The organism is Dermabacter sp. HMSC08H10 (genome assembly GCF_001807585.1).
GTDB lineage: Bacteria > Actinomycetota > Actinomycetes > Actinomycetales > Dermabacteraceae > Dermabacter > Dermabacter hominis.
Genome location: NZ_KV789416.1, coordinates 57,672 through 110,178, shown reverse-complemented (window position 1 = coordinate 110,178; position 52,507 = coordinate 57,672). Strand labels below are relative to the sequence as shown.

The 52,507-nt window shown below is 62.4% G+C and carries 33 protein-coding genes and 2 tRNA genes (1 of these 35 running past the window's edge); 13 read left to right on the top strand and 22 right to left on the bottom strand.

Annotated elements, in window-relative coordinates:
- From HMPREF3176_RS01655 to HMPREF3176_RS10180, 3 genes are all read right to left on the bottom strand, one after another.
- Nucleotides 1-2,594 (bottom strand): Cna B-type domain-containing protein (locus HMPREF3176_RS01655; RefSeq protein ID WP_210386443.1); only part of this gene is annotated, 2,594 nt, incomplete at its 3' end.
- Between the two features lie 625 nt (nt 2,595-3,219).
- Nucleotides 3,220-6,168: a YPDG domain-containing protein gene (locus HMPREF3176_RS10300; RefSeq protein WP_168161929.1), complete on the bottom strand. Its 2,949-nt coding sequence runs from the start codon at nt 6,166-6,168 to the stop codon at nt 3,220-3,222.
- Nucleotides 6,169-6,250: 82 nt separating this feature from the next.
- Nucleotides 6,251-6,760 carry a hypothetical protein gene (locus tag HMPREF3176_RS10180; protein ID WP_141742327.1) on the bottom strand — a complete coding sequence of 170 codons (510 nt, stop codon included), beginning with the start codon at nt 6,758-6,760 and terminating at the stop codon, nt 6,251-6,253.
- A 550-nt stretch (nt 6,761-7,310) separates the two neighbouring features.
- Between HMPREF3176_RS10180 and HMPREF3176_RS01640 the strand changes: the two genes are divergently transcribed.
- A complete protein-coding gene (locus HMPREF3176_RS01640) occupies nt 7,311-7,688 on the top strand; it encodes an iron chaperone (RefSeq protein WP_070457676.1) in 378 nt (125 codons plus the stop codon).
- 132 nt (nt 7,689-7,820) lie between these two features.
- Here the strand turns inward: HMPREF3176_RS01640 and HMPREF3176_RS01635 are convergent, their stop codons facing one another.
- Nucleotides 7,821-9,473 (bottom strand): ABC-F family ATP-binding cassette domain-containing protein, encoded by a 1,653-nt coding sequence (locus tag HMPREF3176_RS01635; RefSeq protein ID WP_070457675.1) that lies wholly within the window; start codon nt 9,471-9,473, stop codon nt 7,821-7,823.
- A 58-nt stretch (nt 9,474-9,531) separates the two neighbouring features.
- Between HMPREF3176_RS01635 and HMPREF3176_RS01630 the strand changes: the two genes are divergently transcribed.
- The gene (locus HMPREF3176_RS01630) at nt 9,532-10,794 is read left to right on the top strand and encodes a GNAT family N-acetyltransferase (protein WP_168161928.1); all 1,263 of its coding nucleotides are present in this window, start codon (nt 9,532-9,534) and stop codon (nt 10,792-10,794) included.
- A 47-nt stretch (nt 10,795-10,841) separates the two neighbouring features.
- On the opposite strand, the gene HMPREF3176_RS10295 is transcribed toward HMPREF3176_RS01630, so the two are convergent.
- From HMPREF3176_RS10295 to HMPREF3176_RS01595, 9 genes are all read right to left on the bottom strand, one after another.
- On the bottom strand, nt 10,842-11,012 hold the full coding sequence (locus HMPREF3176_RS10295; RefSeq protein ID WP_168161927.1) for a hypothetical protein: 171 nt from the start codon (nt 11,010-11,012) through the stop codon (nt 10,842-10,844).
- Nucleotides 11,013-11,108: 96 nt separating this feature from the next.
- The gene (locus tag HMPREF3176_RS01625) at nt 11,109-12,389 is read right to left on the bottom strand and encodes an ATP-binding protein (protein WP_070457672.1); all 1,281 of its coding nucleotides are present in this window, start codon (nt 12,387-12,389) and stop codon (nt 11,109-11,111) included.
- Between the two features lie 194 nt (nt 12,390-12,583).
- Nucleotides 12,584-12,656, bottom strand: a tRNA-Ala gene (locus HMPREF3176_RS01620).
- A 7-nt stretch (nt 12,657-12,663) separates the two neighbouring features.
- Nucleotides 12,664-12,792: a DLW-39 family protein gene (locus HMPREF3176_RS10410; protein ID WP_210386442.1), complete on the bottom strand. Its 129-nt coding sequence runs from the start codon at nt 12,790-12,792 to the stop codon at nt 12,664-12,666.
- 19 nt (nt 12,793-12,811) lie between these two features.
- Nucleotides 12,812-12,885 (bottom strand) — tRNA-Ile (locus HMPREF3176_RS01615).
- A 115-nt stretch (nt 12,886-13,000) separates the two neighbouring features.
- On the bottom strand, nt 13,001-13,783 hold the full coding sequence (locus HMPREF3176_RS10480; RefSeq protein ID WP_246826617.1) for a DUF3566 domain-containing protein: 783 nt from the start codon (nt 13,781-13,783) through the stop codon (nt 13,001-13,003).
- A 22-nt stretch (nt 13,784-13,805) separates the two neighbouring features.
- Nucleotides 13,806-16,436 carry a DNA gyrase subunit A gene (gyrA, locus tag HMPREF3176_RS01605; protein WP_141742326.1) on the bottom strand — a complete coding sequence of 877 codons (2,631 nt, stop codon included), beginning with the start codon at nt 16,434-16,436 and terminating at the stop codon, nt 13,806-13,808.
- 71 nt (nt 16,437-16,507) lie between these two features.
- Nucleotides 16,508-18,583: a DNA topoisomerase (ATP-hydrolyzing) subunit B gene (gene gyrB, locus HMPREF3176_RS01600; protein WP_016663533.1), complete on the bottom strand. Its 2,076-nt coding sequence runs from the start codon at nt 18,581-18,583 to the stop codon at nt 16,508-16,510.
- 599 nt (nt 18,584-19,182) lie between these two features.
- On the bottom strand, nt 19,183-24,453 hold the full coding sequence (locus HMPREF3176_RS01595; protein ID WP_141742324.1) for a S8 family serine peptidase: 5,271 nt from the start codon (nt 24,451-24,453) through the stop codon (nt 19,183-19,185).
- A 320-nt stretch (nt 24,454-24,773) separates the two neighbouring features.
- On the opposite strand from HMPREF3176_RS01595, the gene HMPREF3176_RS01590 reads away from it, so the two are divergent.
- Complete coding sequence (locus tag HMPREF3176_RS01590; RefSeq protein ID WP_070457669.1) at nt 24,774-26,885, top strand: bifunctional metallophosphatase/5'-nucleotidase; 2,112 nt, start codon at nt 24,774-24,776, stop codon at nt 26,883-26,885.
- A gap of 225 nt (nt 26,886-27,110) precedes the next feature.
- Here HMPREF3176_RS01590 and HMPREF3176_RS01585 read toward each other — a convergent pair whose 3' ends face one another.
- The 4 genes from HMPREF3176_RS01585 to dnaA all read right to left on the bottom strand — a co-directional run bounded on the left by HMPREF3176_RS01585 (nt 27,111) and on the right by dnaA (nt 32,393).
- Nucleotides 27,111-27,899, bottom strand: coding sequence for a DciA family protein (locus HMPREF3176_RS01585; protein WP_246826616.1), 789 nt, complete (start codon nt 27,897-27,899; stop codon nt 27,111-27,113).
- Nucleotides 27,896-29,218 carry a DNA replication/repair protein RecF gene (gene recF / locus HMPREF3176_RS01580; protein WP_016663528.1) on the bottom strand — a complete coding sequence of 441 codons (1,323 nt, stop codon included), beginning with the start codon at nt 29,216-29,218 and terminating at the stop codon, nt 27,896-27,898. The genes HMPREF3176_RS01585 and recF overlap by 4 nt, the downstream gene beginning before the upstream one ends.
- A 14-nt stretch (nt 29,219-29,232) precedes the next feature.
- Nucleotides 29,233-30,351: a DNA polymerase III subunit beta gene (gene dnaN / locus HMPREF3176_RS01575; protein ID WP_016663527.1), complete on the bottom strand. Its 1,119-nt coding sequence runs from the start codon at nt 30,349-30,351 to the stop codon at nt 29,233-29,235.
- A 452-nt stretch (nt 30,352-30,803) separates the two neighbouring features.
- A complete protein-coding gene (dnaA, locus tag HMPREF3176_RS01570) occupies nt 30,804-32,393 on the bottom strand; it encodes a chromosomal replication initiator protein DnaA (protein ID WP_070457667.1) in 1,590 nt (529 codons plus the stop codon).
- A 343-nt stretch (nt 32,394-32,736) separates the two neighbouring features.
- Between dnaA and rpmH the strand changes: the two genes are divergently transcribed.
- From rpmH to HMPREF3176_RS01530, 8 genes are all read left to right on the top strand, one after another.
- Complete coding sequence (rpmH, locus tag HMPREF3176_RS01565) at nt 32,737-32,874, top strand: 50S ribosomal protein L34 (RefSeq protein ID WP_016663525.1); 138 nt, start codon at nt 32,737-32,739, stop codon at nt 32,872-32,874.
- Nucleotides 32,834-33,280, top strand: coding sequence for a ribonuclease P protein component (gene rnpA, locus HMPREF3176_RS01560; RefSeq protein WP_226998092.1), 447 nt, complete (start codon nt 32,834-32,836; stop codon nt 33,278-33,280). Before rpmH ends, rnpA begins: the two co-directional genes overlap by 41 nt.
- Complete coding sequence (gene yidD / locus HMPREF3176_RS01555) at nt 33,277-33,558, top strand: membrane protein insertion efficiency factor YidD (RefSeq protein ID WP_070457664.1); 282 nt, start codon at nt 33,277-33,279, stop codon at nt 33,556-33,558. Before rnpA ends, yidD begins: the two co-directional genes overlap by 4 nt.
- Nucleotides 33,559-33,639: 81 nt before the next feature.
- Nucleotides 33,640-34,737 (top strand): membrane protein insertase YidC, encoded by a 1,098-nt coding sequence (yidC, locus tag HMPREF3176_RS01550; protein WP_070457662.1) that lies wholly within the window; start codon nt 33,640-33,642, stop codon nt 34,735-34,737.
- Nucleotides 34,738-34,746: 9 nt separating this feature from the next.
- Nucleotides 34,747-35,271, top strand: coding sequence for a Jag family protein (locus tag HMPREF3176_RS01545; RefSeq protein WP_070457660.1), 525 nt, complete (start codon nt 34,747-34,749; stop codon nt 35,269-35,271).
- Entirely contained in the window at nt 35,271-35,945 is a 675-nt protein-coding gene (gene rsmG / locus HMPREF3176_RS01540) for a 16S rRNA (guanine(527)-N(7))-methyltransferase RsmG (protein ID WP_070457658.1), read from the top strand. The genes HMPREF3176_RS01545 and rsmG overlap by 1 nt, the downstream gene beginning before the upstream one ends.
- 31 nt (nt 35,946-35,976) lie before the next feature.
- Nucleotides 35,977-36,846, top strand: a complete 870-nt coding sequence (locus HMPREF3176_RS01535; protein ID WP_070457771.1) for a ParA family protein — start codon at nt 35,977-35,979, stop codon at nt 36,844-36,846.
- A 12-nt stretch (nt 36,847-36,858) separates the two neighbouring features.
- Nucleotides 36,859-38,253: a ParB/RepB/Spo0J family partition protein gene (locus HMPREF3176_RS01530; protein WP_070457657.1), complete on the top strand. Its 1,395-nt coding sequence runs from the start codon at nt 36,859-36,861 to the stop codon at nt 38,251-38,253.
- Between the two features lie 1,787 nt (nt 38,254-40,040).
- On the opposite strand, the gene HMPREF3176_RS01525 is transcribed toward HMPREF3176_RS01530, so the two are convergent.
- From HMPREF3176_RS01525 to HMPREF3176_RS01505, 5 genes are all read right to left on the bottom strand, one after another.
- Nucleotides 40,041-40,385 (bottom strand): hypothetical protein, encoded by a 345-nt coding sequence (locus HMPREF3176_RS01525; protein WP_070457655.1) that lies wholly within the window; start codon nt 40,383-40,385, stop codon nt 40,041-40,043.
- Complete coding sequence (trxB, locus tag HMPREF3176_RS01520) at nt 40,382-41,431, bottom strand: thioredoxin-disulfide reductase (protein ID WP_083286171.1); 1,050 nt, start codon at nt 41,429-41,431, stop codon at nt 40,382-40,384. The genes HMPREF3176_RS01525 and trxB overlap by 4 nt, the downstream gene beginning before the upstream one ends.
- 72 nt (nt 41,432-41,503) lie before the next feature.
- Complete coding sequence (locus HMPREF3176_RS01515; RefSeq protein ID WP_052126757.1) at nt 41,504-42,052, bottom strand: hypothetical protein; 549 nt, start codon at nt 42,050-42,052, stop codon at nt 41,504-41,506.
- Nucleotides 42,049-46,140: a murein biosynthesis integral membrane protein MurJ gene (locus HMPREF3176_RS01510; RefSeq protein WP_070457652.1), complete on the bottom strand. Its 4,092-nt coding sequence runs from the start codon at nt 46,138-46,140 to the stop codon at nt 42,049-42,051. The genes HMPREF3176_RS01515 and HMPREF3176_RS01510 overlap by 4 nt, the downstream gene beginning before the upstream one ends.
- Before the next feature lie 28 nt (nt 46,141-46,168).
- Nucleotides 46,169-48,586 carry a DUF6049 family protein gene (locus HMPREF3176_RS01505; protein WP_070457650.1) on the bottom strand — a complete coding sequence of 806 codons (2,418 nt, stop codon included), beginning with the start codon at nt 48,584-48,586 and terminating at the stop codon, nt 46,169-46,171.
- A 91-nt stretch (nt 48,587-48,677) separates the two neighbouring features.
- Between HMPREF3176_RS01505 and HMPREF3176_RS01500 the strand changes: the two genes are divergently transcribed.
- Nucleotides 48,678-50,201, top strand: a complete 1,524-nt coding sequence (locus HMPREF3176_RS01500) for a CCA tRNA nucleotidyltransferase (protein ID WP_083286170.1) — start codon at nt 48,678-48,680, stop codon at nt 50,199-50,201.
- Nucleotides 50,198-52,507: the 5' portion of a transglycosylase domain-containing protein gene (locus HMPREF3176_RS01495; protein ID WP_070457648.1), read on the top strand. Its footprint extends 105 nt past the window's final position; 2,310 of the gene's 2,415 nt are visible here — the first part of the coding sequence; it begins with the start codon at nt 50,198-50,200; the stop codon falls past the right edge of the window. Before HMPREF3176_RS01500 ends, HMPREF3176_RS01495 begins: the two co-directional genes overlap by 4 nt.

Below are 52,507 nucleotides of genomic sequence, written 5' to 3'. Positions count from 1 at the left end.
TCCACAAGCTGCCACTCAGGCAAATCCGTGAACGTATACGTCCAGCCGTTCTCGGAGTTCAACTCAACCGGGTCACCAACCGGAGACTTCTCCCCGCCAGTCGACTCCATCAGCTGAACCTTCACCGGCATCGTCAACGCCGGATCAAGGTCCTTACCGTCAAACGACTTCCAGACCTTGTTCACCGCAACTTCGGTCGTCGGAGGCGTCTGCGGCGGGGTCTGCGTGTTCGTGATCGTGAAACCACTCGCCGCATCGCCCGTCACCTCAGAGGTGAAGCCGTCGACCTCAAGCTCCTCAACCGAGTACGAGATCGAAGCCTTCTTACCGTCCACAAGCTGCCACTCAGGCAAATCCGTGAACGCGTGCGACCAGTCGTTCTCAGCGTTCAACTCGACCGGGTCACCAACGGGGGTGGTCTTCCCGTCGACGGTCTTCGTCAACTGAACCTTCACCGGTATCGCCAACGCCGGATCAAGATCCTCACCGTCAAACGACTTCCAGACCTTGTTCACCGAGACCTCGGTCGTGGGCGGTGTCGGCGGAGTCTGCGTATTCGTGATCGTGAAACCACTCGCCGCATCACCCGTCACAGCAGAGGTGAAGCCCTCAACAGTCAGCTCCTCAACGGCGTAGTTGATCTTGGCCTGCTTGCCGTCAACGGTTACGGTAGTCGGAAGATCCGTGAACGTGTGTGTCCATGCGTTCTGGGCGTTTAACTCAACCGGGTTGCCGACATCGAATTTCTTGCCGTCGACCGAACCGACAAGCTGCACCTTGACCGGAACCGTCGACTTCGCGTCAAGGTCCTTACCGTCGGCAGTCTTCCAGGTCTTGGTGACCTTCACCTCGGTCTTTTCTGGCGTGCCGAACACGAGCGTTCCGTTCGAGCCCACACCGGCGCCGCGCGGAGCGTGGTTCTTCTGAATCGTGAGCCTTGCCCACGACTTTGCGCGCTCTTTCGCTGACGTTTCGGCGACGGTCTTGAGGCCTTCGTTCCTCAGCTTCGTCTTGTAGTCATGGGTTGCGTCGGAATCCCTCTCGGTACCGTCGAACACCTGCTCTTTGCCGGGATTGTTGGCATCGAATCGAGCTGGCGCCGCGCTCGCGCCGTCCCGGTAGTATGTGGTTTCGCCACCGCCGAGCATGCGCGAGTCCATCTGAATGCGAGCCCCGGATGAACTTCCGTAAGAATCGTGGGCGATGTCGTCGCCCCAGTGGGAGCTACGCGATCCCTTGGGTGCTTCGTTGTCGAAGATCGCTACGCCGTTGGTGACGTACGTTTCCAAGTCACCGGTCGGGCACAGCCAGATCCCGCCGCCATAGGACAGGTCGTCACTGAAGGTAGCGGAATTCTTGGCGATAAGCGTGTCTTTAAAGCGGGCACTGAACGAGTTAGAGGCGACATACACCCCGCCGCCCTGTTGGTGTGCAATATTGCCCTCGATAAGACCGGCGTTCAGCTCAACAGCGTTGGAGACCGAATTCACGCCACCGCCGGTACGGTATGCCTTGTTCTTCGTGATGGAGCCACCGTTCATGGTGAACCCGCCGGGCGAGACCTTACTCCATTCTTCGGGCTTGAACTTGCAGCTCATGCCGTCGCCGGGAACCTCTGCCCAGGTGCCGCTCGCTCCCCACGCGTACAGGTCCATGGCGTTGACGCCACCGCCATTCGGCGCAGTGTTACCGGTTATGCTGCCGCCGTTCATCGTGACCTGTGCATTACCGAAAACGTTAATGCCGCCACCGCCAAATGCAGCGTAGCCATTGGAAATTTCGCCGTCGTTGATGACGAGCGTTGAGCGGCTCTTCGAGGTATCCTCTCCAGGCTTCGGGCAATCCCAAAGCCAGTTGGTGACGTTGATGTTGCCAGCCCAGCCTTTATTACCGGTGATCTTCCCGCCGTTCAGCTCGAGGTGCGAGCCCTTAAAAACGCCGACACCCCCGGCCTCGTTATAGGCATCCCCCCGTTCCGCGGCATACCCTTTGGAGATTTCGCCGCCGTTCATCACCATGGTCGCGCCGTTGTTCAGCGCAACGTTTGCGGCTCCGTTTTGCGTTGACGACGGCTCGTTTTTACGTTGGTTGTCGGTGATTGTGCCGTCGTTTAGCGTGAACTTTGCCTCCGGCCCGTCAATAGTGACCGCGCCCTCGCCTGTTCCGGATACCTTCCGGGCTCCCTCGATGCTGCCGGCGTTCATCACCAATTCGCCGCGGACGTAGACGGTAGGCGCGAAAGTATCGCCTTTGACGACATTGTCGTACTGCGCTCGTGAATCGATAACGAGCCCCTCGCCGTCGCCGGTACCGGCAGAGAGCGTGAGTTTGCCGCCCTTTTCCACGCGGATGAGGCTCCCCGTGAATGTGCCATCATCGCGGACAATCTTGGAGCCACCACCCCATGGGGCCACGTCCGCGCCCACCAGTTCGATGTCGGCACCTTTGGGGATGACCACGGTTTTCGTCAGAAGCGTTTCAATACCGTTGCCGATCTCGATCCGAGTCGGTGTCGTTCCTGCCTCGGTGATGAGCTGTTGGAGCTGATCTTGCTCGCAGAAGAGGGCAACCCCCTCTGTGTAACACTTCAGCACCTGCCGCTCCGTTTGCTGCGGAGCCCCCATCGCTGCCGACGGGACACCAATTGCTCCCGCGAGAATCAACACTAAAGAGATACATGCTGCCAGAAACGACGCCCCACGCCGGGCGTGCAATTTACCGTTCACGTCTTCGGTTTTCCTAACGACCCGCCGGTGCTCATGACCCACCGGCGACACTTATAGAAGCATTTCAATTCTAATTGTATACCCACGCCATCGGGACGAAATGCCGTTATCCACATCGGATGGGCAGCCGTCGGACCCTTCACCGCATGTGCCCCGGCCCCGGTCAGGCGTGAAAAATGCAGGGGCTTACCCAAAGTCCGGTGCGCGTCGGTGCGGGCCGCTCTGCGAGGGTCCGACGCTTTCTTCACTTCAGCTGCGTTCGCGGGTGAATCTTCTTGCCGGCAACGGCCTCGATCGTGGCGACGTCTTAGGGGGTGCTGCTGATCGCTGCGCGCAGCTTCAGGCGCTGACTGGGCTGCGCTCTCCGGCGTAGCCGCGTGTGTCGGCGGTGGCTACGCCTACCAGGTTTTCTTCGTGTTAATGATTAGTGAGGGTGAGATCGCGATGCGATCTCACCCTCACTAGTTATGCCGGTCTATGACCGGTTAGGCGATCAGTTCTCCTCGCCTGTGCGGCGGCGGCGCGAGAACACGAGGCCGAGGCCTGCTGCGATGAGTGCAGCCGCAGCACCAGCCACACCTGCAACCTCAGCACCGGTCCTGGGCAGCGGCACCTTCTTCACAGGGCCGTTGCCATTCGAAGCGCCGGGCTTCGGAGCAGTGCCGTTGTCGTTGCCTCCGGGCGCGGGCTGTTCCGCAGGAGCCTCAGGCTTCTCAACAGTCACCGTGACCGTATCGATCACCTTGCCGTCCTTGTCCTTGACAACAACCGTGATCTTGTCACCAGGCTTAGCGTCCTTGTCGATATCAACACGGATGTTGCCGTCCTTGTCGATTTCAGCCTTACCGGGGCCTTCGGTCTCAACGGTGGAGCCGTCCGGAACCGGGCCACCATCGTTCGGGATCACGACGTTGTCGCCAGGCTTACCGCTGTTGTCCTTCCAGTCCGGCTTTTCGGCCGGCTTGTCTGCAGGCTTCTCAACCTCGACGACTACACGGTCGATCTCGTTGCCGTCCTTGTCCTTGACAATGACAACAACCTTGTCACCGGGCTTAGCGTCCTTGTCGATGTCGACAATGATCTTGCCGTCTTCACCGATTTCAGCCTTACCGGGGCCTTCCGTTTCAACGGTGGTGCCGTCTTCAACCGGACCACCGGTGTTCGGAATTTCGACCTTGTCGCCAGGCTTACCCTTGTCGTCATTCCAGTCCGGCTTCTCCGCAGGAGCGTCAGGCTCATCAACCGTGACAGTCACGTCAACGTGGTCCTTCGAACCATCCGGGTAAGTCACGTCAACCGGAACGGTGATCTTGGTACCCGGCTTCGCATCCTCAGGGATCGGAACGGTGATCTCACCGGTCTTCTCGTCAACCTTCACACCATCAGGCGCGTTCTCACCAGGAGTGAACTTCGTGCCCTCAGGAGCCTTAGTGTCCTTACCGTCCTTGTCGGTGAACTTCGGAGCATCGATCTTGACATCGCTACCCGGCTTACCCGAACCATCCTCGTAACCAGGCTCGTAGGTTGCGGCATTGGTGGGGTTACCCGGCTCGATCGGAGTTGCCGGAATCGAGCCCTTATCCTTCGGGTTAGAGCCCTTGTCCTTCTCTTCCTTATCCGGGATGCCGTCGTTATCGTCATCCTCATCGGTGGTGTCAGGCGTCTTGTCACCATCGGTATCCAGCTTGAAGTTCGCCTTCACCTCATCGGTGGTCTCATCCGGGTAAGTCACCGTCACCGGAACATCGAACTCCTCAACGGTGTCCTTGTTCAGCTTCGACCCGTCCGGGAACGTCACCGTGATCTCACCGGTGTTCTCATCAATTGTGACCTCATAGCCCTCAGGAACATTGAAGCCATCAGTGATCTTGAACTTCGAACCCTTAGGAACCTCGACGCCCTTACCGTCCTTGTCAGTGAAGGTCGGAGTCGACTTGGTTTCCTCACCAGGAACAACCAACTTGCCCTCATAAGCAGGCTCGTAGATCGTGTTCGCGTTCGGAGCTTTCGGGTTGGTGCCGTCTTCCTTTTCCTTGTCGTCCGGGATGCCGTCGTTGTCGTCATCCGCGTCCTCGGTGTCCGGCTTACCGTCACCATCGGTGTCCAGCTTGAACTTCGCCTTAGCGTCATCCTTGCTGCCATCCGGGTACGTCACCGTCACCGGAACATCGAACTCCTCAACGGTGTCCTTGTTCAGCTTCGACCCGTCCGGGAACGTCACCGTGATCTCACCGGTGTTCTCATCAATTGTGACCTCATAGCCCTCAGGAACATTGAGGCCATCAGTGATCTTGAACTTCGAACCCTCAGGAGCCTTCGCGTCCTTACCGTCCTTGCCAGTGAAGGTCGGGGACGACTTGGTCTCCTCACCAGGGACAACCAGCTTGTCCTCGTAGGCAGGGGTGTACTCATCCGAGTCCTTGGTCACCAGGACGGTCCACGCGGAAACGTCGTTGCCACCGGAGACCAGGACAACGTTGAAGTAGTCGCCCTTCTTGGCGTCCTTCGGAATGTCAAAGGTGCACGCTGCGACCTGAGCCTTAATGCCCTTGGACTGGTCGAGCTCGCAGGTCTTAAGAACTTTGCCCTTCTGGTCGCGCCACTCAACCTTCGACGGCAGATCAGACAGCTCACCCTTGAACTCGGGGGTCACCGTGGTGCCCGGAGCAGCAGGCTTGTCGGTTGCGTTGTAGTCAGCGGTGATCGACACCGGGGTGTACGGCATGATGCCGTAGTTGACGTTGTACAGCGAGTTCAGGTTCTGGAACGGAACGCCATTGTAGTCGATCGGCAGCTGGTTCTCACCAGGAATAGCTGACGCCCGGAAGTTACCGCCGTCGTCGAAGCGTTGGAAGATCGGGGTGTGGAAGCCGGTGTAGCCGTTCTGAACCACGCCGTCCTTGTTTTCAACCCACACGAACACATGGTTCGGGTTCAGGATGTCTTCGCGCTTCTGACCCTTTTTATAGTTTCCGAAGCGCAGGGTGTAGTAGCCCTTGTTATCGGTCTTACCGTGGACGGTCTTGAGGATGTACTCGGGGTGATCCTCGAGCATCTTCTTGGTCTCTTCGGCGAGCTTGCTCGGGTCATTCTTGTATTGCTCGTGCAGCTTCTGGTTAGCAGCAGCGCCGTCCTTGGTGAGGGTGGACGCGTAGACAGTGTAACCGTCAGCCGCTTCGTCAATGCCGTTCATCGACGGGCCAGTAGCAACGACGCCCTTGTCCGGACCGCCGGTCTCGAGCCATACACGGCCCGAAATGGTGTTCGGAACCTTGGTCTGGGTCGAAGCCGAGTCGATCGGGCCCTTAGGGTCCTCAACGAGTTTGTCGCCCTTAGCAGCCATCCAGCTGGTTTCGTGGTTTGGCGGAACTTCCTGGAGCAACGCTGCCATCAGCTGGATATTGCCGTCAGCCGCAGCAAACGAGCCGAGCGGGGCTTCCACCAAACCATTGAAAGAACCGGGCACGAAACCGTTGGCCTGGCGGAACATGACGACCTGGTTGCCGCGCTCGTTGGTGAAAGGCTCAACCCAGATGGCGGTGCTTCTGGTCAGTACGTGCGGCCCAGGTGTGCTCTTTACCGAGTTTGTCGGTCCAGGTGATGCCCTTCTTGCCCGTACCGAACGCGAAGGTGCCCTTACCACCGTTACCGCCAACAACGTCGGGCAGAGTGTGGGTCTTCGCACTGAAGATTGGCGAGTACGAGCCGTCCTTGTCTCGGAACTGGGCGTAGACGGTAATGCCGTCAAGTTTGACGTTGCCGTTGTCGTAAGACGCACCCGGGTTACCACCGGGAGTAGCCATGTACACGTGACCCGAGATAAGGCCCTTGCCCACACCTTGGGCATCGGTCAGGTTCGCAGCGTTCTTGACACGACCGCTTGCGATCATGTCGGCGTCGATGATCTGGGCCGTCGGATCCGTCTCGGCGGCCGTCGTCTCCGTCGGCAGGGCAGCTGGCGCGGCCTGAGCCGGCTGCACGGCCATGGCCCGGTCGAGGCCGCTCGCAGTGAAGCTCGGGGTCATGCTGGTCACCAGAGCCAGGGTCAGAGCAGCTGATCCAATACGCAAGGGCTTGCGATAAAAAGCCTCGTGCGACTTTCCATTAACCATTGGTGGGGGTCCTCTCGTAGTTTCCCTAGAGCATCAGGCCGTGAGCGGGAGCCCGGTACGAAAGACGAGAGGATTGTTACCGCAACGTTATGCGGCTTCTGTCCGCCAATCTGTAACGAGCGTTACTCGTGTGGCCTAAACAACCACACCTCAAAATTCCGTAGTGATGGCAGCAATGCAAGTCGCATTTGCTGGCACTTTTCGCTCATTGTGGGGTGTGTCTCATCGCTCCAACGACCCCACCAAACGTGCTTGAGCCTTCCCTTAAATGTTACCGAGCCTCGTACGCCCTGTGCACCTTGCTGCCAGCGGAAACATGTGTTTGGGAGATCACCACAGACTCCCCTCCGGCGGCCGCGGGAACCCACACCAGCAGGTGTCGGCCCAAGACTCGTTCGATTCTCGTAAGTCACATAAGTTCACAAAGGTATACATCCGCTGTTTCTACGCCTTCCGACGTTAGATTTGCTCCATGACGATCAGGACGTTGGATGAGTTCCTCAGCACCATCCCCGAGGGTGCCAAGCGCGACCGCATGGTTGAGGTTCTCGACTGGGTGAAGGCCACATACCCGGACCTCCAGCTAAGGATCGCGTGGAGCACGCCCATGTTCACGCATCACGGCACGTTCATCATCGGGTTTTCGGCCGCGAAGATGCACATGGCCGTATCGCCCGAAAAAGCGACCATGGACCATTTCGCGGATGTCATGCAGGAGCGCGGGACCGACCGCACGGCGATGCTTGCCCGCCTGCCGTGGAATACGCCCGTCGATTACGAGCTGATTGCGGCATTCATCGACTACCAAATTGCCACGAAGAAGGACGTCACGACCTTCTGGCGCACCTAACCTCAGGCTCCTACATCTGGCGCCTTACGGAGCGGCTGTGGCCGAGGTGGTGAAAAACGACCCAGTTAGACCCGAATACGGCTTCGACACGGCGATTTTTCACCACTTCCACCCGGCAGCTCGGCTAAACCCTCACCCGGTAGCACCCAAAGCGGACGCGGGTGCGAGATTGAGCCGCCGCCCCGTCCAATGCTCAATGAGCCAGCGGTCGTGGCTCGCAATGATGAGGGTCCCCGTCCATTCACTGAAGGCCCGCTCGAGCGCTTCAACGGTGGCAAGGTCGAGGAAGTTGGTGGGTTCATCGATCACGAGGAACGACGGCGCCTCGGCAAGCGCAAGGGCAAGCTGGGCTCGTCGTTGATTGCCCGCCGAGAGCTCCTCGATTCGTGTGTGCCACATCGAGGGGTGGAGCATTCCGGCGCCGCGCTCCCCCACGCCCTCAGTCCATACCTCGCACGTGAAACCGGGATCACCGATGTGCGGTAGCCGCTGCGGCACGAACCCCACGGGGCGGTCGCTCGAAACACTGCCGCTCGCCTCTGCTCCTTCGGGCGGGGCTCCCGACGCAATCCAATTAAGGAAGGTTGTTTTCCCTGCGCCGTTGCCGCCGGTCACGAGTAGGTGCTCCCCGCGCGAAAGATCGAGGGTGAGCGGCGGCAAGCGCCCGTGCACGGCGGCTTCACGCGCCGAAAGGGCGAGACCGGGGGCGTGGTTTGCGGGCGCGAGCGGGAACGTCAGGTCGTAAGAACGGGGCCGACGCACCTCTCGCTCCTCAAGCGCCTCAAGCTTTTTGTCGTCGTTGCGCGTGCGTCGAGTTGAGGTGGCTTGCGCGCGATCGGCAAAGAACTTCTTTTCCTTACCGCTCGCCTCTGCGAGGCGCACCCCTCCGCTCGCGATCGCGCCCGCCGCGTGCCGGTGCTCGCCGATCTCTCGCTTTTCGCTTTGCTGCGCCGCGTGAATCTGCGCATGCGCCTTTCGGGCCTTGTGCTTCGCCTCAAGGAACATCGAATACGAGCCCGAGGTGCGATACACGCCGTGAAGCTCGTGTCCCTCGGCCGTTGCGAGCGCCTGCCACGCCGCAACGTCGAGATCGTAAATCGCCGTAACAGTTTCCTCGATGAACGCGCGATCATGGCTCGCCATGAGCACTGGCCCCTCCCACTGGCGCACGGTGCGCGCGAGGAAGTCCACGCCCTCCGCGTCGAGATGGTTCGTGGGCTCGTCGAGAATGAGCGCCTCGGGCCGCGCGATAAGCATCGCCGCAAGCGGAAGCCTCCCGCGCTGGCCCGGGGAAAGCGTCGCCACCTCACGTTCGCGGCCCTCCCCCGCGAGCATCGGAAGGCCAAGCCCCGCAAGCACTTCATCGATGCGCGACTCAAGCGACCACACATCGCGCGCGGTCATTTCCGCGAGCAGCGCGTCATACTCGCGCGCGTCACCGGCGCTTTCACCCGCAGCTTGCGCCATGTGCGCCGTGACCTGCTCGAATCTCGCAGAAAGGGCACGAACGGGCGCGAGTGCCTCATCAAAATACTCGCGTACGCGCCCCGTGAAGTTTTCTGCCGACGGAGGCTGGCAAGCGTCGGACCCCATTCCTTCCCACGTGACCGCGCCCCGTTCGGGCGAGAGCTCCCCAAGCGCAAGCCGAAGAAGGGTCGTTTTACCGCACCCGTTCGGGCCCACGAGACACGCGCGCTCCCCCGCACCCACGCGAAAGCTCACACGCTCGAGAAGCGGGCGCGAGGAGAACGAGAACGAGACGGAGTCGAAAACTAGAGCAGCCATGACACCTCCCGTTTTTTGGCTCAGATCCTCCAAACTCTACTTTGCTAGTGTCACTCGCGTGAATCTCAAGTATGAAACCCATCACGTCACAAGCTCGAATCCCGACGACCACCCCTGGTATCCCGCATGGCTCACCGCCGTCCAGCAGGGCTTTCACGATCCTTACCCCTCGCAGAAGTTCCTCGAACACCAATTGAAGATTGACGCGGAGCGCCAGGCGACCGCGCGCACCGTTCTCGATTCCGAACGGCCCACCTACGGCCTCGGCAACGACATTCCCGTTGCCACCTTCATGGACTGGAAAGGCTCACTCAACGTTGGCGGCAAGGTCATCGACTGCCACCAGATCAGCGAAGTCACCGTGCTCGCCTCCCATCGCCGCCAGGGCATCGCCACGACCCTCATGACGGAATCGCTCAAGGACGCGAAGGAGAAGGGTCTCGCCGTTGCGGCCCTCACCGCAACCGAAGCAGCAATCTACGGGCGCTTCGGTTTCGGCCCCGCGATCTTCAGCACCTCCGTCGAGCTGCATGCCGGCTCGGGCTTCAGCGTGTCCGCCCCCATCAAAGGCAAGTGCGAATACATCGACGTCACCCAGCTCCCGGAAGCCTCCCGCCACGTCTTTGAGAAGTTCCACGCGCGCCAAACCGGCTCGATCAGCCGCTGCGCGCCCGAGATGGAGATCCGCAACGGCTCCATCGACAAGCCCACGCGCGAAACGAACAACAAGACCCGCGCGATCGGCCACTGGAACGAGAAGGGTGAGCTCGACGGGTACGCGACGTGGCGCCTTGAGAGCCGCGGCGGCGCCCTCGACGTCATCGACTTCGTGCCCTGCACGACCGACGCGAGCATCGCTATGTGGGAGTTCCTCGGTTCGCTCGATCTCGTGCGCCGAGTCCGCTTCGATAATGCCCGCAACGACGAGCACCTCCCCTGGGCCCTCGCCGATCGCCGCCGCTACCACATCAACGAGCACAACGATTTCCTGTGGCTGCGCGTGATCGACCCGGCCGCGCTGCTCGAAGCCCGCAACTACTACACCGAAGGAGACGTCACCTTCCGCGTGGTGGACTCGATGGGGTTTGCCGACGGCACCTGGCGCCTCACCGTGAAGGACGGCAAGGGCACGTGCGAGCCTTACGAGGGCGAGCCGCAGGTCGAGATCGATGTTCCGGCTCTTGGCTCGACTCTCCTCGGCGGCGTCAACATCCAGGCCCTCGAAACGGTGGGCTGGGTGCGCGGTGACGAGGACGCTGTCGACAAGCTCGGCATCCTCCTGCAGCGCCGCCGCGAGCCGTGGTGCGTGACCTACTTCTAAACGGCATATATGCCGCCTCATGCAGCGGCACCAAGGCCCTGGCGTGCCTAGCGACCGTTGGTCAACTTGTGCGCCAGGGCTTCATCTTCAAGCTCCGCGGCGATACTGGTCGCGTGGTCGAGATTCACACGCGAGTTCCCCATATCGAAGCGCGGAAACGCCGGCTCCTGGGCACCCGCGATGGTACTCCGCTGCTCTTCGTTCTCATTCGAGATCATGAGGGAATCCTATGTGGGGGCCTCTCGCGGCGAAATAGTCCCGGCACAAGAATGTGCTCTCCGCACCCGCTCGGCGGAGAGGGGAAGTGCGCCACCTTAAGGGTGCTGCCAAAGGCTCGAGACCGGCAACACGTGGAGAGGGGCTCCTCCGTTTTTCATGGTGACCGCACGCGTTCCCGTGTACAGCACCACGCGCGCCACGACTCGGTCCTTGAACGGAGCCGATCCCACATCAAGGTTTTTCCACGCCCGTTCCGTCACGGTTTCGGCCGCCTTCACTTCGATGAGGATCAAGCGGGAATCGGCAAGCTCAACAACAATGTCGATCTCCTTATCCCGTTCGCGATAGTGGTGGAGGCTGAATCGCTCTCGTGACCAGGTCGATTGCGCTCGAAGCTGCTCCCCCACGAATGATTCAAGCGTTGCTCCAAAAAGCTCCGCGCCTCCCGCAACGCGAGCCTTCTCGGGCGTGAGCCCCGACAAGAACGCGGCAAGACCAGAATCGGCCACGGCTACCTTCGGACGTTTGACCACGCGATTCGTGAAACCCACTCCCCATCCGGGCGTGACATCAAGGAGGTACATGCGCTCGGCAAGAGCCAGATATTCCCCAAGTGCCGTCTCGCCGATTCCGAGAGCCCGTGCGGTTTTCGCCTTCACGAGTTCTGATTGCCCCTGCTCCGCGATGTGCCGCAAGAGTGCTCGCAACTGGGAAGGGAACTGGCCTCCCGCGAGCTGAGGCGCATCATGCTCGATGAGCGAAGTGACATACGAATCGAACCACCGCGCTTTGCGACGCTCCCCTTCACGCTGCACGGGAACCGGATACCCGCCGGCGAGGACCATGCCTCGTAGCTCGTCGCCGCCGCAGTACGAGACCTTGCCGGCATTTGCTCCCTCCTCGCCATCAAGAATCCACGAGACCCAATCCTCGGGCTCTGACCTTTCCATAATTTCGCCGGGCGTAAGCGGATACACGCGAAGAAACTCCGCGCGCCCCGCGAGAGAATCGGAGACACCGGGGGTGCGCAGCAGATCGGATGACCCGGTAATTGCGAATCGTCCCGGGCGCCTGTCGGCATCGATAGTGCGTTTCAGCTCAAGGGCGAGCGCGGGAACGCGCTGCGCCTCATCGACCACAAGGGTCTTATCTTGCGCCTGTTGTAAAAACGCTGCCGGGTCCGCTTCCGCGAACGCTCGCTCAAGTGGATCATCGAGGGTGACCATATGAGCGTGTTGTGGATCAACAGCCTGCCCCACGAGCGTTGATTTCCCCACCTGGCGCGCGCCCTGCACAACGAGCAGAGGCGAGTCCTCGAGGATCTCCCGCGCAATCGAAACCGCATGCCGGGGAATGTGGGCGTTTACCGAGTTCATGCGCTTATTCTATGCTCCTCCACGCAGAAAAAGCGAGGATTTGCCACCCCATTTCCGGGGATTCGCCACCCTTAGAGCGGGGATTTGCCACCCCATTTCCGAGGATTTGCCACCTCGGTTTGACACCACCGGCCGCGCGTATCAAGGCATGAAGAAACCCCAGGTCGGCTCTAGCCGACCTGGGGTTTTATCTGTGGAGCTAACGGGACTCGAACCCGTAACCCCCTGCTTGCAAAGCAGGTGCGCTACCAATTGCGCCATAGCCCCCGGTATGTCAGCGGGTCCGCTCCTCGGCATCCTGCCAAAGATCATCCCTCAACTGTTTTTCTTCAACTTTCCGCCAGGCGAAAAGGCCGACAGCGGTGGAGGCGATGAGCAAGAGAAGTGCGCGTAGATACTTCACGGTGCCTCCGTTCGTTGAGTGGGCCTAGCTGGACTTGAACCAGCGACCTCTGTCTTATCAGGACAGCGCTCTAACCGACTGAGCTATAGGCCCTCCTGGAGCGACTTGCGTAACTCCAACGAGGAAACACTCTAGCCCAGTGCGGGCCCTTCGCACAAACGCGAGGGCGCATGTGTATGGGACGCCACACGGGCTAGAGGGATACAGCTTAATTATCCGTCAGCGTGACCTTCAAGCCGCCGAGCAGCGAGGCCACGATGTTGTACAGGAACGCAAACAGCGTGCCGAGCGCGGTAATGAGAATGACGTTGAGGACGGCCACGATCACCGAATACGAGAGCATCTTCGAGAACTCGAGATACTCCATGAACGGCAGCGGCTTGCCGCTGTTGAGGTCGGAGGCGATCTGGTTGACCTGATCCCACAGGCCAATCGAGTTGACGACCTGCCACAGAAGGGCCACCGCGACCACGAGCGCAATACCGAACGCAATCGCCACGAGGAACGACAGTTTCATGACGCTCCACGGATCAAGCTGCGAAAGCGTGAGCTTGACGCGGCGGCTGCCCTGGCGGGGGGCCTCCTGCACCGGCGCGGTGTCGTGGGAACCCGGCATGGGGCGTGCGGCGGGCTGGTGGGTGGTGCGGGTACGCGGCGCCGGCTGGGCGCCCATCGGCGCGCTGTTCGGCTGACCGGGATTCGCGCCACGGTTCTGGCCAGCGGATTTTCCGCCATAGCTCTGCCCGCCCCGTGGGCCTGCGGCATGGTCCGACGCTTGCCCGCCACCCGCGTTTGCCTCCTGGGCACCGGGTGCCTGGGCATTCTTCTTGGTGCGGGAGGTCGACTTCGGCTCGTCGGTTTCGCCGCTCTTGATCGCGTCAATGCGGCTCGTGACGCCCTCCGAGAGCGCAGTCGTGCGCGACTCGGCGCTCTGTTCGGGCCCGCCCTGCTTCGCGATCGGCTGGGTCTTATCGTCGCTAGTGGAACTCACGGTGTTCTCCTCGCTCATTCGATCAGTCCGAGACTACGGCATCGCCGGCATCATCACTGCCAGCTTCGGCGGCCTCGTCGTCATCCGGCTCACTTTCCTTGAACACGTTGACGAGGATGATCGAGTCTTTCTGGTCAGGCTTCGCGAAGACGACGCCCATCGTGTCGCGGCCCTTGGAAGGCACGCCCGCGACGGAGGACCGCACGACCTTGCCCTTCTCCATGAGCACGAATACTTCATCGGTCTCCTCAACGATCGCGGCGCCCACGAGGTGACCGCGGTCGTTGGGGAGCTTCGCCACTTTAATACCGAGGCCACCACGGCCCTGCACGCGGTACTCGTCAATCGAGGATCGCTTCGCGAAACCGGAATCGGTCACGGTAAACACGAACGTATCGGGGTGGGCGACATCCATCGCGAGAAGCTCATCATCGCCACGGAACTTCATGCCGGTCACGCCGCCCGTGACGCGGCCCATCGGGCGCAAGACGTCGTCGGAAGCGGGGAACCGCACGCTCTGGCCGTTCTTCGAGACGAGCAACAGGTGATCGTCACCGTTGACAGCGCGGGCCGCCACAAGCTCATCGGTGACAAGGGAACCGTCGGGCCCCTCAAACTCACGCAAGTTGATCGCGATCAGGCCGGCGCTGCGGTTCGAGTCGAACGCGCTCATCGCGGTCTTCTTCACGATCCCGTGCTTCGTGGCGAGCACGAGATATTCAGCCTCGTCGTAGCCGCCGATCACGAGCGCGGAGCGGATCGTCTCATCGGGCTGGAATTCGAGAAGATTCGCGATGTGCTGACCCTTCGAATCGCGCGGAGCCTCCGGGAGCTCGTAGCCCTTGATGCGATACACGCGGCCAAAGTTCGTGAAGAACAAAAGCCACTTGTGAGTCGTCGTCGTGAAGAAGTGGTCAACCACGTCGTTCTCGCGCAGGCTCGCGCCGCGCACACCCTTGCCGCCGCGCTTTTGCGCGCGGTATTCGTCGGTCTTCGTGCGCTTGACCCAGCCGCCGCGCGTGATCGTGACGACCATGTCCTCTTCGGGGATGAGATCCTCGACCGAAACATCGCCATCGAACGGCACGATCTGGGTGCGACGTTCATCGCCGTACTTCTCGACGATCGCCTCGAGCTCCTCGCTCACGATTTCACGCTGGCGCTGCTCGCTGCCAAGGATCTCTTCGTACTCGAGGATCAGCGCGGCGAGACGATCGTGCTCTTCGGTGATCTTCTGGCGCTCGAGGGCAGCGAGTCGACGAAGCTGAAGCGCGAGGATCGCGTTCGCCTGGATCTCGTCGATGTCCAGGAGCGCGATGAGGGCCGTGCGAGCCTCGTCCACGTCGGGCGAGCGGCGAATGGTCGCGATGACCTCGTCGAGGGCATCGAGGGCCTTGAGGTAGCCGCGGTAGATGTGGATCTGCTCCTCGGCCTTGCGCAGGCGGAAGCGGGTGCGGCGCACGATGACGTCGATCTGGTGCTTCGTCCACTCACGTACGAACGAATCGATCGAAAGCGTGCGCGGCACGTCGTTGACGATCGCGAGCATGTTCGCGGAGAAGTTCTCCTGAAGCTGCGTCTGCTTGTACAGGTTGTTGAGCACGACCTTCGCCACAGCATCACGCTTGAGAGTGAGCACGAGGCGCTGACCGGTCTTACCGGAGGTTTCGTCGGTGATGTCGGCGATGCCCTGGAGGCGGCCGGCCTTGACCAGCTCGGCGATCTTGCGCGCGAGGTTGTCGGGGTTGACCTGGTAGGGAAGCTCGGTCACGACGAGCGCGAGGCGCCCGTTGATCTCCTCGGTCTTCACAACGGCGCGCTGCGTGATCGAGCCGCGGCCCGTGCGGTACGCCTCCTCGATCCCCTTACGGCCCGTGATGGTCGCGCCGTTCGGGAAATCGGGGCCCTGGATACGCTCGATGCAAGCCTCGAGAAGCTCTTCCTTCGTGGCCTCAGGATTCGTGAGCAGCCACTGAACGGCAGAGGCCACCTCGCGCAGGTTGTGCGGCGGGATGTTCGTTGCCATACCCACGGCGATGCCGGCCGAGCCGTTCACGAGAAGGTTCGGGAAACGCGCCGGCAAAATCACGGGCTCGTCGACGGTGTTGTCGTAGTTGCCCGTCATGTCGACGGTGTCTTCGTTGATGTCGCGCACGAGCTCGAGGGCGAGCGGCGACATCTTGCACTCGGTGTACCTCGAGGCGGCGGCACCGTCGTCACCCGCGGAGCCGAAGTTGCCCTGGCCAAGGATGAGCGGATAGCGCATGTTCCACGGCTGCACGAGGCGCACCATCGCGTCGTAGATCGCGGAATCGCCGTGCGGGTGGTAATTACCCATGACCTCGCCAACGACCTTCGCGCACTTGCTGAAGGAACGCTCGGGGCGGTAGCCACCGTCGTACATGCCATACACGATGCGGCGATGCACGGGCTTGAGGCCGTCGCGCACATCGGGAAGTGCACGCCCCACGATCACGCTCATCGCGTAATCGAGGTAGCTCTTTTGCATCTCCTTGTTCAGATCAACCTGGAAGATCTGATCGCCCTCGTCCTCATCGATCGCGTCGACCGTGGTGGTGAGGCCCTGCGGGATCGCGTGTTCGAGATCCTCGGCGCTCTTCGGGCCCTGGTCCTCGATGTTCTCGTCGCTCATGTCCTTCTCCCCTACTCTTCCTCGCGTGAATGCTCTCTCAATAACCGCTGCTTACCCCTCGGGGCACCGGTTTAGATATCGAGGAAGCGCACGTCCTTCGCGTTTTCCTGAATGAACCGGCGACGCGCATCGACGTCGTCACCCATAAGCACGCTGAACACCGCGTCGGCGTCGGCGGCCTCGTCCATCGTCACCTGCTTGAGGGTGCGAAGGTCCCGGTCCATCGTGGTGGTTTGCAGCTCGCGCCAGTCCATCTCGCCGAGACCCTTGTAGCGCTGGATGCCGTTGTCCTTCGGGATGCGCTTACCGGCCGCGCGGCCCTCTTCGAGCTTGCGGTCGCGCTCCGCATCGCTGAACACGTACTCGTGTGGCGCGTTCGTCCACTTGAGGCGGTACAGCGGCGGCATCGCGATGAAGACGTGCCCGAGCTCGATGAGCGGGCGCATGTACCGGAACAGCAGCGTGAGCAGAAGCGTGCAAATGTGCTGGCCGTCAACGTCGGCATCCGCCATGAGGATGATCTTGTGGTAGCGCAGCTTCGTGGGATCGAAATCCTCACCAATGCCCGTGCCGAACGCCGTAATGAGCGAACGCACCTCCGCGTTGTCGAGAGCGCGATCAAGCCGCGCCTTTTCGACATTAAGGATCTTGCCGCGGATCGGGAGGATCGCCTGGGTCTTCGGGTCGCGGCCCGAAACCGCCGAACCGCCTGCCGAGTCACCCTCGACGATAAAGATTTCGCTGATCGCGGGGTTGCGGCTCGAGCAGTCGCGAAGCTTGCCGGGCATCCCGCCCGTTTCAAGCGGCGACTTGCGGCGGGTCGCATCGCGCGCCTTGCGGGCTGCCTCGCGGGCCGCGGCCGCCGACTGCGCCTTCGTGACGATCGTCTTCATCTCATTCGGGTGGGCCGACGCCCAGTCCGCGAGCTTGTCGGTCATCACCTTCGACACGAACGTGCGCGCGATCGTGTTACCGAGCTTGGTCTTCGTCTGGCCCTCGAACTGAGGCTCGCCGAGCTTGACGGACACAACGGCCGTGAGGCCCTCGCGGATGTCTTCGCCCGTGAGGTTCGCGTCCTTTTCCTTCATGAGGTTGTTCGCTCGCGCGTAGCGGTTGATCACGCCGGTGAGCGCGCTGCGGAAGCCTTCTTCGTGCGTGCCACCCTCGTGCGTGTTAATCGTGTTCGCGTACGTGTGCACCGATTCCGAATACGCGGAGGTCCACTGCATCGCGATCTCCACGGAGATCATGTGGTCGGTGTCTTCGCTCTCGAAGCTGATGATCTCCGGGTGGATCACCTCGGCACGCTTCTGCTTGTTGATGTACTTGACGAAATCCTCAAGGCCCTGCTCGTACAGGAACGTCACGGACTTCGTCTTGGGCTTCTCCGCGGTGTCGGCGCCAGCCTCGGTGGGGCGCGCCGCATCGTTGATGCCATCGTTTTCGTCGACATCCTGGTCGAGATTGTCGAGATCGGGAAGATCATCGTCAACGGGATCCTCGACCGGGCGGTGATCGGTGAGCGTGATCTTGAGGCCCTTGTTGAGGAAGGCCATCTGCTGGAAACGCTTACGCAGCGTCTCGAACTCGTACTCGGTGGTCTCGAAAATGTCACCGTCGGCCCAGAACGTCACGCTCGTGCCGGTCTCGGTGGTTTCCTCACCCTTTTCGAGCGGGGCGTTCGGCACGCCGTGCGTGTACTGCTGGCGCCACACGTAACCGTCACGCTTAATTTCGACCTCGAGGCGCTTCGAAAGCGCGTTCACGACGGACGAGCCCACGCCGTGCAGACCGCCCGAGACCGCGTAGCCGCCGCCACCGAACTTGCCGCCCGCGTGGAGCACCGTCAGCACGAGCTCAACGGCGGGCTTCTTCTCGGTGGGGTGCATCGCCACGGGAATACCGCGACCATCGTCGATCACGCGCACGCCGCCGTCCTCGAGGACGTCCACGGTGATCTCACTCGCGTAGCCCGCGAGCGCCTCATCAACCGAGTTGTCGACGATTTCGTACACGAGGTGGTGCAGGCCGCGCTCGCCAGTCGAACCGATGTACATGCCTGGGCGTTTACGAACCGCCTCGAGGCCTTCGAGGACGGTGATGTCCGAGGCGTCGTAATGCGGTGCGTTTTCCTGGGCTTCGCTCACGAAGGAATCTCCTTGATGGTCAACGCCGGGTCGGTTGAGCCCGGGTGTGAGGATCGAGGGCCCGTAAACCACGACGACCCCTGTGTAGGGGACCAGGCCCACCGTGGGGGCCCGTGGCCTCTCAGGGCCGTTTGCGGGCCGCTGAGCGAGTCTCGACCACTCTCAACCCTCAAATTTTACCGCACAGCATCGATGAAAGTGCGTTCATGCGTACAGATCGAGGTGGCGTGTGTCGGGCGGCACAACCCCTCCCCCCTTGAATTGCATAGGGGTTGTGGGGGTTTGGGCGACCGACAACTCCGAATTGCATAGGGCTAACGGGGGTTTGAACCACCCGGCGGTGCGGAGTGGGCCGGGGCGGACCGGAGCAGGACGGGGCGGAGCGGACCGGGCCAGACCGAAATAACCCCCACAACCCCTATGCAATCCAAAGGGGCGGGGCGGAATAACCCCCACAACCCCTATGCAATTCAAAGGGAAAAAGGTGGGGTGCGGAGTCCGACGCTTGCCGGCCTCCAGCACCCCACCATTTCTCGGCCCGTTTCCGAGCCACATCAGGGCCTTACAACATCACAGCCCTGTTCTCTATTCGCCGCTTGCTACTTGCCGCCTCTCCGGCGAGCAACAACGACGGCCACCACGCCACCGAGCACGATGAGCGCCGCAACACCCGCGGTAGCCGCGATCTCCGCACCTGTGCGCGGCATATGCGAACCGCGACGCGAGGTGGCATCCTTCGACGGAATCCTCGACGGGCGTTCGGCCGAGGAACCGTCGGACTTACCCGGGGCCTGAGAACCCTCGCCGCCACCCTTCACGGGCGGCTTACCGGGGTTCCTCCCGCCATCGGTATCCGGGTTCGCGGGGCGCTCGGGAGCGTCATCGCCCGGGGTCGCCGGGTTCTCCGGAGTGCTGGACTCGGGCGCCTTCTGCTTCTCGGTAATGGTCACCGTCACGACACGCACAACCGAGCGACCGTCGGCATCCGTCGCGACGAGCGTGACCTTCTGCTCGCCTGGCACGAGGACCGTGCCGGGGGCGAGCGCGAGAGTCGTGTCGCCGTCCTTGAACGCCGAGCCGTCGTCGGTCACCGTGAAGTGGCTGAGCACCGTCTTCGCGGCGGCTGCCTGGTCAGCGAGCGCACCCTGCTCGACCTCGAAGGCCACCGTGTCGGGTCCTTCGATCACGGCATCGTCGTCGACGATAAACGTCGTGGTGTGCGTCGTGACGTTGCCGGCAAGATCCGTCGTCTTCACGCTTGCCGTGTAGAAACCAACCGGAAGATCGGCCGTCTTGATTCTCGTGCCGAGCCGGGTTTGCGCGGTGCTTGTCTCGGTGCCATCCACGACGGTCGTCGGCTCAGGCACGCTCCTATCGCCTGCATCGGAAGCCGCCTCTTCAGCATTCACGCTGTTCGGGGCGACCTCGCCAGCATTATCGCCGTCGGTCGTCTCGGGCGGCGCGAGCACGCCGTCGATCGTTGCGGCCTTGCTCGTCAGCTCGGTGTCCTCGTTGTAGATCTCCTTCCCGTTGAGGCTCACCGCGACGTTGGCGAGGTTTGGATCCTCGCCCCACGCTTCGAGCTCGCGCTGGTCGCGGATCACCTCCATGTCCTTGACGGTGTCGATGCCAACGGTGGGAGCCTCTTTGTCGACAACGACGGGAATGATCGCAACGAGTTCATTGCCCATCGAGTCGTTCGAGTACACGAGGAGCTTGTCGCCGTCGCGGACGGTGACGAGGTGCTCGAACTCCTGGCGATTAACCTCCTCACCGGGGTGGTTGTGCCGCACGAAGTCGGTCAGGTACTCGTTGTTGATCGCGAGGTAGTGACCCCAGCCGTCATCGCTGATCGATCCCTTAAAGGTCACGTCGTCGGTGTTCGTGTAGAGCGTGCCGCCGACGAGGCCAGGCTCCGTGAAGTGGAGGCTCGGCGGCTTGATATCCACCCATAGGCGGAACGAGCCACTGAACTGCTCCTTGCCCTTGTCGTCCTTCACGATCTGGTGGAAATCGATGATTCCCACGTCGATCGGGAGGTCAACGCTGAACGTGTCGCCCTCGATCGTTGCCGCAATCGGTTCGTTCCTCGTGATCGTGCCGTCCTTCGCACGCGACGTCGGGATGAATTCGATCGAGCTCACGGGATCCTGGATCTTGCCGGTGAGGTGGAGAGTCTTTCCATCCTCACTTACGCCCTCGCTCTTCGAGCTGATATCGCACCAGTTCTCTTCCGCATCGCACGTCTCGATGTCGTAGGTCGGGCGAGCAAAGCCGTTGTCCTCGGGCTTCTCCTCGGGGGCGGGCGCCTCGCGGCCCTCGATCTCGACATCGAGGGTGCCCTCCGTGGCGCCATCGCTCGCCACCACGGTCACGACGGGAACACTCGGATCGACCTTCCCGGTGTACGTGAAGGTGCCATCCGGCTTGACCTCGACAGGTTCGTTGAAGATCCACGCCTTCAGGTTGGCATTCTCGCGCTCATCGGTAATCGTGCCGGAGAGCGTGAAGCTGCCGTCCTCGCCCACAACGAGCTTGCCATTGTCGTTGAGCGCGCTCTTGTCGATCGTGATGGTGGGCGCTTGCGCGTCCTGCTCGACCGTGATCGTGCGCCGTGCGATCTCCTTACCGGAAGCGTCGTAGGCGATGACCTCGAGCGTGTACGGGTTCGGGCCCTTGTAGGCCTTATCGACGTACTCGAACGTGCCATCGGTAATCTTCGCGTCCTCACCATTCACGGTGACGCGGGAAACCTCGCCCTGGACAACGCCCGACACTTCGAGGGCACCGTCGGAATCCTTACCCACGTACGCGCTCTCCCCCTCGGGGATGCTGTGCCCGTTCACGTTGACGAACAAAGGCGCATCGCTGAACGTGACGATGGTGGAGGCCTCGTTGAAGCCGCGATCGACGGCGCCCACCGTGACGTACGGGGTTGCCGGATCGAACGTGGCGACGAAGCTGCCGTCGGTCTTCTTCTCAACCGTGACCTTCTCTCCGCTCGCATCGAGCACAATCGGATCGTCGAGAATGCCCGTGCCGCCCTGATTATCGACGGCCGTGAAATGCACGCGGCCCGGCTCCTTATCGAGAATGTCGATCGTGGGCGCCGCGGTGTCTACCGTGAACGGCAGGTCCGTGATCTGCGGCTCGTAGCCCTCGGCGATGCGTGCCTTGAGGCGGAACGTATAGGAGCCGTCGGCAAGCGGCGTTTGCTTACCCGTCGACTTATCCCACAGCGTGCCGTCGAACGAACGGCCCATGAACGTGAGGTCGCCGTCGAACGCGGTCGGCACCTTCGAGCCGATCATGCGTCGCAGCATCTCATCCTTGCCGAGGCTCGCGATAACCTTGCCGTTCGCGTCGAGAATCTCGTATTCGACCTCATCCGCGTTACGCATGAGCAGCATGCCCGGGGTCACCGTGTCGAGAACGCCGTCGCCGTTCGGGGAGAGCGCGAGCGGCTTCTCATCGGGGTTGTTGAGCTGGGTTGTGGCCTCACCGAGGGAGCCCACGAGGTTCGTGTTGTCGGCGGGGCCATCGTCGATCCACGGCTTGCCCGGCTCCTGGATGATGTTCTCCTCATTCCAGTCACCCACGAAACCGAGGTAGGGAACGGCAATGTCAAGCGCGCCATTCTCGCCCTTGAACTGGGCCCAGCCCTCGATGAAGTGATTGCCCGCAGCGGTGTGCGGGGTGAGGGTGAACTGCACCGTGGCGGTTCCGCCCGCGGGCACGGTCACGTTCGAGGCCGACGCCGCCAGCGTCTCATTCGAGACCGTGGCAAGAGTCGGCTTTCCCGGCTCATTTGTTTCCCCGAGCACCTTTTGCGCGGGGATGCTGAACGTGCGGTCCTGATCGCCGCGGTTCGTGAGCGTGACCGTGAAGGTCGTCGGCCCGTTGATCTGCTTGAGTGCGACGGCTGCCTCGCCGTCAACGGTAGCGGTGACGTCAGTTGCGAGCGCGCGATCGACCTCCGCGAGACCCGCACCGATCTGGCGCGGGAGGTACGGGGTACCGTCCTCGTTCTCGAGGATCTTCGCGGTATTCATGAGTGAGGTTTCGATGAGCTCAACACGTTCCTTACCCGTGATGTTCGGGAAGCGCTCCTCGAATTTCTGCGTGAGAAGCGCGCTGAGACCCGCGACATTCGGGGTCGCCATCGACGTGCCGCTCATGTTCTCGTACTCGTTTTCGCCGACGGTCGAGTACACGTTGCCGCCGATGCCCGCGAGCTGAGGCTTGAACGACAGGTCGTTCGGGGTACCCCACGACGTAAAGGAGCTGGGCTCAAGGCCGTCGGGAGCCGGATCCTGCTTCATCTGGTCCGTGAAGGTGACCGTCGCGTTCGGGTCAGCCTTGAGCGCATCGAGAAGCTGGTGGCCCTGCTCGTTCGTGAGGGCCGCACCGAAGGTCTTGAACTTGTCGATGCCCGCCATGCCGCGGTAGCCCTCTTCGCCATCGCTGTTGAACACCATGACGCCTTCCGCGCCGTGGTCAAGGGCGTACTGGAACTTTTCCGCGAACGAGATCTCGCCGCGCGAAATGAGCGCGTACTTGCCCTTGAGGTCGATGCCGTCCTTGTAGTCCTCCGGGCGGCCGAGACCCACGTACTGATACGGGTGAGGCTTGGCGTCGGGCTCACCCACGCCCTCGAGGTAGCCGATATCGGTGCGCTCGCCGTTCGCCTCGAAATAGGCGAGCGGAACACTCAGCGTCGAGTTATTCACCGAGGCAATCGAGAACGCGGAATCGTTCGTCGAGGGGCTGCCCGCCGTACCGTCATCGAGGCGACCGAGCACGTCGTCCGGCCCACCCTCGAGTGAAAAGTTCTGCCCCTCATTCCCGGCTGCCACGAGCGTGATCACGCCCTCTTCGCGGGCCTTCTTCATGGCCTCATAGGCGCCGTCGGAAAGATCCGGAACACCGTTCGGGCTGCCGAGGGACATGTTGATGACATCGGCCTTGAGCTTCACCGAGTCTTCGATCGCGGCGATGATGTCGCCATCATTCGCCCCCGAGGACTTCTTCGGGTCGTTCGAAAAGACCTTCATCGCCAGCAACTGCGCGTTTGGTGCTGCGCCATCGATACGGCCCGTGGAGGCAAAGTCAGGGGTGTCCCCCTCGGAGCCATTCGCTGCGGTAATACCCGCAACGTGCTGACCGTGCTGCGAATCGGTGAGGTCCATGACCTCGAAGTTGTCGTCCGCGTAGTTGTAGCCCGTCGGCACCTTCTCATTGAACTTGCCGGCCGCTTCGGGATTGATGCTCGTGATCTTTGCGTTCTTGAAGACACCGTCGTCAAGGCGCATATCCGGGTGCTGGGCGTACACGCCCGAGTCGATGATCGAGATTACAGTGCCTTCGCCGTCAACGCCGAAGTCCTTATATGCCTGGGCAACACCCTGGAGCTCACGCGCCGAATACTCGCTCTGGTAGTACACGCGCTCGCGGCGCACCGAGGCGACCTGCTTCTCGGTCGCGAGGTTTTGGATCTTGCCCTCGGGCATTTCGGCGCTGAAGCCATTGACGAGATACCCGAACTGTCGATCCACCTTCAGGTCATACTTCGCCTTCCACGACTCAAGCAACTTTGCCTGGTTCGAAAGGCGGCTCCTCTCGCCGGATTCGCTCGGGGCCGACGGCTGCTCCTTCAGCATGACGACGACGCGCACGCGCTTGTTAGACACGGGGCGGGTGCCCCGCTTCTCACGCTGTTTCTGAATCGCCGCACGCTGAATCTGCGAGATCGCCGGCGCTGATTCGTAGTCATCGGTAGGCGCAGCGAGCGCTGCCGGAACGGCAAAACCTGCGGCGACAGCACTCACCGACAACGCGGCAAACACCTTGCGCATAAAGCCTGGGGACACGCTGTTCTCCTTTGAATAAAACTGCGAGGAATCAAACCGAGAACACCGGGATCTGCAACGCGCCGGGCCGGGGCCAAGGGAAGAACGAGAAGCGGCTCTGTGACTCAGTTATCACAGAAGCCTAGACACATTGCGGGACTTAGGTGGCCGGTTGCTCAAAAAATGACACGGAAAAAACGAAAGACCTGGTCATCCGTCGGAACCTTCCGGCCCTGTCAAAGCGACTCTGTGCCGTGCCCCGCCGTTCACCCACCCGTAACTTTCTGCGCTTAAATTCCGAAAAGCCCGTTATTGTCCCCCCACCTTCACCAGGATATCCCATGCGCAAAGCAACAGCAGCTGCGCTCACAGGCCTACTCTTTTTGACCGCGGGTGCCCCCGCGTTCGCGGCCGACGGCGACCGAACCGACATCGACGACATCACGATTCTTGCGACGACCGACACCCACGGCACGGCGCTGAACTACAACTACTTCACGGGCAAGCCTTTCGGCACGCCTGAGGAACCGAAGAACCTTCGCGGCATGGACCACCTCGCAACCGCGATCACGGAGATCCGCAAGGACAAGGGCGAGAGCGCTGTTGCTCTCCTCGACAACGGCGACGCGAACCAGGGGTCCTCCCTCGAGACGGTCTACAAGCGCGACCACGCCAAGGGTGACGTTGACCCGATCGCGACGATCTACAACTACCTCGAGTACGACGCCGGCGTTGTGGGCAACCACGAGTTCAACTACGGCCTCGACGAACTCCAGGACTACAAGGGCGCTCTCGACTTCCCGCTCCTCGGCGCTAACGTCACCGATAAAAAGACCGGCAAGCCCTACCTCGAGCCCTACACCTTCGTGAACAAGAAGACTGCCGATGGCCACGACGTGAAGATCGCCGTGATCGGCGTCGTCACGCCCGGCATCCCCGGCTGGGACGGCAAGAAGGTTGAGTCCCTGAACTTCGGCGACCAAGTCGAGGCCGTCCAGAAGTACGTTCCCGAGGTCAAGGAGAAGGGCGCGGATGTCGTCGTCGTTCTCGCCCACACCGGCCTCGACCCGGAGGGTTACGAGTGGAAGGCCGCTGACCTTCAGGAGAATGCCGCGCGCTCGATCGCCGAGAACACGACCGGCGTTGACGTGGTGATCGGTGGCCACTCGCACCAGACCGATCAGGTGCAGAACTACTACAAGAACCCAGAGGGCCACGAGGTTCTCTTCACGCAGCCTGGCTACCACGGGCGTTTCCTTTCGAACGTGACGATCCCACTGAGCCTCGATAAGGAAGGCAAGGTCGTAGTCGACTGGAACGAGCAGGAGAAGCCGAGCGCCGAAGCCGTCAAGGCCGCGGATTACGCGGCCGATCTGGAGATTGAGAAGCTCATTTCCGATTGGCACGAGAAGACCAAGAAATGGGTCGAGACGGTCGTCGCCAAGGCCACTGAGGACATGCCCGCCGCCACTTCGGCCTGGGAAGACACCGCGATCCTCGACTTCATCAACTACGTGCAGACCGAAGAGATCAAGCGCGCGATGAAGGGCACAAAGAACGAAGGCCTGCCGATCGTTGCTGAAGCCTCGCCGTTCTCACGCGAGGCCGTGTTCAAGAAGGGCGATGTCACGATCGCCGATATGGCTTCGCTCTACATCTACGACAACACCCTCTTGGGCGTGAAGATGAATGGCACTCAGCTCAAGGAATATCTCGAGCACTCGGCTCGCTACTACAAGCAGCAGGAGGAGGGCGCGAAGATCGACGATTGGTCGACCGTCACGAACGCCCAGTACGACGGCATGACCCGCGGCATTCCCGACTACTCCTACGACGTTCTCTCGGGCGTGAGCTACCACATCAACATCTCCAAGCCCGTTGGGAAGCGCATCGAGAACCTCACGTGGCCCGACGGTACCCCCGTGAAGGATAACGACGAGTTCATCCTCGCGCTCAACAACTATCGCCAGTCGGGCGGTTCGGGCTATCCGGCCGTCAAGGAGGCCGAGGTTGTCTATGACGAGCAGATGGCGATCCGCGATCTCATGATCGACTGGGCAACCAAGAACAGCACGATCGACCCGGCGAACTTCTTTGCGAAGAACTGGGACGTGAGCACGTCGGCCGCTCCCGCGGTTGATCTTCCCTCCGACGATGAGGTGGGGAAGCCTTCCGGTGACTCGGGCACTCCCGTCGACGAGCCGAAGGACGAGGCTCCCGCAGATGGGGATGCTGACGGAGAAGCTGATGACTCCGCTGATGCTTCCGATGGCGGCAAGACGATTCCGATCAGCGACTCGGACGACGATGCCGATCACTCGAAGCCCACTGCTCCCTCGCGGGCGCGCGGCCCGCTTCCGCGCACGGGTGCGGAAAGCCTCGCCGTTGCAGGTGTGGCATTCTCGCTCCTTGCAGCGGGTGGCGCGATGATCGCTCGCAGGCGTCGGGCCTGATCCATAGGTGTCCCTGTAAAAGGAGGGCCGGAGCCGGGTGGCTCCGGCCCTCCTTTGCGCCTCACACCACCCAGCACCGCCAGCACCACCCCTAACTCCTCCCTCCTCACCAGCCTTCACCCCTCCTCACCACCTCCCCCGATCACGAAAGTGGTGAAAAAGAGCCAAAAAGCGGCATCTACCTACGTGAGGGGGCGATTTTTCACCACTTTCCTCGCGGCTGCACTACCCGTAGGTGTCGCGCGGGCCGCGCCACGTTACCGTGCGGCGCCCTTTTTTCCACGATTGCGTACTCGGTCCAGCAACCTTGATTTCGCTCACGACCTGGGCACCCACCCGTTCGTGGATTCGCGTAATGATCTGCGGGCCGAGCATTCGAAGCTGCGCCGCCCACGCGGAGGAGTCGGTGCTTACCACGAGCACGCCCTCCTCGAAACTCTCGATGTGGCAATGCTGCGCGATAGCGGGCCCCACGATGTCGTCCCATTCGGCGAGCACACGCCCCGCGCTCAGGCCCCGATCCCACCCGAGGTTTACGAGCATCTTTTCGAGCACGGTGTTCAGACGCTGCGGATCGCGCGGATCGGGCCGCGCCCCCGAATACCCCGCTCCCTGCGATCGCTCGCCGCGCGGATCGCCCTTGGGGCGCGTCAGCCTACTCGCACGCGGCCGGTATCCGTGCTTCTTGGCGGCGGCGCGAGCCTGGTTGAGGGCGCGCCGGCCGAGCTCTTCGGGGCGCGCGAAGTCACGGGGCCGCGCATCAGGGTCGGGCGTGAGTTCCTCGCTCAACTCCGTTCCGACGCTTGCCTCGCCCTCCGGGACCCCACGTTTCTCATGGTGCGGCTGCGCTTCACTGCCGCTGCTCGCCGTGCCGCCTAGCGGAACTGGGCGACCGCTCTGCTCGTCAGGACGACCCTGCTCAAGCCGACCCTGCCCGGGGTAGCCCTGCCCGGGGCGGCGTTGCCACGTCCCGAGCGCATAGGGGTTGAGGGATGCACGGTTATCGCCGTTCACCACGTGGCCCCCTGACTACTCGCCCCTCGAGGTCCGTCGTCACGCGCGGTAGCGGAACCCTTGACTACGTCAATGACGTGCACGTCGTCGCCGATAGACCGGGGGATGTCGGCGTCGTTGGCGGTTGTGATGAGCACTTGCGCGGCGCCTTTGATGATGCGGCCGAGGCGTTCGCGGCGGTGGGCATCGAGTTCACTGAAGACATCGTCAAGGATGAGGATCGGTTCACCGTCGCCGAGGTCGCCTTCTTCGATCGTGAGGAGGTCGTAGGAGCCGAGGCGGAGCGCGAGGGCGAGCGACCATGATTCGCCGTGGCTCGCGTACCCCTTGGCGGGGAAGTCACTGAGGCGGATCTCGAGGTCGTCGCGGTGGGGGCCCACGAGGCTTACGCCTCGCTCGATTTCGTCGTCGCGGCGTTCGGCGATGTGGGCGAGGAGGGCGTCGTGGAGCTGCTGGAGGCTCGGCAGCGGAGGTTCGTCGCGCGTCGTTTCGGCGTCGCTCGCGGCGGCGAGGTCACCCTCGAGAATGGTCGAGGTGTAGCGGATGTTCGCGGGGCTCGTGACGGCGCCGCGGCCGTCGGGGCCGAGACCGAGGTTAGGGTCGGCGCCTTCATCGCTTGAAACCCGCAGGTAGGAGTATCCAACGTGGGGTCGCAAGCGATTCACGAGGTGGAGGCGCGCGCGCATGAGTTCAGCTCCGCGACGCGCGAGCTGCTCATCCCAAACGGCGAGAGTCGATTCGGCGGCTTCGCGCGGGTCCATGCCGCCAATGTCGGAGGGCCCGTGTGTGCCGCCTCGCCCCCTGTTCATCGCCCGCATCTGTTTCAGAAGGTGGTTGCGCTGGCGCAGAACCTTGTCGTAATCCGATTTGATGCTCGCAAAGCGCGGGGCGATTTCGAAGAGGATCTCGTCGAGGAAGCGCCGGCGACCTTCGGGCTCGCCCTTGACGAGGGCGAGATCTTCGGGAGAGAACATCACGGCGCGAACCTGCCCGAGGACCTCGCGGGCGCGTGCGAGTGGTTGCGAATGTAGGCGCACTTCGTTGGGGCGGCCGGGGGCGATCTGCATGTCGATGCGCACGTCGCGGCCGGAGCGTTCGCACATCGCGCGGATGATTGCGGTCTTCTCGCCTCGCCGCACGAGGGCCGCGTCATGGGCGACTCGGTGCGAAGAGAGGGTCGCGAGGTACCAGAGGGCCTCGACGATGTTCGTTTTGCCCTGGCCGTTCGCACCCACAAACACGGTGATCCCGGGCGTGAAGCGAAGGAGGGTGTGTGCGTAGGAGCGGTAGTTGAGGAGTTCGAGCGCCTTGAGGTGCATCGAGAATCAGGAACTCAGATGCGCATGGGCATGAGGAGGTAGCGGTAGTGCTCCTCCGGCGCCGCTTCGAGCGACTCCTGGCCACGCAGCACGGTTGGCTTGACCGAATCGGGAAGCGAGAAATGCGTGAAGTCGGTGCCGAGTGCACCGAGGCCATCGAGAAGGAAGCCAGAGTTGTAGCCGACGACCAAATCGCCGCCATCGACCTGTGCTTCGAGGACTTCGCTCGCCTGTGCGTCGTCGCCGTCGCCCGCTTCGAGGGCAACCTGCCCCTCGCTGAAGGTGAGGCGAACAGGGGTATTGCGCTCGGCGACAAGGCTCACGCGCTTAACGGCCTCGATCAGGGGCGCTGTCGCGACACTCACGGTGTACGGCGTGACGTCCGGGAACAGGCGCAGCACGGGCGGGTAATCGCCGTCGACGAGGGTCGAGGTCGTGCGGCGGCCAGAGGATTCGAAACCGATAAGGTTTGCCGTCTCGCCTTCATTGAGCGCAATCTCGACGTTGCCGCCGCTGAGCGATCGCGCCACCTCGGTAAGGGTTCGTGATCGCACGAGGGCACTCAGTTCGCTCGAGGGGCTCGCGGGGTTCCACGTGAACTCGCGCACGGCGAGGCGGTAGCGGTCGGTCGCGGCCATCATGACTTTTTCGCCGTCGATCGTGACCTTAACGCCGGTGAGCAAGGGAACGACGTCGTCTTTGCTCGCGGCGATTGACACCTGCGAGATGGCCCGCGCGAAAGTTCCCGAGTCCACGGTGCCCACAACGGGTGGCATCTCCGGAAGCACGGGGTATTCCGCAACGGGGAGCGTCGCGAGTGAGAACCGCGAGGAACCACACAGGATTTCGACCTTGGGGCCCTCGTGCGTGACGGACACAGTTTTGTGGGGCAGCGCCCGCACGATGTCGTTGAGCATCTTGCCCTGGACGAGAACCTCACCTGGTTCGTCGATGTCAGCTTCGACGGAAATGTGGGCACTGACTTCGTAGTCGAAGGTCGAAAACTTCAGTTCGCCCTCTTCGGCAACGATCCTCACGCCCTGGAGGATGGGCATTGCGGGGCGCTGCGGGAGTGTGCGGGTTGCCCACGAAACGGCATCGCTCAGCACGTCCCGATCAAGATGAAATTTCACGCCTCGGCTCCTTTACGAAAAAGCTTCTCGCGCCTTCGCGCGTACTTCCCAACTTTAGCCAAATTCTTGGCTTCGCGCCCGGGTCAAAATTACACGCTTGTCATTCTCATCCCCAAGGATTCCACATCGTCGAGGCTCGAGCGTGCGCTGTCACGTGACTTTTCCCCATTACCCGCATCTCAAGTTTAAACAACCGTCTTAATTACGCCTGTTGACGCTGTGGATAACCACTATTATTGCTGGTCAGAGCGAGAACTACACCTTTCGGATTCGGTGTGAGGATCGACGAGGAACTGTTGATGCATTGGGCATAACTGTCATTTTCGCGAGTGCGTGTGTGCTGGCAACTCACAAAAGGCGAGCCGTGCGTGCACATTCTCCACAAAGTTATCCACAATTCTGGAAACTACGGGCCTGACCAGGAGCGTTGCACGGCCCGCAACCGTCGGACCTCAGCGCCTCCCCTGTTCCTGCGCGTTCGCCTTCACTCGCGCTGTAAGTTCCGTGACCTGGTTAAACAGGGCGCGACGTTCTTTCATGAGGGTCGAAACTTTCTTGTAGGCATGGATCACAGTCGTGTGATCGCGCCCGCCAAACGCATCACCGATCGCCATGAGCGGCATCTCGGTGAGCTCACGACACAGATACATCGCACACTGGCGAGCCGTGACGAGCGCACGGGTGCGGGCGGTGCCCTTGATTTCATCGATGCCGAAACCGAAGTACGCCGCCGTTTCCGCGATGATGAGATTCGGCGTGATCTCCGCACCCCCATCGTGCGTAAGCAGGTCTTTCAGCACGTTCTGCGCGAGCTCGACGTCCATGGGCTGCTTCGAGAGCGAGTGCAGGGCCTGTACGCGAATAAGCGCACCTTCGAGCTCGCGGATGTTCGAGGAGATGTTCTCCGCGATGTACTCGAGCACCTCGCGAGGAACCTCCTCGTTGTTCTCCGCTGCGACCTTTTTACGCAAAATCGCGATGCGGGTTTCGAGGTCCGGCGGCTGCACGTCCGTCATGAGCCCCATCTCGAATCGCGAGCGCATGCGATCTTCGAGGCCGCCGAGGAGTTTCGGTGGGAGATCCGAGGTGATGACGATCTGCTTGTTCGCGTTGTGCAGGGTGTTGAACGTGTGGAAGAAGGCCTCGAGGGTCTCGGGTGCGCGCTGCAAGAACTGGATGTCGTCGATCAACAGGATGTCGATGTCGCGGTAGCGTCGCTGGAACTCCTGGGCCTTACCGAACTGGCCCGACTGCACCGAGTTGATGAAGTCGTTCGTGAATTCCTCGGAATTTACGTACCTGACCTGGATGTTTGGGTGTAGCTGCTTGGCGTAGTGACCTGTCGCGTGCAGGAGGTGGGTTTTGCCGAGGCCTGATCCGCCATAGATGAACAGGGGGTTGTAGGCGAGTGCGGGCTGTTCGGCGACCGCGTAGGCGGCAGCCTGAGCGAAGCGGTTTGAGGCGCCCACGACGAACGTGGCGAACGTGTACTTCGGGTTGAGCCGCGAATCGTTTCCGAGTGACGAGGAGGTGGGGAGGTCGCTGGAGCTGGCCGGTGCCTCGGCTCGGTCGGTTCCCTCGGCGGGCGTGTAGGGGGAATAGGGCGTGGGGTCCGACGGTTGCTGGGACCACGGCGATGCCACATTCACAGAGTTATCCCCATCGTGACGTGGGGTGACGGGGATTGATCCCGATGAATTCACAGAGTTATCCACAACGTTGTCCACCGGGGCGGTGCTCGATGGGGCGCTCGGTTCTGGCTCGTCGTCGAGGCCCAGCGTGGGGTCGATCGTCACCGCGAACGTCACGGGCTTGCCCATCGCCTGCGAGAGCGCCGAACGAAGCTGATCGGGGATCCGCATCTCGAAAAGGTCCTTGACCGTTGCATTTGGCACCGCAATGAGGGCCGTATCCTCGAGAAACCCTCGCAAACTGGAGAGGGTGACGTAGGCGAGGTGGCGATTCGACACCGAGTCATCGGCGCGCAGGATCTGTTGGCACTCGGCCCACAGCGCGTCGCGATCGAGTGCGGTCTCGTCCATTCGGGGGCTCCTCGTGGGAATCGGGGGTGCGGCGGACGTCCATAATTATCCACCATGTTTTCCACATTTATGCCCAATGACGTGGAAGAAGGCGCACACTCTGTTAAATCGTTGGGGATAACCATGAGATTCTAGGCACACTTCGCTGAATCGAGGCTCGTTCCATTGACCGGGTAGCCGCGCGATTCTAGACTCGATCAGTCTGTGTTCACGGAACCGACGCGTTCGGTTTCGCGCACACACCCGAAACCACCGGCCCCACGGGCCGTCTTTAACCGGGCCCTCCGGCCGCCACGCGGTTCCTTCCCGGAGACGAGGGCCCCGATTTATTTGGAGAGAAAAGATGACCAAGCGTACGTTCCAGCCGAACAACCGCCGCCGCGCCAAGAAGCACGGTTTCCGCGCACGCATGAGCACCCGCGCGGGCCGCGCCATCATCAATGCGCGCCGCTCGAAGGGCCGCGCGTCCCTCTCGGCCTGAGCCGCGGCGTGACGTGCGGGCAGCGAGCCGCCTACGTCACAACGACGACTTCCGCCTGACCACCCGCCAGGGAGTGTCAGCGGCCCGATCCCACGTGGTCGTGCACCTCGCGGTCCTTTCCTCCCCGGAGGTCAAAAGGATCCAGGAGGAGCCGCGCGTGGGATTTGTCGTGTCAAAAAAGGTCGGCAACTCTGTCGTCCGCAGCCGCACCAAGCGCCGGCTGCGGGAAATCATGAGAGCCCGCCTCGATCGCCTACCCGCGTACGCAACCGTGGTTGTGCGCACGCGCGCCGGCATCAACGACATTGGGCACGACACTCTCGTCAGTGAAGTCGATTCCGCACTCACCTCCGCCCTCGGCAAGCTCGCCAAGCGCAGCTCTACGCACGAGGGGACACGGGGATGAAGGCAACCGTCGGAATCATTCGCGCGTACCAGCGAGGGATTTCCCCGTACCTGCCGGCCGCGTGCATGTTTACGCCTGTGTGCTCGCAATATGCTCTCGACTCGATCCGCCGCCACGGAACTTTCAAGGGGATTCTCCTCACCGCATGGAGGATCCTTCGCTGCAATCCTCTGGGCCGAGGCGGGATCGACCCGACCCCCGCACCGGGCATGTGGACAAACCCGAAACCCGTCACAGGGCGGGACACTGAAAGCCCCGAGTTCGCCCACACCCACTAGGCTTGACCCGAACACCCGACCTCACGCCGCTCATCGCATGACCGTCATGCGCATGCGAGCGGCAGGAAGAAAAGGCCGAAGTTGAACATTCTTTACCCCATCGAGTGGGTCGTCGTCTGGATCATGGTCCAGGCCCACAAACTGCTGTCCTTCGTCATGGACCCGGATTCGGGCTGGACCTGGCTGCTCTCGATCGTGCTGCTCACGGTCGTGGTCCGCATCATCATTTTCCCGCTCTTCGTGAAGCAGATTAAGAGCTCGCGCGGCATGCAAATGGCAGCCCCCGAGCTCAAGGCGATCCAGCAGAAGTACAAGGGCAAGACCGACCCCGAGTCCCGTCAGGCCATGGCCAACGAGACGATGCAGGTCTACAAGGAGCACGACGCCAACCCCGTGGGCTCGTGCCTTCCTGTCCTCATTCAGATGCCGATCTTCTTCGCGCTTTTCCGTGTGCTTTTCTACAAGCTGCCGGAAGCCGCAAAGAGCAATAAGAGCTTCGGCATCCTCACGCCCGAGCTAGCCGACAGCGCCCACAACGCGCGCATTTTCGGTGGTACGACGATCTCCGATTCGTTCCTCACCGGCGACATGTCCGCGAAGGTCATCGCGGGCGTCATCATCGCACTCATGGTGCTCGTGACGTTCCTGACGCAGAAGGAGCTGACGATGCGCAACATGCCGCCGTCGGCTCTCGAAGGCCCGATGGCGTCCACGCAGAAGATGATGCTCTATATGCTCCCGTTCATCTACGTGATCTCGGGTCCCGGTATGCCGATCGGTGTGCTCGGGTACTGGCTCACGACCAACGTGTGGACGTTCGGCCAGCAGTGGTGGATGATCTCGAAGAACCCGACCCCCGGTTCCGCCGCTGAAAAGGCTCGCCACGAGCGCATCAACAAGAAGCGTGAGAAGCAGGGTCTTGAGCCGCTTGACTTCACGCCGAAGAAGTCCAAGCGCGTGCAGGAGATGGAAGCGGCCAAAGCCGAGAGCATCCGCGTGCAGCCGAAGCGGTACGAAAACGGCCGGAAGCTGAGCGATGAAGAAATGCTCCAGCGTGCCCGCGAGAAGCGAGCGAAGGCGATCGAAGAGCGACGCAAGAAGGCCGCTCAAAACGGTGCACAGAAGGCGGGCGGCTCGAAGCAGAGCAACGCCCTCGGCAAGAAGCGCAAGAAGAAGTAAGGATTCCCGATGAGCGAGAACGACACTTTTGACAACGACGCGGTGGACACTCAGACGCCCGCCGACGAGCGCCTCGCGCGCCTCGAAGAGGAGGGCGATTTCGCCGCCGACTACCTCGAAGAACTCATGGACATCGCCGATCTCGATGGCGATATCGACATTGACGTCGACGGCGATCGCGCATCCGTGGAGATCCGCGGCGCCGCCGAGCTGAGCGCCCTCAACGAGCCGAAGGGTGAGCTCCTCGAAGCCCTCCAGGAGCTCACGCGGCTCGCCGTTCAAACGAAGACGGGCGTGCGCTCGCGCCTCATGTTGGACATCGGTGGTTTCCGCGCGAGCCACAAGAGCGAGCTTGAGGAACTTGCCGAGAAGGCGGTCGAACAGGCCAAGAACGGCGAGGTTCCCGTTCCCCTTCGGCCCATGAACCCGTTTGAGCGCAAGGTTGTGCACGATGTTGCGAAGCGCCACGGCCTGCACTCGGAATCCGACGGTGAGGGCAAGACCCGCCACGTCGTGATCTACCCCGAAGACTGATGCTTCCTGCTCCCGCACACCTCGACTCTCTCGCTCGCGATCTTTTTGGTGAGCGTCGTATACTCGCCGAGCAGTACGCGGAGATTCTGCGTACCCGCGGAGCGGAAGAGGGCCTCATTGGGCCCCGCGAAGTCGATCGCATTTGGGAGCGGCACGTCATCAATTGCGCCCTCATGGTGCGTGCCCTCGGGCCCTCGGGCCTCGTCGAATCGCTCGCGGATGTAGGTTCGGGTGCCGGCCTCCCGGGGCTCGTCATCGCGATTGCCCGCGAGGATATTGACGTGACCCTCATCGAGACGATGCAGCGCCGCGTGGACTTCCTTGAGCGAGCGGTCGCGGAGCTGGATCTTGTCAATGTCGAGGTTGTGCGCGCTCGTGCTGAGGACCTTCATGGTGAGCGGGAGTTCGATGCGGTGACGGCGCGGGCCGTTGCGGCGCTCGACAAGCTCGCGAAGTGGACCGTTCCGCTTGTGCGCATCGGCGGCGAGCTCGTGGTGATGAAGGGCAAGAGCGCGCGCGACGAAGTCGTGAAGGCGGAAAAGACCCTCGCCCGTCTTGGCGCATGCGATGTTCGCGTTGAGGAATTCGGAGATCCATCCGTGGAGGTTCCTACTACAGTGGTACGAGCACACGTTCGTGAGGTATCGGGGCGAAAGGGGCAGCGTCGTGGCTGAGAAGAAGAACTCTCTCGATGAAACACCGCTCATGCGGCAGCTTCGTAACGACATGGAGCTTCGCAAACGCCTCGAGAAGGCGACCTTCGCCGCGCCAGAACACACCCGCATCATGGCTGTCGCGAATCAGAAGGGCGGCGTCGGTAAAACGTCGAGCGCCGTCAACGTTGCGGTCGCGCTCGCCAAGGGCGGTCTCAATGTTCTCGTGATCGATTCGGACCCTCAGGGCAACGCTTCGACTGCTCTCGGCATCCCGCACGATCCGGAAATCGCTTCGCTTTATGACGTGCTCATCGAGGATGAGCCGCTTTCGGCGATCGTGACCCCCTCTCCCGAAGCGGACACCCTCGAGTGCGCCCCCGCGACGATCGACCTTTCGGGTGCCGAGATCGAACTTGTTCCGATGGTGGCGCGCGAATCCAGGCTCAAGAACGCGCTTGCCGACTACTTCGAGGAACGCGAGCAAAAGGACCTTCCTCGCCTCGACTACGTTCTCATCGATTGCCCGCCTTCGCTTGGGCTTTTGACGATTAATGCCCTTGTGGCCGCGCGCGAGGTGTTCATGCCGATCCAGGCCGAGTACTACGCGCTCGAGGGCATCGCGATGCTGTGGAAGAACATCGACCTCATCCGCAAGCACCTCAATCCTGACCTTGTGGTCTCGACGATCCTGCTCACGATGTATGACGCCCGCACCCGCCTGGCGGCCCAGGTGGCCGAGGATGTGCGTGCGCACTTCCCCACGCAAACCCTCGATACCGTCATCCCCCGGTCGGTGCGCATTTCGGAAGCCCCGAGCTACGCGCAAACCGTCTTGAATTACGATCCCAACAGCACGGGTGCTCTCGCGTACCGCGCCGCTGCGCACGAGATTTCCCGTCGCCCCGAGCCTAAGAACTGAAACGAGGAGATCATGGCGAAGAAACGTGGCCTTGGTCGGGGTATCGGTGCACTGATCCCCAGCTCCGAGCCTGCCGCAACCGAGAAGCCCGAGGCGCAGAGCACGCCCACGCCCGAGCCTTCCGCGAAGTCGGTCGGCACGAAGGCGCCCACCTCGGCACAGCGCTCCGGCGCCTCCTCGAAGTCTGCTGCGCCCAAGCCTGCCGCGTCCTCCTCACCCTCGAAGAAGGGGTCCGACGCTACCCCCGCCTCTGCTGAGCCCAAGGCTTCCGCGTCGAAGCCAGCCGGCACACGCGGCGCCGACATGTTCTTTAGCTCCGAATCTGAATCCACTGATAAGTCGAGCGAGCGTCGGCGCGCAGCCGATCTTGAGCTCGCTGACTCGTGGGCACGCGATGCACGCTCGAAGCGCCGAAACGGTAAGAAAGCCGCCGCTAAGCCCGCAGCGGCAGCGCGTAAGGCCGACGACGAGAGCGCATCGAAAACCTCCGCGACCGCTCCGGTTGAGGTGCCGTCGGAGGCAGATGCGCAGGCTGCTGCTGCGCCCGCACAGCCGTCCCACGACGGTCTCGTGCCCGTGCCGGGCGCCGAGTTTGTCGAGGTGCCGATCGCCGAGATCCGCGAAAATCCCCGCAACCCGCGAACGGTTTTTGACGAGGATCAACTGGACGAACTCGCCTATTCACTCCGTGAAGTCGGCGTTCTTCAGCCGATTGTCGTTCGTCCCGTTAACGACTCCGTCGATGGCGAATCCTTTGAGATCGTCATGGGTGAGCGCCGTTGGCGCGCCGCGAAACGCGCTGGCCTCAAGTCGATTCCCGCGATCGTGCGTTCGACTGCCGACGACGATCTTCTTCGTGATGCGCTTCTCGAAAACCTGCACCGCTCGCAGCTGAATCCCCTGGAAGAGGCAGCCGCCTATGGCCAGCTCCTCGAGGACTTCAACTGCACCCAGGATGAGCTCGCCGATCGCATTGGGCGCTCGCGCCCGCAGATCTCCAATACCCTGCGCTTGCTTCGCCTCCCTCCCCTCGTGCAGCGTCGACTCCAGTCCGGCGCGCTTTCTGCGGGCCACGCCCGCGCGCTTCTGGGACTCGATGATGTCCAGCTCCAGGAGGAGCTCGCCCAGCGCATCGTGAGCGAAGGCCTGAGCGTTCGCGCTGTTGAGCGCCTTATTGCGAATGGTGTTGAATCCTCGTCGGCAACCCGCACGGTGACTCGCCGTAGTTCGTACAACCCGCGCGTTGTATCCCTGACCTCGCAGCTGTCGACGAAGCTTGAGGCACCGGTGCGCATCGATGTCGGTAAGCGCAAAGGTAAAGTCACGCTCGAGTTCACGAACCTCGACGATCTCGAACGGATCGTGGCGAAGCTCGGCCTTGAGGACCTCGAACTCCCGCAGGACTGAGCCTGACAGGTCCTAGACGGCTTCCCTTAGTCGTCGAATATTTGTGGAACTGTTTTCCGGGAACCGTCAGTAGCTCTTTCGGCCATGGCAAATCGCCACATCGTTGTAAATTTGCGGATTTCTTATTCGACGTACCCTTTTTAGGCTTTGTGGCGCCCGTTCTTTCGAGTTTCACGTGAAACTGTGCTGCATTTGCGGAGCCGTCTCCGCGTGGTGGCCCACCGTTGATATCCGGACCTGCCGGGTGGCATTGCACTACCAACAGACTCCTAACCCGCCCCCGCAGAGCTCTGACCTATGGATGGGCCGCACCACGGTGTTTCCTGCTTCTGAGCTTCGGCTGCAACTCCCCGTGTTTCACGTGGAACCTATTCTCTGTCTAAGCCACGCCTACGTGGTCAAGCAAAGCTGCAGATTTGCGTTCCACGTGAAACCACCACGACCGGCATCCATTCGCGAGACCCTTACCAATCATATGGACTATTTGTCGCGTAAACTTCGGAACCTCGTTTCACGTGAAACACTGCCGCTGGGGTGCTGGTCGGCCTAAGGTTCTCTCCCAAATTGACAACTTTGCTCGAAGAGTCACTAATTCGACAATTAGCGCTAAACGTTTCACGTGAAACAGGACAATGTTCCTGGAATCAAGGTCACAAGCTATTTCGTCCCCTCGAGCGCTATTCGCGTGAAGGCTTTCAACTTACGAAAGGAAGAGCATCGTTTCACGTGAAACTTGCCTGGCTATTCACATCGCTGCGCGCGTCTGCCTCCCTTTGTTGCTAACCGTTTTACGTGAAACATGCCATCGATAAGCAAAGAGGTTTGAGACTTTCGGTTTCGGTAGTTCGGATGCGCTTCGCCGCAACTCAAAAGAGTTTCACGTGAAACAAGCGCGCTGCACATTTAGCCGCGGCGTTCTACCGCTGTGTGTGTCCGTTAACGCGGGTGTGGCGTATCGATTTTGAGGCGTTTCACGCGAAACGCCAAAGTAGGCTCTTACGACTCCGGCCCGATTGAACAAGAGATTCCACGGGTTCACTATTTGCTGATGTTCCCAGCTTCGATTTTAGCCAAAACTTGAAAGGATCTGTTTCACGTGAAACTGCGTGAGAAACGCATAGCAAGGATTTGGGTCGAAGGGCGGAGGTCTTGTGTAAGCGTCGAGTGGGATCAAAGCGGTTGCGGCCTATTGGCGTGGGGGCCGGCTTCGGATGTTGATATAGCCCATCAGTGGTGTTTCACGTGAAATGTCGTGTATTGGTGTCAGGACGTGCTAACTAGGACGTTCGAGGCTATTCGCGAGTTCCCTCAGCTTAAGAACTGTTCTTGACGTAGGAGAGCTCTCTGATAGTCGCTACTCGTACATTGCGGGGTTTCACGGGAAACAGCCCTACGAGTTTTACCGCGGGTTCTGGAATCTATCCACAACTGATGCGTGCGGCGGACAGTGTGGACCGAGGCAGCGGGGTAGAAACGGAGGTGTGTGGGATAGGCGCTGGGACGCGACAGAGGGGTTCCACGTGAAGCTAGGCAAGTTAACTCACATATGTGAAGAGGTGTGTGGATAACGTGGGAGACGTAATTCGCTAGCCAGGAATGCGCGTGCCAAGGCAGGCGTCGCGAGGCCCACCATGAACGGGAAAACTGCAGGTCAAGGCGTCATTCGTTACTTGTCCACAATAGCCTGCAGCACCAGTGAATAGAGTGTGGATAAATATGGGGATAACCCTGTGATGCAAGCCACGGTGACGACGATCTGGTGAATGTCCCCGGTGGGACGTGCAGCGCTAGCAGACAGTGGCGCGCCGCAGATCCTCGAGCGCATCGCGCACGGCGAACTTTGGGTGCGCACCTTCGAGCACTCTTTCTCCCACTACTTCGGAACCGCGAAGCGCAACGATGCGCCAGGTTGGAAGAACGCGAGGCGAGAATTGCGGCGCTGGCTGCTCAGAATCTTCCGCAACCGAAACGTCATGAACATCAACGCTTACGGACTGCAGGTCAAGATCGCGCAATTCGCGGGCCGTGAGCGGCGCAGGAAGAGACGGCGCCGCCCACGAGGCCCAATAGAGATGAATGTGAAACGTGACGACTTCACTCGAAAGTGAACCGTCGGAACCGGGCTCGCTCACTCGAGCGTGGCGAGGTATTTCTCTGCGTCGAGAGCGGCCGAGCAACCCGAACCGGCCGCAGTGATGGCCTGGCGGTAGCGGTGGTCAACGACATCGCCACACGCGAAAACACCCTTGAGCGAGGTGTGGGTCGTGCGACCCTCGCAGAGGATGTACCCCTCGTCGTCAATATCGATCTGGCCCTTGAAGAGATCGGAGCGGGGCAGGTGGCCAATCGCCTCGAAAAGACCATCGGCGGGAATCGTTTCACGCTCGCCGGTGACGGTATTTTCAAGCACGAGGGGCGAGAGCTCGTTATCGCCCTCGATGCCAACGACCTGGGTGTTCCAACGGATCTGAAGCTTGGGGTCATCTTCCGCGCGCTTCGCCATGATCTTCGAGGCACGCAGGGCGTCACGGCGGTGAAGGAGGGTAACGGACTTGCCGAAACGGGTGAGGAAGGTTGCCTCTTCAACAGCGGAATCGCCGCCGCCAACGACGAAGATGTCCTTGTCCTTGAAGAAGAAGCCGTCGCACGTTGCGCACCAGCTCACGCCCTTACCGGAAAGACGCTCTTCGCCGTCGACGCCGAGCTTGCGGTACGCGGAACCGGTCGCGATGATGACGGCCTTTGCGCGGAACACGTCACCGCTTTCGGTGCGGATGGTCTTGATGTCGCCTGCGAGCTCAACGCCGGTAGCGTCCTCGAACAGGATCTCGGCGCCGAAACGCTCCGCTTGTTCCTGCATGTTGCCCATGAGGTCCGGGCCCATGATTCCCTCCGGGAAACCGGGGAAGTTCTCGACCTCGGTGGTCGTCATGAGGGCGCCGCCAGCATCGAGCGAGCCGGCAATGACCACGGGCTTCAGGCCAGCGCGCGCCGCGTAAACGGCGGCGGTGTAGCCCGCCGGGCCCGAACCGACGATCACGATGTCGCGCACGGGGGCGTCCGAAGCGTCGGCAGGCGAAGCAGTGTCGGCCGTCTCGCTCTGCGCTCCCGTAAGGCTGATGCCGAAGCCACCGCCGAGGGTGTTGAGGATCGGGGTCTGAGGCTCAGAGGTGGTCATGATGTCCTTTCACAGCGAAAGCTCGCAACGGTCAAACAGAACAAGGGTAGGCGGGAAGGCTGAGATCCGCGGTCAGCTCTTCGGATCCACGAGTACCCGTGCGGAAAACAGGAGATCGGAGGCGCCGTCGGCATTTCTTCCGCACGTGGAACGCACGACGGACGCGGAAACTTCCCCACCCTCGCGGCGAACTTGCGTGAGGTTATGCTCATCGAGCACAAGAAGCCACGCGTTTTCGTCGGCGCCCCACGACACCCGCTCGAGCATAAGCACCGACTCTTTCGACGACAGGGACTTCAGGCACTGCGTGACGTCGAACGTCGCGGGCGTTTGCAGGCTTCCGGTATCGAGAAGGTTTTGGACTTCGGCGCCGAGCGTGTACTCGGTGAGTACCGGAAGGCCGGCATTATCGGTGCCGGGGGCCGAGTTCGAATCGGCGATGCTTTGCGAGGCAGGTGCGTCCATCGTCACGCTGAGGTTGAGCGCCCACGACAGCATGACGCCAAGGAGAATCGTCACGACGAGAAAAGCGGCGAACACCCCGGGTGGGAAGCCCGTCCAGCTTTTCAATTCGCCTCGCACGCGTGAGTGGCGACGCGAGCCGCGACGAAAGAAGCTCATTCCTGATTGACCTTCACTTCGGCGATTTCGAGGCGGAACCCGCCATCGATAGCGCCGAGGTTCGGGGCCCACAGCACGAGCGAACGTGCGTCGACGGGCTTCTCGGGCGTGAGTGTGAGGTCTTGGCCGGCGGCAACTTCGCCCGAGGCGAGCACGTCGCCGAGCTGGCCGTCCTCAGTCAGGGTGCGCAGCTCGATCGTGCCGCCCTGCTGCGCGCCGGGCGTGACGCGGACGTTCTTGACTTCGCCTTCGCCGAGGTCGAGCTTGACGCCCATCCCGTCGCGAAGCTTGCCGAAATCGGCACCCTTGTACCGCTGGGTCTTCCACACGGTACTCGGATCGCCGTCGAGCATGTTCCCCGCCCTCTCGGGCTTATCAGCCTTCGTGGGGTCCGGCGGGTACACGATGCTCACCTGGTTGAGCGGCGCGAGGGGCTTGGGCGTTTCGGTTGGTTTTTCGCTCGGCTTTTCAGCCGGGGCTTCGGTTTCTTTCGGGGCTTTTTCTTCCGACGCCTGCGTGGTTGGGCTCGTGGCGACATCTCGATTGTGGCGGCCCACCGACGTCACGGACGTCACGGCCCAGACGAGACCGAGGATGACGGCGAGGAGGGCAGCAACGAGAATGACGCGCGCCGTTGTCGAGCGAGACACTGTGCTGCCGCCGGAAGCCGGGGTGCTCCCCGATGCGTCGGAGGCGAGTGCGATGTCCATGACGTCGCGGAATGCCGAAGCGTGCTGTGGGCTTTGCGGGGCGGGGGCGTTCGCGTCGAAGGCGCTCGCGTCGCGGCCCTGCACGGGGATGACGACACCGGCTCCGGGAGCGTTTTGGCGCACGCGAGGGGCAGCGTGCTGCACTGCCGAGGGAGGCGCCACGGCCGGGCGGCCGGGAGCTGGGTGGGGTTCATCGTTCGTGTTTGGTGTGCGCGGAGATTCGGCGAGGGACTCCTCGCGACCCGCGACCGGAATAGGGGCGGGTGCGGCAGGGGCGACGGGCGCCACCGGCGCCGTGGGTTCTTCCGCAGGCGCAGCCGGAGCGTAGGGCGTACTCGGGTCGATGTGGCCGGGGAAGGTGCTCGCCGCGCTCGGGTTCTGCGGGGCATCGATGACCTCGGACCACGGCTTTTCAGAATCCGTAAGGGGCTTGTCGACCGTCTCGGCCGTGCCCGTCAGCGTGGCTTCAGGGACCTCGGAGCCCTCGGTGATTTCGGGGCCTTCGCTGTTGGCGGGAGTTTCGGTGTGCTCAGCGTTCTCGGTGCCCTCAGCGGCCTCGGTGGCCTCGACATCCTCATTGGCCTCGGGGTTTTCGGCGGGAGCAGGCGATTCGGGATTGCTTACCGCAGCTTCGCTCTGTGCTTCCGCTTGGCGCTCAAACGGCCCCGCGACAACGGGTCCCGCGGCCTTGCGCACCGCGAGTGGGACAGGCGCCCCCGCGTGTTGCTCGGGATCGTACGCCTCGAGAGTGACCGGAAGCGATTGCCACGGTGAAAGTTCCTCGCGTACGTCCTCAATCGACATCGGACGCGGCCCATCCGCGGGCGCATTCGGCGTGAGCGGCGTCAGAAGAGCCGCAGTGAGCGCACCCAGCTCGGCGGGAACCGTGCGCGGAGACGTTGTCGACGGATCGAAGGAGGCGTCGGAACCGAAAAACTCCGGCCCGCGCCCCGCGAGCCCGACATACAGAACCCGACCCACGGCTCGCACGTCCGGGCTGAGAGTGAAGGGTTCGGTGAGGTGCAAAAGACCCTCGTCGCCCGCATCTTCGACACCTGCGCCGAGGATCGTCACCTGATCGTGCTCGAGGTCCACGAACACGCGATCCTCGTCAAGGTGGTGGTGGCGAATGCCCTTGCTACGGGCCTCCTGGAGGGTCGTCGTCACGCGACCCGCGATCGTGCGGGCGGTTTCTGCGCGAAGCGCACCGTCGCGGGTGAGGTCGGCGAGGGTGGGAAGGCCCGGATCGGTGTACACCACCGCGGTCGCCTTCGACTCGCCGTCGCTCGGCTCAAGCACATCGTGGACGGCTTCGAGGCCGGGAACGCTCACGAGAGACACGCGGCGGGCCGCATCGAGAACATCGGCGGCAAACTCCCCGCGCACGAGGAAGACGAGAATCGGCTCGCCGCTCTCCTTCACACCGCGATGCCACGACGCCCCTTCGGTGGTGGACGATGGCACGCGGCCAGTTTCTCCGCGCCCCGAACCGTCCAGGGCAGGGCTCAGTGAGAGGGAGGAAAAAAGTTCCTCGAGGCTGCGAATATCGGTCACGGTCATCCTTTGGTTCGCTTGAACAGTTCGATCCGATGTTTGACCATCGTAGCGGGGTGCCTCTGGCACGCTCGAGGTTTCCTCCACGGCGGCGGGAGTCTCCTCCTGCGGCTTTTCTGCTGGTTTCCCGCGGCCGCGCTTGCGCATGATTCGGGAGACGATCATCGTTGCCGCATCGCGGATCTCAGACACGCGAAGCGCCCACGCGACAAGAGCAAACACCCCTGTCATCACCGCCGCAACGATGACACCCACGACGATCGTGATAAGGCGCCCCCTCCACGTGAGATCGCCGAAGAGCGCGAGGAGACCCCAGCCCGCGGCCATCGAGACCAGGCCGGCAACGAGAAGACGGGCAACCATCGACACGGCACCGAACGAGTTCACCTGACTCATGTCGACGCCCTTGCGGGCGAGGTTTCGCCGCATGTGCCACACGCCCTCGAGCCACCCGATCAGAATCCCGACCGAGCTTACGAAAGCGCCCGCCGCAGCGGCATAGCGGGGATCGACCCAGAAGAGGATCGCGGGGATCGCGATGAGCGAGAGCACCGTCGGGGGAACGCGCATCAGGAAGGCCGTGCGGGTGTCTTCATAGGCGTAGAAGTAACGGGTCACGAGGTACGTTGCAGCGAACGCGGGAAGTCCCAGCGTGTAGCCGATGAGCACGAGCCCATTTGCACCCGCACCCGTGGGACTCGTGCCGCCCACAACGACCCACATGATCGGCGCCGCGAGAACAACGAGCACGGCGGTCGCGAGGATCATCGGTACGAACAGAATCCTGTTCATCGACGAGTACGTGCGGTAGGCCCCGAGGTGGTCGTGTTCGGTCACGCGCTTCGACATCCGCGGGAAGATGCTCGTCACGAGCGACACGGCGATGATGCCCTGCGGGAGCATGAAGACCGTATAGGACCAGTCGAGGGCCGCGAGAGCGGGATAAAGCTCGCGGGAAGCACCGACCCCGCTCGCTTGCGCTTTTTCCACCGCCGAGACTGCACCGCCCGTTGACCAGCGACGAGCGAACACCGCGATCTGGCCGATAACCATCATGGCGAACGTCCACAGGCCCATGGTGCCGAGCTTGCGCAGGCCCAGACCGCGAAAACCCCACTTAAACCTGATCTTGAGGCCGATCTTCCTCGTCCAGGCCCACACGAGCAGGGCCTGCGCGGCGCTGCCGCCCACTTGGGAAAGCGCGAGCACAAGCACCATGCCCCACGTCCACTGCGTGCCATCCGGCTGCGTGCCCCACAACAGGAGGAACAGGATCGAGCCCGCAATGTTCATGATGTTGTTGAGTGCGGGGGCCCACGTGAACGGGCCGAAACTCTCGTGAGCGTTGAGGATCTGCCCGAACATGATGTAGATGCACGAGAAAATCATCTGCGGCATCATGAAATAGCCGAGAACCGTCGCAGCCTGCGCCGTTCCCGGGTCGAGCTTTGAGTTCGCCACGACCGTGAGGAGTGGAACGGCAAGCGTGCACAGGGTCGTGATGGCCGCCGCGACAACGAAGAACAGGGTGAACAGGCGCGAACAGAAATCCTCGCCCCGATCCGGGAGCTTCGCTGCGCGGACGACCGCCGGAACGAGGATCGCGTTGAGCGTGCCACCGCCGATGAGGATCCACAGCGAATTCGGCAGAATTTGCGCTGCCGAATAGGCGTTCGCCGCGATCGATGCCGAGCCGCCGAGCACCATGCCGAGCAAAAAGGTGCGCACGAAACCCAGGAGTCGGGTCGACGCGGAGGCAACAGCCATAACGGCGCTCGCGCGCATAGCTTTGCCCCGCGCGGAGGAGGTGCTCGGTTTGTTCATAGTTCGGTTCGGGTCCTTAATTCCTGTGTCACGAACGGTGCGGGGAGGCGTCGGGGTCGTCGACGCTCTCAAGATCCTCGGGCGCCGTGATGGCCGGACTGCGGGCGTCCGACTTCGTGCGGCCCGCGCGGACCACGCCCGTGGCGACGAGCGCGGCAAGAAGCACCATCGCGACGAGAGTCGTCCAGTTCTCCCACTCCGGATTGACGCTCAGTTGGCTCTCGCGAGAATCAAGGATGACCCCGTTTCCGCTCGCAATCATCACCGTGAACGTGCCGTTCCCGCTTTTCACGGCTTGCACGGGAATGGAGTGATCGCTCGTCGTGAGGGCGGGGAGAGTGATCGGTGAGAGGTTCCCGCCCGTCTTTGCGATGCGGTCAGAAAACGACACCGTGGGCTGGAGCGTCGCCGGGGTGGGGAATCCGTTGTGAACGGTAAATGGGATCGATGCTTCGTTGGAGACGAGGTTGTAGGTTCCCGCGAGCGTGAGTGAGATTCGCCGGGTGTTCGCTTCCGTCACCGTCGCGATGCTAGAAAGCCGTCGAACGTGCGCGTTCGCGTCCGCGAAAAACGGGCTGCTCACCCCCGAGGCCGCCAGAAGAACCGCTCCGGAAAGGTAGCTCGGGTCCTTGAGCGTCGCGCGCACGTCTGTGAGCGACGTGAGGCTCTTTTCGACCCGTTCGCTTGCGCCCGCCGGGACCTTTTCGGGCGAGGCGTCGATGTGGGCGGGGCTGGCGTCGGAACCCTCACCGATCGCGCGCACGGACTTCACCGTGCCAACCCAGTAGTTTCCACCCTCGCCGATGATCGAGGTCGTGCCATCTCCTGCCTGCGCCGCGTCGAGAAGCGTGGATGCAGGGGCGTGGGCGACCCACGGCGCGGCGCTCAAGGCATCGAGCAGGTGCGACGTGCGCTCGGGGTTCAGTGAAGAGGTCGCGGACGGCGCGAGCAGGAGGGTGCGCGGGGCCGACGCCGGCTGGCCCGCGATGAGTGCCGTGTCCGCGAGAGCCCGCTGGTAGGACAATTCGGGGTCGCGTGCGTCAGCGAGGTGCTCTGAAAGTTCGGTCAGACGCGTGTCGTAGCCGACGAGCGCGACCGTGGATTCACCCTTGCGTGCAAGCTGCGCGTAGCCGCTCGGTGTGACGTTGGGGTTCGTGGAGGAGAAGAAGGATTCGGCGGGGACAAGGGCGACTTTCGCGCCCGATGCGCGTATCGCTTTCGCGGAGACCGCCTCGGGTTCCATGCGGACGACTGTCGGCGCCGTGCTGAGGCCCGCGCTTGTCGCAGCGGCGGAGGCCTCTTTCTCCAGCAGCTTCGCGGTCGAGCGGGCAGTTGCCGGGCTCGCGAGGGCGAAAGGCGCGAGCGTGACGTCGTGACTCGAAGCCGCGTCGATAAGCGCAGAGCGGCGCTCGTCCCAGGTGTGATCCTGCCCCCACGTGGTGCCGGGGGCGGGGGCGCTCGCGGGTTCATCGGCGCCGCCCGCGTCGGAGGCAGCGGGGGTCGTGGGCTGGGAAGGGCTCGGGCTCGGCGTGGAGTCGGAAGGTGCGGGATCGAGCTTAGACAGCGCTTCGTCGAGCGTACTCATCCCTTTGGGAACCTTGAGGTCAGTGAGCATGGAGGGATCGAGCCACCAGCTCACGTCAGTCCGCTGGGCAATGTCCCACTGCGCAGCGAAGGCACCCTCGCGAACGTCCTTGGCGAAGGCGTCGGGGTCGGTCGCCGCGAGAGCGGGATCGGTACTTGCGAGAGGCGCGAGGTAGGCGAGCGAAATCCGGGGCGTTTCGGCGGTGGGCTGCCACACGAGAAACGTGCGGAGAGTTGCGGCGGCGGTGCCTCCGGTCGAGGGCTGGGTGCCGTCGGCTGACGACTGCGCCCCCGTGACTGCCGTGAGGGCGATGCGGCGCGGCCCCCACAGTGATTCGTCTCGCGTGTAGCCGAGAGAGTCCGCCGGGACGCGCACCGTGAATTCGGCGGCCTCGCCTGGTCCGAGCGTGCGCGCGGCCGAAGTTCCGCGCACCGTTCCTCGGTGCGAAGTATCCGCCGTATCCATCGCCGCCCATTCGTCGGCAATCGTGCGATCCGTGACTCGCGACGTGAGCCCCGAGAGCTGAAGGGCCACGCCCTCGAGCGGGGTGCTTCCCGTGTTGGTAATGTTCACGCGGGCTTCGACCGTACCGCCCGGCTTCATCGCCTCGGGGGAGAGCGCGCGAAGATCGAGCATGAGGGGCGCGCGGGCGTCAGGTTCCGGTGACGGGGCGGGTTCCGACGGTAGGGCGGGTGCGGTCAGTGCCACATTCGTGGGCGGTTGCTGGCCGGTAAACTGGTACGCTGCGGTGTCCCGCTGGGCGAGCGCGCCGGCGGGCACGAGAGCCGCACACAGGATCGAATACAGTGCGACCATGACGAAGAGGGCGCGACAAACGCGCCGCGTCACGGATCGAAGCATGGAACCACTGTAGAGGGCGCAGCTTCGTGCCACGTGCCAAACACGGGTGGCGCGCGCGGAGCGATCCGCACATCACAGATCAAGGTGAGGAATGAACGACGTGACTAACGGCGACAAGCGTGCAGCACACCGGATGGGGATCGAGACTGTTCGCATCCGCGCGCGGAGCATGTTCCAGGCGCTTCCAGCCTCCGTTCACGAGCTCGGCCACATGTTCGAGACTGCGGGCGAGGAACTGGCACTCGTCGGCGGGCCCGTGCGCGATGCCCTTCTTGGCCGCAGTAGCGATGACCTTGATTTCACGACGTCGGCGCGGCCCGAGTCGACGGAGCAGATTCTTCGGCAGTGGGTCGGCAAACGGGGCGCGATCTGGGACATGGGGCGCGAGTTTGGCACGCTCGGCGCGCAGCTCGACGGCGTCAAGGTCGAGATCACGACGTACCGCACAGAGGAATACAATCCACAGTCTCGAAAGCCGCAGGTCGCGTACGGTGACACGATCGATGGCGATCTCTCGCGACGCGACTTCACCGTGAACGCGATGGCCGTTCGTCTTCCCTCCCTCGAGTTCATCGATCCGTTCGGCGGCCTCGAAGATCTTGCCGCGGGGCTTCTTCGTACACCGGTCGCCCCCGAACAGTCCTTCAGCGACGACCCGCTTCGGATGATGCGCGCCGTACGTTTCGCCTCGACCCTTGGATTCGATATCGAGGAGGGAACCGCGCGCGCAATCGCGGCCCTCGCCGGCCGCCTCGAGATCGTGAGCGCCGAGCGTGTGCGCGAGGAACTCGTCAAGCTCATGCTCGGCGATCACCCGAGGCGTGCCCTCGAGCAGATGGTCGATCTTGGCCTTGCCGACATCATCCTTCCCGAGCTTCCTGCGATGCGGCTCGAGATCGATGAACACCACAGACATAAGGATGTCTATACGCATTCGCTCACGGTGCTTGAGCAGGCGATTGACCTCGAAACAGGCCCCGAAGGACCGGTGCCCGGCCCCGATTTCATTTTGCGATTCGCGGCGCTCATGCACGATTGCGCGAAGCCCAATACGCGCCGCTACGAAGAAGGCGGAGTCGTGACCTTCCGGTTCCACGAAGTCGTGGGGGCGCGCATGGCGAAGGCCCGCATGAAGGCACTCAAGTTCGATAAGGAGACGACCAAGGCGGTCGCACACCTCATCGAACTGCATCTTCGCTTTCACGGCTACGCGGATAGCGAATGGACAGACTCGGCCGTGCGCCGCTACGTGACGGACGCGGGCGATCAGCTCGAACGCCTTCACCGCCTCACGCGCGCCGATTGCACGACACGTAACAAGCGCAAGGCCCAGCGCCTTCGCGAAGCCTACGATGACCTCGAAAAACGCATCGCCGAGCTCGCGGAACAAGAAGAGATCTCCAAAATCCGGCCCGATCTGGATGGCCGCGCGATCATGCAGATTCTTGACCTCAAGCCCGGCCCGGCAGTCGGCAAGGCATATGCCTACCTTCTTGAGCTGCGCATGGAGGAGGGACCTCTCGGCGAGGAGGAAGCCTCGAGGCGCCTTCAGGAATGGTGGGCGCATAATGGGGCGCACGAAAGCGCGCCGGCGACGAGAGGAACCTCGAAGTGAGCGACAAGAGTCCAAAGGGGACGAGCCGTACCCGCTCGAGCGGAAAGCGTGCAGCGCGCCCTGCGACCACTCCCGCGGCAGCGAGCATTGGTCGCAGCCGCACGAAACCGCGCCCCGAAAGCGCCGCGCCCACGAACGGCCGGCACGCTGTAGCGGCAGCAGGCACGGCTGCGTCTAAGCCCAAACCCAAGCCCACGAACTTTCTCAACTACCCGCGCGCCGGAAAAGAAGGGTTTTCGCGGTGGCTTCCCTCGTGGCGCCTCCTTTCCGCGGCCGTCCTCGTTCTCTTCTGTGCTGGCGTGGGCTTCGGTGCGTGGCTTTATGCGACTACCGAAGTACCCGAGCCGACCGATATCGCCGTTGCTCAAACGACCCGCGTGTACTACTCGGACGGAAAGACTCTCCTCGGCGAGTTCAGCGACCTCAATCGCACGATCCTGCCCGCCGACGAGATCCCGGACAACGTCAAGGAGGCTGTCGTCGCCTCGGAGGACTCCACGTTCTACGAGAACCGCGGCATTTCGCCGAAGGGTATCGTGCGCGCTCTCGTGAACAACCTTTCTGGCGGCTCCCGCCAGGGGGCTTCGACGATCACCCAGCAGTATGTCGAGAATTACTACACGGGCAAGGTCACGTCGTATACCGGCAAGGTGCGCGAAATGATCATGGCCGTCAAAATCGATGAGGAGCTCGACAAGAACGAGATCCTTTCGCGCTACCTCAACACGATCTACTTTGGTCGTTCCGCCTACGGAATCGAAGAGGCGGCGCAGGCCTACTTCGGCAAGAGTGCGAGCGAGCTCGATGACGCCGAGGCCGCACTTCTCGTCGCCGTCATTCCCGCACCGAGCGCCTACGACCCGGCGAAGAATCCCGATAAAGCGAAGGCGCTCTGGCAGCGCGTCATCGATCGAGAGGTCAACGAGACGGGGAGCCTCACGAAGGAGGAAGCCGACAAGCTCAGCTTCCCCGAGACGATCGAATACAAACGTCAAAACTCCTTGCGCGGCACAAACGGCTACCTCATGATGGCGGTGCGCAAGGAACTCGAGGCGCGAGGCTTTGACGAGGACGACATCGACACGGGCGGCTACACGATCGTCTCGACGATCGACAAGCACACGCAAGACTCGACCGTCGAAGCGATCGCAAATCTCCCCGAAGACCGCCCCGAGAATAACCGCGTGGGAACCGTGAGCATCGACCCGTCAACCGGTGCGATCCGCGCGCTCTACGGTGGCAAGGACTACCTCAAGCAGCAGCGTAACGACGCTACCCAGTCGCGCATGCAGGCCGGTTCAACGTTCAAGGTGTTCACGCTTGTTGCCGCGCTCGAGGAGGGCTATAGCCTCCACTCCAACTGGGATGCTTCCTCACCAAGGACCTTCAAGGGGTGGACCGTCAAGAACTTCGGCAACGCCTCGCGTGGCAGCGTCGATCTCCTGACCGCGACGCGGCACTCCTACAACACGCCATACGCGGCGCTCAACGTCGACATGGGCGCCGAGAAGACGCGCGAAGCGGCCGTCAAGATGGGGCTTTCCGAAAAAACGCCCGGTCTTGACGACAGCCCGAGCAACGTCCTTGGCTCTTCATCGCTCACGGTTCTCGAGCTCGCGGGGTCGTATTCCGTGATCGCCTCGGGCGGGATCAAGCGCACGCCGCACATCGTCGAAAAAGTGACGAATGCTGACGGTTCGAGCAAGTACGCCTATAAGGATGACGGCGAGCGAGTTCTCAAGGAGTCCACGGCGATCAACGCGACCGTAGCCCTCCAGGAACCCACGAGCTCTCGTGGCTCGGCACGAATCGTCAATGAAAAAATGGATGGCCGCCCGGTCGCGGGTAAGACGGGTACTTCAAGCTCGTTCCGCTCGGCGCTCTTCGTGGGCTACACCCCGCAGCTCGTGACAGCGGTGGGCATGTTCCAACCAAGTGCCGACGGCCGCACTGAAGAGCCACTCACCCCGTTCGGCCCGTGGGAGGACATGACCGGCGGCGGCGCGCCCGCGAGCATCTTCGCCGACATCATGACAAGCGCCCTCGACGGGCAGGACGAACTCGACTTCCCCGACGAAGTCGACTCCGATGGCAAGAAGAAGCGGAAGAGGAGAAAGCGGACGCAGGCGCCCGCGCCGCGCGTGACCAAGGAACCCGAGGTGACCGAGGCACCATCGGAAGAGCCGAGTGAGGAGCCGCCCGCAACCGAGGAGCCGTCGCAGGAGGCGCCCGAGCCGTCTCCTTCTCCCTCCGAGGAGAAGCCGGCATCGCCAGCGCCGAAGCCGAAGCCCGAACCGAAGCCTGAA

Coding starts and splice junctions, on each gene's coding strand:
- HMPREF3176_RS01545 (WP_070457660.1), top strand. CDS start 34,747: ATGAGCGAGAACGACACTTTTGACAACGACGCGGTGGACACTCAGACG.
- HMPREF3176_RS01590 (WP_070457669.1), top strand. CDS start 24,774: ATGCGCAAAGCAACAGCAGCTGCGCTCACAGGCCTACTCTTTTTGACC.
- HMPREF3176_RS01635 (WP_070457675.1), bottom strand. CDS start 9,473: ATGGCTGCTCTAGTTTTCGACTCCGTCTCGTTCTCGTTCTCCTCGCGC.
- HMPREF3176_RS01510 (WP_070457652.1), bottom strand. CDS start 46,140: ATGAACAAACCGAGCACCTCCTCCGCGCGGGGCAAAGCTATGCGCGCG.
- yidD (WP_070457664.1), top strand. CDS start 33,277: ATGAAGGCAACCGTCGGAATCATTCGCGCGTACCAGCGAGGGATTTCC.
- gyrA (WP_141742326.1), bottom strand. CDS start 16,436: ATGAGCGACGAGAACATCGAGGACCAGGGCCCGAAGAGCGCCGAGGAT.
- dnaA (WP_070457667.1), bottom strand. CDS start 32,393: ATGGACGAGACCGCACTCGATCGCGACGCGCTGTGGGCCGAGTGCCAA.
- HMPREF3176_RS01500 (WP_083286170.1), top strand. CDS start 48,678: ATGAACGACGTGACTAACGGCGACAAGCGTGCAGCACACCGGATGGGG.
- HMPREF3176_RS10295 (WP_168161927.1), bottom strand. CDS start 11,012: ATGATCTCGAATGAGAACGAAGAGCAGCGGAGTACCATCGCGGGTGCC.
- HMPREF3176_RS01640 (WP_070457676.1), top strand. CDS start 7,311: ATGACGATCAGGACGTTGGATGAGTTCCTCAGCACCATCCCCGAGGGT.
- HMPREF3176_RS01625 (WP_070457672.1), bottom strand. CDS start 12,389: ATGAACTCGGTAAACGCCCACATTCCCCGGCATGCGGTTTCGATTGCG.
- recF (WP_016663528.1), bottom strand. CDS start 29,218: ATGCACCTCAAGGCGCTCGAACTCCTCAACTACCGCTCCTACGCACAC.
- HMPREF3176_RS01530 (WP_070457657.1), top strand. CDS start 36,859: ATGGCGAAGAAACGTGGCCTTGGTCGGGGTATCGGTGCACTGATCCCC.
- rnpA (WP_226998092.1), top strand. CDS start 32,834: ATGCGCGCCGCTCGAAGGGCCGCGCGTCCCTCTCGGCCTGAGCCGCGG.
- HMPREF3176_RS01535 (WP_070457771.1), top strand. CDS start 35,977: ATGCGGCAGCTTCGTAACGACATGGAGCTTCGCAAACGCCTCGAGAAG.
- HMPREF3176_RS01515 (WP_052126757.1), bottom strand. CDS start 42,052: ATGAGCTTCTTTCGTCGCGGCTCGCGTCGCCACTCACGCGTGCGAGGC.
- trxB (WP_083286171.1), bottom strand. CDS start 41,431: ATGACCACCTCTGAGCCTCAGACCCCGATCCTCAACACCCTCGGCGGT.
- rpmH (WP_016663525.1), top strand. CDS start 32,737: ATGACCAAGCGTACGTTCCAGCCGAACAACCGCCGCCGCGCCAAGAAG.
- rsmG (WP_070457658.1), top strand. CDS start 35,271: ATGCTTCCTGCTCCCGCACACCTCGACTCTCTCGCTCGCGATCTTTTT.
- HMPREF3176_RS01505 (WP_070457650.1), bottom strand. CDS start 48,586: ATGCTTCGATCCGTGACGCGGCGCGTTTGTCGCGCCCTCTTCGTCATG.